At 54.8% G+C, this 57,671-nt stretch carries 52 protein-coding genes, 16 tRNA genes and 1 pseudogene; 59 read left to right on the top strand and 10 right to left on the bottom strand.

From position 1 onward, the window contains the following. The first annotated feature begins 4 nt into the window (after positions 1-4). From FE783_RS25715 to FE783_RS25805, 19 genes are all read left to right on the top strand, one after another. A tRNA-Asn gene (locus FE783_RS25715) sits at positions 5-80 on the top strand. Between the two features lie 3 nt (positions 81-83). After that, positions 84-171, top strand: a tRNA-Ser gene (locus FE783_RS25720). A gap of 146 nt (positions 172-317) precedes the next feature. Then, a tRNA-Glu gene (locus FE783_RS25725) sits at positions 318-392 on the top strand. Positions 393-465: 73 nt separating this feature from the next. After that, positions 466-541 (top strand) — tRNA-Val (locus FE783_RS25730). 17 nt (positions 542-558) lie between these two features. Next, positions 559-632, top strand: a tRNA-Met gene (locus tag FE783_RS25735). A 53-nt stretch (positions 633-685) separates the two neighbouring features. Further along, positions 686-762: transfer RNA gene (locus tag FE783_RS25740), tRNA-Asp, on the top strand. 35 nt (positions 763-797) lie between these two features. Continuing rightward, positions 798-873: transfer RNA gene (locus FE783_RS25745), tRNA-Phe, on the top strand. Positions 874-908: 35 nt separating this feature from the next. Continuing rightward, positions 909-984, top strand: a tRNA-Thr gene (locus FE783_RS25750). A 7-nt stretch (positions 985-991) separates the two neighbouring features. Further along, positions 992-1,077, top strand: a tRNA-Tyr gene (locus FE783_RS25755). A gap of 16 nt (positions 1,078-1,093) precedes the next feature. Beyond that, positions 1,094-1,167: transfer RNA gene (locus FE783_RS25760), tRNA-Trp, on the top strand. 15 nt (positions 1,168-1,182) lie between these two features. Then, positions 1,183-1,258: transfer RNA gene (locus FE783_RS25765), tRNA-His, on the top strand. A gap of 12 nt (positions 1,259-1,270) precedes the next feature. Next, positions 1,271-1,342: transfer RNA gene (locus FE783_RS25770), tRNA-Gln, on the top strand. 40 nt (positions 1,343-1,382) lie between these two features. After that, positions 1,383-1,457, top strand: a tRNA-Gly gene (locus tag FE783_RS25775). Positions 1,458-1,466: 9 nt separating this feature from the next. Next, positions 1,467-1,540, top strand: a tRNA-Cys gene (locus FE783_RS25780). Between the two features lie 22 nt (positions 1,541-1,562). Next, positions 1,563-1,639, top strand: a tRNA-Arg gene (locus FE783_RS25785). Between the two features lie 3 nt (positions 1,640-1,642). Beyond that, a tRNA-Leu gene (locus FE783_RS25790) sits at positions 1,643-1,722 on the top strand. 227 nt (positions 1,723-1,949) lie between these two features. Next, positions 1,950-2,663, top strand: coding sequence for a GntR family transcriptional regulator (locus FE783_RS25795; protein WP_138882255.1), 714 nt, complete (start codon positions 1,950-1,952; stop codon positions 2,661-2,663). Positions 2,664-2,697: 34 nt separating this feature from the next. After that, positions 2,698-3,702, top strand: coding sequence for a Gfo/Idh/MocA family protein (locus FE783_RS25800; RefSeq protein WP_158302028.1), 1,005 nt, complete (start codon positions 2,698-2,700; stop codon positions 3,700-3,702). A gap of 28 nt (positions 3,703-3,730) precedes the next feature. Continuing rightward, positions 3,731-4,648, top strand: coding sequence for a fumarylacetoacetate hydrolase family protein (locus FE783_RS25805; RefSeq protein WP_138882257.1), 918 nt, complete (start codon positions 3,731-3,733; stop codon positions 4,646-4,648). On the opposite strand, the gene FE783_RS25810 is transcribed toward FE783_RS25805, so the two are convergent. Further along, positions 4,639-5,517, bottom strand: coding sequence for an AraC family transcriptional regulator (locus FE783_RS25810; RefSeq protein WP_138882258.1), 879 nt, complete (start codon positions 5,515-5,517; stop codon positions 4,639-4,641). The genes FE783_RS25805 and FE783_RS25810 overlap by 10 nt on opposite strands. 173 nt (positions 5,518-5,690) lie before the next feature. Here FE783_RS25810 and FE783_RS25815 point away from each other — a divergent pair, with 173 nt between their 5' ends. From FE783_RS25815 to moaA, 4 genes are all read left to right on the top strand, one after another. Next, entirely contained in the window at positions 5,691-6,809 is a 1,119-nt protein-coding gene (locus FE783_RS25815) for a Gfo/Idh/MocA family protein (protein ID WP_138882259.1), read from the top strand. A 283-nt stretch (positions 6,810-7,092) separates the two neighbouring features. Then, positions 7,093-8,055 (top strand): HD-GYP domain-containing protein, encoded by a 963-nt coding sequence (locus tag FE783_RS25820; protein ID WP_138882260.1) that lies wholly within the window; start codon positions 7,093-7,095, stop codon positions 8,053-8,055. A 13-nt stretch (positions 8,056-8,068) separates the two neighbouring features. Beyond that, on the top strand, positions 8,069-8,998 hold the full coding sequence (locus tag FE783_RS25825; RefSeq protein WP_138882261.1) for a sensor domain-containing diguanylate cyclase: 930 nt from the start codon (positions 8,069-8,071) through the stop codon (positions 8,996-8,998). 189 nt (positions 8,999-9,187) lie between these two features. Beyond that, the gene (moaA, locus tag FE783_RS25830) at positions 9,188-10,192 is read left to right on the top strand and encodes a GTP 3',8-cyclase MoaA (RefSeq protein WP_138882262.1); all 1,005 of its coding nucleotides are present in this window, start codon (positions 9,188-9,190) and stop codon (positions 10,190-10,192) included. A gap of 26 nt (positions 10,193-10,218) precedes the next feature. Here moaA and FE783_RS25835 read toward each other — a convergent pair whose 3' ends face one another. Together FE783_RS25835 and FE783_RS38440 are read right to left on the bottom strand one after the other, a co-directional pair. Next, entirely contained in the window at positions 10,219-13,506 is a 3,288-nt protein-coding gene (locus FE783_RS25835) for an ATP-binding protein (protein WP_138882263.1), read from the bottom strand. A gap of 105 nt (positions 13,507-13,611) precedes the next feature. Beyond that, positions 13,612-13,698 carry a sporulation protein YjcZ gene (locus FE783_RS38440; protein WP_138882362.1) on the bottom strand — a complete coding sequence of 29 codons (87 nt, stop codon included), beginning with the start codon at positions 13,696-13,698 and terminating at the stop codon, positions 13,612-13,614. A gap of 162 nt (positions 13,699-13,860) precedes the next feature. Here FE783_RS38440 and FE783_RS25845 point away from each other — a divergent pair, with 162 nt between their 5' ends. The 3 genes from FE783_RS25845 to FE783_RS25855 all read left to right on the top strand — a co-directional run bounded on the left by FE783_RS25845 (position 13,861) and on the right by FE783_RS25855 (position 17,152). Beyond that, positions 13,861-15,039: a GNAT family N-acetyltransferase gene (locus tag FE783_RS25845; RefSeq protein ID WP_138882264.1), complete on the top strand. Its 1,179-nt coding sequence runs from the start codon at positions 13,861-13,863 to the stop codon at positions 15,037-15,039. A gap of 222 nt (positions 15,040-15,261) precedes the next feature. Then, entirely contained in the window at positions 15,262-16,146 is an 885-nt protein-coding gene (locus FE783_RS25850; protein ID WP_138882265.1) for an RNA polymerase sigma factor, read from the top strand. A gap of 4 nt (positions 16,147-16,150) precedes the next feature. Further along, positions 16,151-17,152 carry a hypothetical protein gene (locus FE783_RS25855; protein ID WP_138882266.1) on the top strand — a complete coding sequence of 334 codons (1,002 nt, stop codon included), beginning with the start codon at positions 16,151-16,153 and terminating at the stop codon, positions 17,150-17,152. A 167-nt stretch (positions 17,153-17,319) separates the two neighbouring features. Here FE783_RS25855 and FE783_RS25860 read toward each other — a convergent pair whose 3' ends face one another. Next, entirely contained in the window at positions 17,320-17,814 is a 495-nt protein-coding gene (locus tag FE783_RS25860) for a hypothetical protein (protein WP_138882267.1), read from the bottom strand. A 295-nt stretch (positions 17,815-18,109) separates the two neighbouring features. On the opposite strand from FE783_RS25860, the gene FE783_RS25865 reads away from it, so the two are divergent. The 8 genes from FE783_RS25865 to FE783_RS25900 all read left to right on the top strand — a co-directional run bounded on the left by FE783_RS25865 (position 18,110) and on the right by FE783_RS25900 (position 23,695). Further along, a complete protein-coding gene (locus tag FE783_RS25865) occupies positions 18,110-18,409 on the top strand; it encodes a LiaF transmembrane domain-containing protein (protein ID WP_138882268.1) in 300 nt (99 codons plus the stop codon). A gap of 54 nt (positions 18,410-18,463) precedes the next feature. Beyond that, complete coding sequence (locus FE783_RS25870) at positions 18,464-19,135, top strand: PspA/IM30 family protein (RefSeq protein WP_138882269.1); 672 nt, start codon at positions 18,464-18,466, stop codon at positions 19,133-19,135. Continuing rightward, positions 19,123-19,563: a PspC domain-containing protein gene (locus tag FE783_RS25875; protein WP_338015904.1), complete on the top strand. Its 441-nt coding sequence runs from the start codon at positions 19,123-19,125 to the stop codon at positions 19,561-19,563. Before FE783_RS25870 ends, FE783_RS25875 begins: the two co-directional genes overlap by 13 nt. 3 nt (positions 19,564-19,566) lie before the next feature. After that, entirely contained in the window at positions 19,567-20,259 is a 693-nt protein-coding gene (locus FE783_RS25880; protein WP_138882270.1) for a PspA/IM30 family protein, read from the top strand. A 136-nt stretch (positions 20,260-20,395) separates the two neighbouring features. Further along, on the top strand, positions 20,396-21,043 hold the full coding sequence (gene liaF, locus FE783_RS25885; RefSeq protein WP_138882271.1) for a cell wall-active antibiotics response protein LiaF: 648 nt from the start codon (positions 20,396-20,398) through the stop codon (positions 21,041-21,043). Between the two features lie 45 nt (positions 21,044-21,088). Continuing rightward, positions 21,089-22,153: a sensor histidine kinase gene (locus FE783_RS25890; protein ID WP_138882364.1), complete on the top strand. Its 1,065-nt coding sequence runs from the start codon at positions 21,089-21,091 to the stop codon at positions 22,151-22,153. After that, positions 22,119-22,763, top strand: coding sequence for a response regulator (locus tag FE783_RS25895; RefSeq protein WP_138882272.1), 645 nt, complete (start codon positions 22,119-22,121; stop codon positions 22,761-22,763). Before FE783_RS25890 ends, FE783_RS25895 begins: the two co-directional genes overlap by 35 nt. A 221-nt stretch (positions 22,764-22,984) precedes the next feature. Continuing rightward, entirely contained in the window at positions 22,985-23,695 is a 711-nt protein-coding gene (locus FE783_RS25900) for a GntR family transcriptional regulator (protein ID WP_138882273.1), read from the top strand. 89 nt (positions 23,696-23,784) lie between these two features. Here FE783_RS25900 and FE783_RS25905 read toward each other — a convergent pair whose 3' ends face one another. Then, a complete protein-coding gene (locus FE783_RS25905; RefSeq protein WP_138882274.1) occupies positions 23,785-25,779 on the bottom strand; it encodes a glycosyl hydrolase family 28-related protein in 1,995 nt (664 codons plus the stop codon). A 299-nt stretch (positions 25,780-26,078) separates the two neighbouring features. Here FE783_RS25905 and FE783_RS25910 point away from each other — a divergent pair, with 299 nt between their 5' ends. The 9 genes from FE783_RS25910 to FE783_RS25950 all read left to right on the top strand — a co-directional run bounded on the left by FE783_RS25910 (position 26,079) and on the right by FE783_RS25950 (position 37,558). Next, positions 26,079-27,068, top strand: coding sequence for a LacI family DNA-binding transcriptional regulator (locus FE783_RS25910; protein WP_158302030.1), 990 nt, complete (start codon positions 26,079-26,081; stop codon positions 27,066-27,068). Positions 27,069-27,317: 249 nt separating this feature from the next. After that, a complete protein-coding gene (locus FE783_RS25915) occupies positions 27,318-28,649 on the top strand; it encodes an ABC transporter substrate-binding protein (protein WP_138882276.1) in 1,332 nt (443 codons plus the stop codon). 365 nt (positions 28,650-29,014) lie between these two features. Beyond that, a complete protein-coding gene (locus tag FE783_RS25920; protein WP_138882277.1) occupies positions 29,015-30,184 on the top strand; it encodes a M20 family metallopeptidase in 1,170 nt (389 codons plus the stop codon). A gap of 51 nt (positions 30,185-30,235) precedes the next feature. Beyond that, on the top strand, positions 30,236-31,369 hold the full coding sequence (locus FE783_RS25925; protein WP_138882278.1) for an aminotransferase class V-fold PLP-dependent enzyme: 1,134 nt from the start codon (positions 30,236-30,238) through the stop codon (positions 31,367-31,369). A 30-nt stretch (positions 31,370-31,399) separates the two neighbouring features. Then, positions 31,400-32,230 (top strand): sugar phosphate isomerase/epimerase family protein, encoded by an 831-nt coding sequence (locus FE783_RS25930; protein ID WP_138882279.1) that lies wholly within the window; start codon positions 31,400-31,402, stop codon positions 32,228-32,230. A 38-nt stretch (positions 32,231-32,268) separates the two neighbouring features. Beyond that, entirely contained in the window at positions 32,269-33,285 is a 1,017-nt protein-coding gene (locus FE783_RS25935) for a galactitol-1-phosphate 5-dehydrogenase (RefSeq protein WP_138882280.1), read from the top strand. A 350-nt stretch (positions 33,286-33,635) separates the two neighbouring features. Further along, entirely contained in the window at positions 33,636-34,076 is a 441-nt protein-coding gene (locus FE783_RS25940; protein WP_138882281.1) for a GNAT family N-acetyltransferase, read from the top strand. 175 nt (positions 34,077-34,251) lie between these two features. Beyond that, complete coding sequence (locus FE783_RS25945) at positions 34,252-35,193, top strand: AraC family transcriptional regulator (RefSeq protein ID WP_138882282.1); 942 nt, start codon at positions 34,252-34,254, stop codon at positions 35,191-35,193. 406 nt (positions 35,194-35,599) lie between these two features. Next, positions 35,600-37,558 (top strand): glycosyl hydrolase family 28-related protein, encoded by a 1,959-nt coding sequence (locus tag FE783_RS25950; protein ID WP_138882283.1) that lies wholly within the window; start codon positions 35,600-35,602, stop codon positions 37,556-37,558. A gap of 101 nt (positions 37,559-37,659) precedes the next feature. Here FE783_RS25950 and FE783_RS25955 read toward each other — a convergent pair whose 3' ends face one another. After that, complete coding sequence (locus FE783_RS25955) at positions 37,660-38,034, bottom strand: hypothetical protein (RefSeq protein WP_138882284.1); 375 nt, start codon at positions 38,032-38,034, stop codon at positions 37,660-37,662. A gap of 193 nt (positions 38,035-38,227) precedes the next feature. Here FE783_RS25955 and FE783_RS25960 point away from each other — a divergent pair, with 193 nt between their 5' ends. The 4 genes from FE783_RS25960 (at position 38,228) to FE783_RS25975 (ending at position 43,625) form a co-directional block, all read left to right on the top strand. Beyond that, a complete protein-coding gene (locus FE783_RS25960; protein ID WP_158302031.1) occupies positions 38,228-38,992 on the top strand; it encodes a YwmB family TATA-box binding protein in 765 nt (254 codons plus the stop codon). A 178-nt stretch (positions 38,993-39,170) separates the two neighbouring features. Then, positions 39,171-40,730, top strand: coding sequence for a glucose-6-phosphate dehydrogenase (gene zwf / locus FE783_RS25965; RefSeq protein ID WP_138882286.1), 1,560 nt, complete (start codon positions 39,171-39,173; stop codon positions 40,728-40,730). Between the two features lie 215 nt (positions 40,731-40,945). Then, on the top strand, positions 40,946-41,989 hold the full coding sequence (locus tag FE783_RS25970; RefSeq protein WP_138882287.1) for a metallophosphoesterase family protein: 1,044 nt from the start codon (positions 40,946-40,948) through the stop codon (positions 41,987-41,989). 46 nt (positions 41,990-42,035) lie between these two features. Further along, positions 42,036-43,625, top strand: a complete 1,590-nt coding sequence (locus FE783_RS25975; protein ID WP_138882288.1) for a peptide chain release factor 3 — start codon at positions 42,036-42,038, stop codon at positions 43,623-43,625. Positions 43,626-43,913: 288 nt separating this feature from the next. Here FE783_RS25975 and FE783_RS25980 read toward each other — a convergent pair whose 3' ends face one another. From FE783_RS25980 to sspI, 3 genes are all read right to left on the bottom strand, one after another. After that, positions 43,914-45,404, bottom strand: coding sequence for a sensor histidine kinase (locus FE783_RS25980; protein WP_138882289.1), 1,491 nt, complete (start codon positions 45,402-45,404; stop codon positions 43,914-43,916). A 6-nt stretch (positions 45,405-45,410) separates the two neighbouring features. Then, positions 45,411-46,103: a response regulator transcription factor gene (locus tag FE783_RS25985; RefSeq protein ID WP_138882365.1), complete on the bottom strand. Its 693-nt coding sequence runs from the start codon at positions 46,101-46,103 to the stop codon at positions 45,411-45,413. Between the two features lie 392 nt (positions 46,104-46,495). Further along, positions 46,496-46,711 carry a small acid-soluble spore protein SspI gene (gene sspI / locus FE783_RS25990; RefSeq protein ID WP_138882290.1) on the bottom strand — a complete coding sequence of 72 codons (216 nt, stop codon included), beginning with the start codon at positions 46,709-46,711 and terminating at the stop codon, positions 46,496-46,498. A 211-nt stretch (positions 46,712-46,922) separates the two neighbouring features. On the opposite strand from sspI, the gene FE783_RS25995 reads away from it, so the two are divergent. Together FE783_RS25995 and FE783_RS26000 are read left to right on the top strand one after the other, a co-directional pair. Further along, complete coding sequence (locus FE783_RS25995) at positions 46,923-47,594, top strand: potassium channel family protein (RefSeq protein WP_138882291.1); 672 nt, start codon at positions 46,923-46,925, stop codon at positions 47,592-47,594. Beyond that, the gene (locus FE783_RS26000) at positions 47,594-48,397 is read left to right on the top strand and encodes a TrmH family RNA methyltransferase (RefSeq protein WP_138882292.1); all 804 of its coding nucleotides are present in this window, start codon (positions 47,594-47,596) and stop codon (positions 48,395-48,397) included. The genes FE783_RS25995 and FE783_RS26000 overlap by 1 nt, the downstream gene beginning before the upstream one ends. 97 nt (positions 48,398-48,494) lie before the next feature. Here FE783_RS26000 and FE783_RS26005 read toward each other — a convergent pair. Further along, positions 48,495-48,972 (bottom strand): annotated as a pseudogene (locus tag FE783_RS26005) (CcdC family protein). 305 nt (positions 48,973-49,277) lie between these two features. On the opposite strand from FE783_RS26005, the gene FE783_RS26010 reads away from it, so the two are divergent. The 10 genes from FE783_RS26010 to trxB all read left to right on the top strand — a co-directional run bounded on the left by FE783_RS26010 (position 49,278) and on the right by trxB (position 57,422). After that, entirely contained in the window at positions 49,278-49,850 is a 573-nt protein-coding gene (locus FE783_RS26010) for a sulfurtransferase TusA family protein (protein ID WP_138882293.1), read from the top strand. 23 nt (positions 49,851-49,873) lie between these two features. Continuing rightward, on the top strand, positions 49,874-51,010 hold the full coding sequence (locus tag FE783_RS26015) for an MBL fold metallo-hydrolase (protein ID WP_138882294.1): 1,137 nt from the start codon (positions 49,874-49,876) through the stop codon (positions 51,008-51,010). Between the two features lie 20 nt (positions 51,011-51,030). Continuing rightward, entirely contained in the window at positions 51,031-51,255 is a 225-nt protein-coding gene (locus tag FE783_RS26020; protein ID WP_138882295.1) for a sulfurtransferase TusA family protein, read from the top strand. Positions 51,256-51,316: 61 nt separating this feature from the next. Next, the gene (locus FE783_RS26025; protein WP_138882296.1) at positions 51,317-51,799 is read left to right on the top strand and encodes a DsrE/DsrF/DrsH-like family protein; all 483 of its coding nucleotides are present in this window, start codon (positions 51,317-51,319) and stop codon (positions 51,797-51,799) included. A 98-nt stretch (positions 51,800-51,897) separates the two neighbouring features. Continuing rightward, positions 51,898-52,158 (top strand): metal-sensitive transcriptional regulator, encoded by a 261-nt coding sequence (locus tag FE783_RS26030; protein WP_138882297.1) that lies wholly within the window; start codon positions 51,898-51,900, stop codon positions 52,156-52,158. 527 nt (positions 52,159-52,685) lie between these two features. Further along, positions 52,686-53,111 (top strand): RrF2 family transcriptional regulator, encoded by a 426-nt coding sequence (locus tag FE783_RS26035; RefSeq protein WP_138882298.1) that lies wholly within the window; start codon positions 52,686-52,688, stop codon positions 53,109-53,111. Between the two features lie 167 nt (positions 53,112-53,278). After that, positions 53,279-54,256 carry an LLM class flavin-dependent oxidoreductase gene (locus FE783_RS26040; protein ID WP_138882299.1) on the top strand — a complete coding sequence of 326 codons (978 nt, stop codon included), beginning with the start codon at positions 53,279-53,281 and terminating at the stop codon, positions 54,254-54,256. Positions 54,257-54,293: 37 nt separating this feature from the next. Beyond that, positions 54,294-55,499: an MFS transporter gene (locus FE783_RS26045; RefSeq protein WP_138882300.1), complete on the top strand. Its 1,206-nt coding sequence runs from the start codon at positions 54,294-54,296 to the stop codon at positions 55,497-55,499. Positions 55,500-55,587: 88 nt separating this feature from the next. Next, a complete protein-coding gene (locus FE783_RS26050) occupies positions 55,588-56,349 on the top strand; it encodes a winged helix-turn-helix domain-containing protein (RefSeq protein WP_420799769.1) in 762 nt (253 codons plus the stop codon). 119 nt (positions 56,350-56,468) lie between these two features. Continuing rightward, positions 56,469-57,422, top strand: a complete 954-nt coding sequence (gene trxB, locus FE783_RS26055; protein ID WP_138882301.1) for a thioredoxin-disulfide reductase — start codon at positions 56,469-56,471, stop codon at positions 57,420-57,422. Positions 57,423-57,671: the final 249 nt, after the last annotated feature.

Genomic DNA, 57,671 nt, shown 5'->3' on the forward strand with positions numbered 1-57,671 from the left:
CCATTCCCTGATAGCTCAGTTGGTAGAGCACTCGGCTGTTAACCGAGTTGTCACAGGTTCGAGTCCTGTTCGGGGAGCCATATGGAGAGATGTCCGAGTGGTCGAAGGAGCACGATTGGAAATCGTGTAGGCGTCAAAAGCGTCTCGAGGGTTCGAATCCCTCTCTCTCCGTAGCATTACTTCTCTGTTCGAGGGATTAGAACCCGACCAGAGGGGACGTCGGAGCAAGACTTCGGAAGCATAAGCTTCGCAGTCTCGAAGGCCATTAGGCCGAGAGTATCCCTCTCTCTCCGTACTTCACTTCAACATTACAATAAGGCCCGTTGGTCAAGGGGTTAAGACACCTCCCTTTCACGGAGGTAACAGGGGTTCGAATCCCCTACGGGTCACCATTTTCACTTTAAAAAAGTTTAGTTGCTTTTTGTTTGAATATTTGATATATTAAAGCTTGTCACTTTACAATATGGACGCTTAGCTCAGCCGGGAGAGCATCTGCCTTACAAGCAGAGGGTCGGCGGTTCGATCCCGTCAGCGTCCACCATATGTTCCTTATAACGACGCGGGGTGGAGCAGCCCGGTAGCTCGTCGGGCTCATAACCCGAAGGCCGCAGGTTCAAATCCTGCCCCCGCAATTAAATTCCAAAGCAGCACTAATAGGTCGTTGCCTTAGGAAATGTTTTATCGCGGAGCTGTGGTGTAGAGGCCTAACATGCCTGCCTGTCACGCAGGAGACCGCGGGTTCGAATCCCGTCAGCTCCGCCATTATTTGTTTCATACGGACAACCTCAGTCATTTGAGGCTCGGTAGCTCAGTCGGTAGAGCAGAGGACTGAAAATCCTCGTGTCGGCGGTTCGATTCCGTCCCGAGCCACCATTAAGTCACATCACACTTTTTGGCCTTGTATGTATGCCGCTGTAGCTCAACTGGTAGAGCAACTGACTTGTAATCAGTAGGTTGGGGGTTCAAGTCCTCTCGGCGGCACCAGATATACGGAGGATTAGCGAAGTGGCCAAACGCAGCAGACTGTAAATCTGTTCTCTGACGAGTTCGGTGGTTCGAATCCATCATCCTCCACCATTCATATTTCCAATATAGGGGCATAGTTTAAAGGTAGAACAGCGGTCTCCAAAACCGTTAGTGTGGGTTCAATTCCTGCTGCCCCTGCCAGAACAATATCATATGGCGGTCGTGGCGAAGGGGTTAACGCACCGGATTGTGGCTCCGGCATTCGTGGGTTCAAGTCCCATCGATCGCCCCATATTTTTCTTATTGGGGATTAGCCAAGCGGTAAGGCAACGGACTTTGACTCCGTCATGCCTAGGTTCGAATCCTAGATCCCCAGTTTTACTCTTAATGCACTAATGGGGATTTATCAGTTATATGCGGACGTGGCTCAGTGGTAGAGCATCGCCTTGCCAAGGCGAGGGTCGCGAGTTCGAATCTCGTCGTCCGCTCCATCTTAATTCGGCGCCATAGCCAAGTGGTAAGGCAGAGCTCTGCAAAAGCTTTACCCCCAGTTCGAGTCTGGGTGGCGCCTCCACCATTTTTTAAGAACAGCATATGTGCCCTTAGCTCAGCTGGATAGAGCGTTTGACTACGAATCAAAAGGTCAGGAGTTCGAATCTCTTAGGGCACGCCACTCGCCGGTGTGGCGGAATTGGCAGACGCGCGCGACTCAAAATCGTGAGGGAAACCGTGGGGGTTCGAGTCCCTTCACCGGCACTACTAACAAAAAGCTTATGAAGATCATCAGATCTTCATAAGCTTTTTGTGTTTTCAGCTGGATTGGTTTCATTCTGATGCGATATTATGGTAATCGATTTCTCCATCAAACAAATCAATGTATGTTTCGAAAAAATAGATTGACCCCGCTAAACAAACTATAATATATTATATATAATATTTACCCATTACTTTTTGCACCTAACTCAGAAAGTAGTTGATTCAAGATGGAGCGCAAGTTTTTATTGGAAAAGAAAAATATAAGTGAAGATCTTGTCGCTCTTATAAAGCGAAAGATTTTAGACGGCGAGCTAAATCCGGGAGATCGGATTGTCGAGATGAAGCTGGCGAGGGAGTTCGGCATCAGTCAGTCCCCGGTACGGGAATCCATTCGGCATTTGTCGGGCGAGGGGATTATTACGATCGTTCCGAACAAAGGGCCTGTCGTCAATAAGCTTGAGGCGAGAGATATATCCGAGGTTTATTCGCTTCGATCGTCGCTCGAAGGACTTGCTATTCATCTGACGACACAGCATGCGACAGATGTTGAGATACGGGAGCTGGCCGATTTTTACGATAATATGGGAGCGAAATTGAACGACGAATCGGTTCCAAGCTTGCTCAAGGATTCGTTATTTTTGCACCAAAGTATTATTAGGTTATCCAACCATTCGAGATTAATCAAAGTGTACGAGTCCATATCGTTCCAGATCGAGTTGGTTAACCGTATTCTTGGCATGGCTACTACGAAGCAAAAAGAATATGACGATCATCGCGAGTTGATTGAAGCGTTGTTGAAAAGAGATCCCGTTCATGCCGAACAAGTTATGCGCAAGCACATTTACCGCTCGTATACGGAATGCATGGAAGTTCTGCACAGAAACGAAACGAGCGTCAAGGACAGACTGCAGTCGATGTGGCAGAACGAAGACTTTATGTAATGCGGTTGTTTCAACATTGAGGAGGATGCAAGCCATGTCGGGAAAAGTCAGAGTCGGCATTATCGGGTTGGGGAGCTGGGGAGAATGCCATCTGGAGGCGTTCCATGCTTTGCCGCACGCGGAAGTCGTGGCGGTATGCGATACGAGGGCGGATCGATTGAAGCATGCGGAAGCCGAGTACGGCGTACGCCATTGCTACACGGATTACGAGCAACTTCTGGAGCGAGAAGATATTGATCTGGTCAGCGTAGTGACGTTCGAGAAGATGCATCTCGAACCTACCGTCAAAGCTTTGCGTTCGGGCAAGCATGTGCTCGTCGAGAAGCCGGTGTCTACAAGAAAGAGTGAAGCGCTGGAGATGAGGAAAGTCGCCGGGGAATACGGACGTTACGTGCTGCCCGGCCATCTTTTGCGGTTCGACCCGCGGTATGCGGATATGAAGCGGGCTATAAATGCCGGAGAAATCGGACAGCCTGTCAGCATGTATATGAAGCGGTCCAGGGAGAACAAGCTGTTTGCGACTTATCGGCGGACGCATACCGTCTATGAACTGACGATTCATGATATAGATCTGGCCATCTGGTATGCGGGAAGCCGGGTAAAATCGGTTCGTGCGCACGGCAGATCGGTTACGAATTCGGATGTTCCGGAAGTGCTGTGGGCATGCCTGGAATTCGAGAACGGGACACTGGCCCATTTGCACAGCAACTGGATGACTCCGGACAAGGCGGGCATCGCCATCGCCGATCAAATCGAGGTGATCGGGAGCAAAGGTACCGCTCATTTTGAAACGTCCAATTCCGGGCTGCAAATTTGGAACGGGAGCGGAAGAACGACTCCGGATACGAATATTCATATCAAGACGATGCATAAGCAAACGGCGGGCTCCTTGCGGGAGCAGCTTATTTATATTTGCGATTGCTTGAACCGCGGGATCGCCCCGGACTATATTTCGTTCGAGGACGCCATTCACGGTGTCGAAGTAGCCGATGCGATCGTTCAATCTGCCGACGCCGGTAAAGAAATCGTTATAGGGTAAGAGACCATATTCCGGGGAAGTGTAGATTATGAAATGGATGAACTTTTACAAAGACGGATCATTGAAAGCAGGCATTGTCGATCCATATGGGATTATCGATCTGGAGCAAGCCGTCCGTACTTATCCTTATAACCGGTCCAAGACGCTCCCGAAGACGGTTTCCGAAGTTATTCGTCTGGACACGGCTGAATACGAAGCTTTACACCGCTACATCGCCTCCTTGCCGTTGGATGAGCATGCGCCTTATCGTTTGAACGAATCTCGGATCAATTGGGGTCCGTGCGTGGATGCACCGCAAAAAATAATATGCGTCGGCCTTAATTACAGAAAGCATGCGCATGAAACGAACATGCCGATTCCCGAATACCCCGTGCTATTCAACAAGTTCAACAATACTTTAACCGGACACGGAGCCGTTATACTGATTCCCGCCGGCACGGCCAAGGTGGATTACGAAGCGGAGCTTGCCATCGTCATCGGCAAACCGGCGCGAAACGTATCCATAGACGACAGCTTGGATTACGTATTCGGTTATTGCGCCGCTAACGACGTGTCCGCACGCGACTGGCAGCTTCGAACCGGTCAATGGATGCTCGGGAAAACATGCGACTCTTTCTGTCCGTTAGGACCCTACGTATTGACCGCAGACGAGGCCGGCAATCCGAACGACCTGGAAATTAAAACGGTAGTGAACGGCGAAGTACGTCAGCGATCGCATACGTCGGATATGATTTTTACGTGCAGGGAAATCGTCAGCTACATTAGCAGGCACTTCACTCTGCAGCCGGGCGACGTCATCATGACGGGAACGCCGGAAGGGGTTATAATGGGCTATCCCCCGGAGAAGCAGCAGTACTTGAAGCAGGGTGATGAGGTCGCCATAGAAATCGAGAAGCTAGGCAAGCTTGTGAACCGATTCAGTAGGGAGGACGGCGCTCACGCTTGAAGCCGCCCCCTGACGGATTTCGCATATTCCGAAGGTGTCATGTCCACGATCCGTTTGAACGCCTTCGAGAAGACGTGCACGGAGCTGAAGCCGAGCAGAGCGGAAATTTCGGTAAAATTATGCGCTGCTTCCCGGATGAGGAGTTTCGCCTTCTCCATTTTCAAATACGAGAAAAATTCCATGACGGTTTGACCCGTATTGTGTTTGAACACGTCTTTCAGCACCGTCTTGGACACGTTCAGCTTCTCGCTTAGCTGCTCCAGTGTAATATGCGTTCCGATCGATTCGCCCAGCAAGCGGATCGTCTCGGTCGTCAAAGCGTCGTATTCCTTCTCCTTGGCAGGCCTCGTCAACTTGGGAGTTTCCTTGTGCCAGTCGTTTCGGCGGAGCAGATGGATGAGCAGCGTCTCCAAATGCAGCTTGACCAGCTGTTCCGCTCCGACCGGAGCGTCGGCCCTTCGGAGGAGCGGATAGTGAAACGGGAATTCGAACGCGGCGACTCCTTCTTTAATAACTTTGGCAAGCAGGTTTCTTTCTTCGTCGCGGAGCATGATGACCGTGTTCTCGAACCGCTTCATCGCCTTAGAGCGGCAATCGAAAGTGAGGACGATGACGTTCGGGGCGATACCGTTCTCGGCGTGAAATTTATGAAATTCGTTCGGCTTGTGGAAAATTAGGCTGCCTTGCCCCACACGGTAACAGCGGTCATCGGCCCACACCTCCAGTTCCCCTTTGTCCACGTACAGCAGTTCCCAGAAGTCGTGCGATTCCCCGCTAAAGACGAAATGCTTGCCGAATTCGTAATAATACATCGTAATCATTTTGTGGATGACGATTACGGGCCTGAGCGGCGTTCTTCGATGGGTCATACGGACATTCCCCTAGTCCTGCGATTTGGATATACGTTTATCATAGCTTATCGGTCGGTATCCTTAAAGATCGAATCGGCGGAAAAGACCAAAAGTCCGGCTTCCGGGACAAAGATTTTGGTGCCGGTTTATTTCTACAATGGGGGGGAATACGAAGGTGGGGGGAACGATCCATGAAGCTTGGCGTAATCGGCTACGGCAATCGAATCAAGCATGTCATTAAAAGCATACAGAAGGAAGATCCCACGTGCGTCGTGAAAGCGATCGCGGACATCCGCAAAGCAAGCATGCAGGCCGAGAAGGACGAAGGGATCGATTTGTACGATACGCCGGAAGCTATGCTCGCTTCGGAGCAGTTGGACGGCATTCTGATCGGAACGCGATGCTCGCTGCATACCGAGATGGCGCTTAAGGTGCTTCCTACCGGAATCCCGCTGTTCCTGGAGAAGCCGGTGGCGACTACGATGGAGGATGCCCGCAGGCTGAAAGCGGGATTTGAGGCCGGGAAAAGCAAAGTTGTCGTCTCGTTCCCGCTGCGGGTGACGTCGATGGTACAGCTTGTGAAGGAAATTATCGATTCCGGGAAAATCGGCACGGTCGAGCATGTGCAGGCGTTCAACAACGTACCATACGGCGGCGTGTACTTCCATAACTGGTACCGCGACGAGAACGAAACCGGAGGACTGTTTCTCCAGAAGGCGACTCATGATTTTGACTACATCAACTACGTACTCGGATATACGCCGACTGAAGTATGCGCCATGACATCCAAGCAAGTGTTCAAAGGGACGAAGCCGGCCGGAACGAAATGCGCCGATTGCGAGGAGAACCGGACTTGCCCGGACAGTTTGGTGTATGGACCGCAAAAGAACCCGGCTTGGGAATATTGCTCCTTCGCGGAGGATACCGGCAACGAGGATTCGGGAAGCGCGCTGATCCGTTACGATACGGGCATGCATGCATCGTATACGCAAAACTTTTTCGTTCGCCGTTCGGCCGGGGGCCGGGGAGCCCGATTTATCGGCTATAAAGGAACGGTCGAATTCGACTTTATGACGAGCGAAGTGAAAGTGATTCTGCACCATGCTCCGAGGGTGGAGACGCATCGCTTAGAGTCTTCACATGACCATTTCGGCGGCGATAGCGTATTGGCGAGAAACTTCATCGGCATCATGAAAGACGGGGCGGAGTCGATCAGCCCGCTCGATGGCGGACTGGCAAGCGCTCTCTTATGCTTGAAAGCGAGAGAGTCCGCACAGACGGGGACGTTTCAGAAGGTGGATTGGGAATAAGCCGCATGAGCGGTTATACGAAGAGCTGGTCGGACCAACGAGTCCGGCCTGTTTTTTTGTCCGCGGAATTTGAAGATTTCATAAAGTTTCATTAATAAAATTTTATACTTCCTTTAGCGAAAAGGGCGATTATTCAAGTATATAATGGTATTAAATAGTTGTTTTGCCCTATTCATCAGACTTTTGAACTAATGCGCGCAGCGGACAAAGCTAACGCGCTCATGGCAGGTGAACCCGGATAAATGCTTCCAACCTGGTCGGCAGAAAACTCATAAAGGACTTGGTGACGGGGAACGGTGTAGTTCTCATTCCGTGCGATACGATCTTGAATCGGGAACATGCCGAATTTATCGAGCGCCATCATATCCCCCTCGATTTACTGGAACTGGAGAAGCTGCCGCACCATACGACGAATGAATCGCTTATTTCCAAGGCCACGGAAGAAATCAAGGAAATATTCCACTATATGCGCCGCAAAGGAACCGTTCCGCTTGAAGAAGTGCAGCGCAGTATAATCCCGACCATACATCAGGCGGCGGAATATCCTACTTTGTACAGCGTATTGTCCGGCCTCCAGGCGAAAGACGACTACACGTACAGGCACAATATCGGGGTCGGCGTCATCTCGACGATGATTGGAAAATGGTTGAAGCTGAGCGAGGCGGATTTGGGACTGCTGACGATTGCCGCGACTTTGCACGATGTCGGTAAAATCCGGATCGACGATCACATTTTGAACAAGCCGGGAAAATATACGAATGAAGAATACGCTATCATGAAGCAGCATACCGTATTCGGCTATGAGATCATATGCAATACGCCCGGTATAGACCGGCAGGTGGCGCTTGCGGCATTGCAGCATCACGAGCGCGAGGACGGGAAGGGATACCCTGAGGGCATACAGGGAAGCGACATCTCTTATTTCGGCAAAATCGTGGCCGTGGCCGATGTGTTTCATGCGATGACCTCCAAACGGGTATACAAGGACGCCTCGCCGTTCTACCAAGTGATGCAGCAAATGATCAGCGACAGCTTCGGGAAGCTGAATCCCGTCATATGCAGCGTATTCGTACAGCGAATGATGGAAATGTCCGTAGGCAGCGAAGTGACGCTGACCGATGGCCGTATAGGACGTATTCTAATGGTCCATCCCGGCGATCCGGTCAATCCGTCTGTCTTGGTAGGGGACGAGTATATTGATCTCCGGAAAAACCACCATCTCCATATCGATCGATTAAACCAATAGGAAGGTGATCAGCATGGAATCGATGTCGCAATGGGGATTCGATCGTCTTACATCCGGGCTAATGGAACGAAGCGACGTGCTTCGCCATATTCTCCAGTCCATGTCCGACTCCATCATGATCGTCGATTCGGGCGGAGAAATCGTATATGCTTCCTCTCAGCACCTATGCATATCGGTGCCGTCCCATATAGCTAAATATATGGACAACGTTCATGAAAGGTGCCGTAAAGCTGTCGTTCGGACATTTTACCGGATCAAGAAGCAGGGCAAGCCCATATCCGTCCAATATGAATACAAAGCGGCCGGAGGGGGATGGCTGTGGGTCGAATCGACGGGCATCCCGCTGGCCGGCGGAAACGGCGAGGTCGGTTATATCGCCGTTCTGATGAAGGATATTACGCAGCGGAAGCAGGCGGAGGAGTCGCTCCGCGAGCTCGCGTTTCACGATCCGCTCACCGGATTGCCGAACCGGCGTCTGTTCAGGGAGCATCTGCTGCAAAGCTTGGCACAGGCGAAGCGGAGCCGCGGCTTGCTCGGGCTGATGTATTTGGATATCGACGATTTCAAGCTGATTAACGATACGATGGGGCATGAGGCGGGCGATGATTTTTTGAAGGCGTTCGCGACAAGGATCAAAGGATGCATCCGTGAAGTCGATATGGTCGCCCGGATGGGAGGGGACGAGTTTACGGTACTCCTGCCGACTGTCGACTCGGCATCCAACGTCGAGAAAGTAGCAAAGCGGATTTTTGCCGCCATCTCGGCTCCATGGGAGACACGCGGACATCAATTCAGCGCCACCGTCAGCTGCGGGATCGTCGTTTATCCGGCTAATGGGGAAGACGCGGCAACGCTGCTGCGCAATGTCGATACCGCTTTGTATAAGGTCAAAGAATCCGGACGCAACAACTACATGTTCTACGATCCGGCGATATTGAAATGACCGCTATAGAAAGAGCAGAAGCAGCCGTCGGGCTGCTTTTCTTTTCGATCGTGAAGCAGGGCTCCACTTTGTGGGGTCATCTTATAAGATAGTGTGATACAATGGTAAAAAAGCTTATGTCCGCGAAGACTTGCGGAATAACTGTAAAATCACGACTTTACAGGGTGAGCAAAGGAAGGGTGACGAGCCGTGGACGCCAAACTGACCGATCGTTTCGGGAGGGTGCACGATTATTTGCGTATTTCCGTTACGGACCGTTGCAATTTACGGTGTGTATACTGCATGCCGGAGGAAGGGATGGAGTTCGAGCCGGACGAGAAGCTGATGACGTTCGACGAAATCGCCGCAGTCGTGCGCGTGCTGGCGAAACGAGGGGTCAGCAAATTGCGGCTGACCGGCGGCGAACCGCTTGTACGCAAAAATTTGGAGCAGCTCGTCGCCATGCTATCGGCCATTCCCGGCATCGAGGACATCGCCCTGACGACGAACGGGATCTACTTGGCTCCGCGGGCGGAACGGCTGCGGGCGGCGGGGGTGACCCGGGTCAATATCAGTCTCGATTCGCTGCGTCCGGACAGGTTCGCGCTCGTCACCCGCGGCGGCGACATCCGCAAAGTTTTGGCTAGCTTGGAGGAAAGCATCCGGGTCGGATTCGACCCGATCAAGCTGAATGTCGTTTTGATGAAAGGGATCAATGACGACGAAATCGAGGACTTTCTGCAAATGACGACGGAACGGAACGTGACCGTCCGTTTTATCGAATATATGCCGATTGGGCACGATGACGATGGTTGGCGGAATCGGTATTTGCCGCTATCGGAGGTGCTTGCTCGATGCGCCGGCAAAGGCTGGACGGTCGAGCCTGCCGAGACGGTGTACGGAAACGGCCCCAGCCGCAATTATCGGATCGCGGGCGCGGCCGGCTCGTTCGGGCTCATTCACCCGGTCAGCGACCACTTCTGCGAGACGTGCAACCGTCTTCGACTGACCGCGGACGGCAATATCAAGCCATGTCTGTACTGGACGGACGAGTTCAATGTGCGCAAAGCGATCGGCGACGACGAGGCGATCGAGCGTCTCTTCTATCGCGCGCTGGATATCAAGCCGGAAAACCACGAGATGGCGCAGGCGCTGGTGAAGGCGGAGCAGTCGCATACACCGACCGCAAGGCGCATGTCGCAGATCGGAGGATAAGCGAGCGGTCAGCCCTTTCCGTTAAGTCAGTAAAAGATCGGCAGCGTGAAATACACCGTGCAGCCTTGGCCGGTTTCGCTCTCCGCCCATATTCGGCCGCCGTGGTATTCCACGATTTCTTTGGCGATCGCGAGTCCCAGACCGCTCCCCTTCTTGGAGTTGTTCCGGGGCGTTCCTTTATAGAAACGGTCGAAAATGTGCGGCAGTTCCTCATCGGTGATCCCGGTGCCGCTGTCGGCCACTTTGACGATCAATTCGTCCTTGAACGCCCGTCCCGGCCGTTTCTCGAAGCCGATGACGATCGTTCCTTGACGGGGTGTAAATTTGATGGCGTTGAATATCAAGTTGGCGAATACTTGATCCAGCCGGTCCGTATCGACATTCAAAACGACTGGCTGAGAGAGCGTGTCGCATACCTCGAAGCGGACGCCGCGAGCGGATACGTCCAGCTCGAACTTCTCCTTCACCAGCCTGACGAGGTCAGTCGTCAGGACTTCCCGCATCCGGAAGGCGGCCTGGCGCGACTCCAGCTGCGCCAGCTCGAACAAATCCTGTATGAGCCGGTTTAGAGTGAGCGACTTGGAATGGATGAGCCGTAAATATTTTTGCGTCTCCTCCGGGTCGGTGACGACGCCGTCGAGAATCGCTTCGATATAGCCTTGGATCGACGTAATCGGCGTGCGCAAATCGTGTGAAATGTTCGTCAAAAGCCGGATGCGGGACCGTTCGATTCTTTCGAGATCCTCGTTCATCGCTTCCAGCTGCTGCTTCGACTGCTGCAGCGAAAGCGTCCGCTCGGCGATTTTTTCCTCCAGGCCGTTGTTCAGCTCGGTCAGCTGACGGTTCAGCTCCTCCAGTTCGCCGGTGTGCCGGGTCGCCTCGCGGATCGCCCGCTTCAACGTCAGCAATGTTTTGACCCGGGTCAGCAGTTCCTTCTTATCAATCGGCTTCATCATGTAGTCGTTAATGCCGGCCTCGAATCCTTCGTAGACGATTTCCGGCTGCTTCTTGGCATACAGCATCAGGATGGGCAGCTCCATCAAGGAATAGTCGCGGCGGATCGTCCGGCACACCTCGAAACCGGACATCTTCGGCATGATGGCGTCCAAAATGATCAGATCGAACGAATTCGTCTCCCGGATCATCCGGACCGCCTGCTGGCCAGTCGTAGCCGTACTGATCGAATAAGATTCCGTGGATAATTGACCGTACAGCACCTGCAGGTTGACCGGCTCGTCGTCCACGATCAAAATATGCGGGCTTCGCTCCCTGGAATCGTCTTTGCGCACCATCTGCGCGAGCAAATTCTCGATTGCGTGCAAATTCTCGTCCACTTCCTCGATCGGCATCGTATATACGGTGCTTGAGGGCAGCGTGAAAACGAACGTCATGCCCTCGTGAGGCGATGTTTCGATAAGGAGCTCCCCCCCGTTTAGCTCGATCAGCTTCTTGGCCGTAGCGACAACAACTTCCGAATTCCCTCCCTGCATCCGGTCCGATGCAATCTTCTCGCGCAGAGCGGACAGTTCTTCCGCCGATAGCGATTGTCCCGCGACGGCAACTTCCACTACGACCGCCGTACCCCGCTCCCGGGCGGAAACGGCAATGACGCTCGAATGCGAATGATCTACCGAGAACGAAACCAAGTGAACGAGCAATTGCTGCAGATGGGCTTCGTCGGCCAGCACGAACGGAATATCGGGACCGATCTCGTTGCGAAGCGCGATGTCCTTGCCGAAAGCAAGCGGCTTGCTGGCGGAAAGGACAACCTGCGCCATTTGCTGCAAATCCACCGGCCTTTTGCGGATCCGCATCGTGTGCCTGTCGCGAAGCTGATAAAAATCGAGCAGGTCGTCGACGGAGGCGGCGAGCCGTTTGCCGCTGTTCGCGATGACCGACAAATTCGTCCGGTGAACGGCGCTTAGACCGGCGCCGGCCGCGCTTTCGAGCATTGTCTCGGCGATCCCTACGATCGTACCGAGAGGAACGCGGAGCTCCTGGGACGTATGGGTCAGAAACTCGTCCTTCAACCGGTCGGCGGACAGCAGCTTGCGCGACAATTCTTCGATTTTGCCGAACGACCCCGAGAACGTGCGGGCCAGCATGTACGTTTGCAGCACGACGAACACCAGAATGCCGTATGGGGAAATGCTGCCGGTGCGGATCAGTCCGTTGAAATACAACAAATCGTTGATCGTGCTCAGGGCGAATACGACGCTGGCCGCGAAGAAAGGAGCCGCTCCTGCGCGAGACCGCCGGATTGCCAGAGGCAGCACGCAAAACGTATACACGATGCCGCACAGGACGAATGCTTGAAACAAACAGAGCAGGTGCGTATACATATTGGCCGGAAACACGACAACGATGCCCACGAACAAGAAGGCGCAGTACTGAAAATATTTCATCCACCTTGCGGATACTTCCGCCGGAAACGTATGGTGCAAGAAGCGGATGAACACCGGGACGGCGGCCAGCATGCCTATGTATTCGATTTTACGGGAAAGCTCCCATGGAAAGCCGGGCCATACATGGATAAGCAGATCTTCTCCGACAAATAGCGAGCGGAAGCCTGTAACCAGGCAAAAAAGCCCGAAAAACAGCGCGAGCTTGTTTTTGTTCCGAAACAAGTACAAGCCGGTATGATGCAATCCGGCCAGCAGCAGGCAGCCGAACAAAAAAGAATCGAAAGCGATCCGGTTCATCGTTTTCTTCGTAAGCTGCCTTTCTTCGCCCAGCTCGATCGCATCCCAAATGCCGCCCTTGCGCTGGACGAAATTCGAAATTTGAATCACGATGTCGAGCGAGGAGCCTGCCGGTTGAAAGACGACGGTTCGCACCGCTTCGCCGGGCTTCATGCTGCCCGGCGAAGCGGCTACCGCACCGTTCTCCGCCAAGGGCCGTCCGTTGATCCACAGCTTATACGAGGAAGCGATCGCCGGAATACGCAGAGCCATCATCCCGTCTGAGGACGGAAGCCGAACGAGCAGACGAAACGTGGCGAACCCGGTCCCGGCGGGCGAGCCGGGTTCGCCGCCCTGCTTGTCCCACATTTTCGGAACGGAAGCGTATTCGTAGGGAAGCGGAACGCCGGAGATCATGTCGCCGGGCGCGACCAGTCGTTTCCAATAGGCGGTCCAGTTTCCGTTTAACCGGAGCGTTCCGTATTCGGAGAAATCCCATAAAGAAGCATCGAGCTCCCCATTGACCGCAAGCGGCTGCTCGGGAAGCGATTCCGTTCTGAAGGGCGAGTAGATCGCCAAGGTAAGAAGGAGCAGCACGAGAGCTGCCCCAAGCGGGTTGATCTTGCTTTTCATCGTTCTCCTCGTAACTGTGCTTGGTATAACTATATTAACACAAAATGGGAAAGACCGGAGAAAGGTACGATTCTCCGGTCTTTCTAAAGTGTGGCGATCGATCGTTTAGATCCACGCACGGCTAACGATAACAAGCAGAATGAAGAGAACCAGGATTACACCCGTCGATGTGAAACCGCCAAGAGCACTCATATGGCACCCTCCTTTCCAACCGGATAATATATCATATTCCTTTGCTATCTTGATGTTTGGACGTATGATAGGGTACAAGCGTTCATTTAAGAGTCGATCCCAGCCTTGACGCTAAGCCGGCAATCGTCGATGATGGAGATGGTAACGGAAAGGATGAGGCGCATGGACGTCATTCGTACGCTGAACAAGGACGAGCTGGATGAAAGCATTACGCTTTCTTGTTTCGCTTTTCAATACGAAGTAACGGCGGAGGAACGGGAAGAACGGAAGCGAAGGATGAACCCGGACCGGATATGGGGATATTTCGTTGACGGGAAGATGGCCGCCAAAATGCATATTCACGACATGAGCATGTACGTGCAGGGCAAGCCGTTCCGCATGGGCGGAGTCGCGAGCGTGGCGACGTGGCCGGAGTATCGGCGCAAAGGAATGGTGGCGGCGCTGCTGGAGCGGGGGCTTCAAGCGATGAAGGACGAAGGCCAGGCGTTGTCCTGCTTGCATCCGTTCGCCGTGTCGTTCTACCGCAAATACGGCTGGGAGCTGTATACCGATTACAAAACGTATGAGCTGACCTCGTCTCAACTGCCGCATACGGCCCACCCGGAAGGCAAGGTGGAGCGTGCCGATCGGGATTGGCGGCTTCTCGACCGGGTGTACTCCCGCTATGCGCAAATGTACAATGGGACGCTTGTCCGGGATGAAGCTTGGTGGCACCATACCGTATTCAAGCAAAAGGGGGGACAAGCCGCCGTCTATTTCGACGATGCCGGCGATCCGCGCGGATATATGCTGTATAAAGTGAAAAACCGCGTGATGGATATCGGAGAAATGGCATTTCTGGACGAAACGGCGAGAAGAGGGCTATGGCGGTTTATCGCCAATCACGATTCGATGTGCGATAAAGTCAAGCTGAAGGCGCCGGCCGACGACGATTTGCCGTTTCTGCTGCCGGACCCGCGTATCGTGCAGGAGACGATCGCTTATTTCTCCGCCCGTATTGTCGATTTCAAAGCGTTTGCGGAGCTGTATCCGTTCGAGGCGGGACGGGAGGAGCGTCTCTATGTGCGGCTGACCGATCGTACCGCCTCGTGGAACGACGGCCTGTTCCGCGTGACCGTCGACGGCTCGGGCCGAGCTTCGGTCGAGATAGCCGACGAAGGCGAGGCCGAAGGGGCGAACCTGGCGGCTTGCGACATTCAGACGATGGCGGCCATGCTGATGGGGTACAAGCGGCCTCGGACTATGCACAAGCTCGGCCGTTTGACCGGGTCAGCCGCGGAAGCGGAGCGGTGGGAACGGCTCGTGCCGCAGCGCTCGTCTTATTTGCCGGATTATTACTAAGTTAGAGGCGGCGAGGTCCGACAAAGAAATGGATTTGGGATAATTAGCCGTCGGCGGGTGACCGGCGGCCTTTTTGGTCGCAAAGCAGATCTTCACTTCTGGGGGATTTGTTCTCGGTCCGGACGAAAGGCCGGCGTCCGTTCAAATTTTTTTTGGCGGCGCACGATAGATTCTCATGATGGCCGGCATTGATCCAAGTATGGGGGCGAGGGGAGCGAACGCGTGTACGATAGGACGAACGAAGTGACGATCGGCATGACAAACGAAACGAGGAGCGGGAATCGGCACGAGGTCGTTATCGGCAGCCGAGGCCCCGGGGGCGTACACTCCGTGGAGGAGAGCGGGCTCGAATCGCTGCCGGAGGAGCGCCTCACGGAGATGGCGCGGGAAGGCGACCGTCAGGCGTTCGGAGAGCTTGTAAGGCGAAACCGTTCCGACATGTACGGCTGGGCGCGGTCGTTGACGCAGGACCACCATATGGCCGAGGACATCGTTCAGGAAGCGTTGGTCAACGCGTTTCTGCATGTGGGCAGACTGGCGGAGCAGAGCCGGTTCACTCCATGGCTTGTGCGGATCGTGCGCAATCAGGCGTATATGAAGCTGCGGCGGGGCGGACCGTACGCCAAGGAACGGCCGTTCTCCGGCCTGGAGCCGGGAGCGGGAAGTTCATTCGGCCGTGCCGGAAGTCCGGCGTCTATCGGAGCGAGTGGAGGCGCCTCGGAAGATTGGCGCGATATCGACCGCGTGCTGTTTCATTTGACCCGCCATTCCGAGCAAATGATCCAACAGTCGCGGGATCCGGCGGCGGCTCTTATGCGCAAGGAGACGCTGGACGGCATCCGGCAGCTGCTCGCCTGCTTGAGCGCGCGGGAGAAACATATTTTCGAGGCGCATTTTTTCCGTCACGTGACGCCTCAAGAAATCGCCGTCGTCTTGGATACGTCTGTCGCGAACGTATACAACAGCATATCCCGCGCGCGCGGCAAGCTTCAGCGCGAAAGGCTGCGCTTGCATATAAGCATGTACGTCAAGCAGCGGCGCGATGCAGGCAAGCCGAAATCGAAGCTTCTCGCCCCTCCGATCCTGTACAATCCGAAGGAGTGTTGACGAAATGGCGAACCGCCCCGATTACACCAAAAACTTCACGCATACGAACATAACCGACACCGGCTCGATGTATTCGATCTTGCAGTATACGGAACGGAAAGACCTCTCTCTTGTCGAAGTAGCCGGTTATACCGCCAATGCGTTCCGGATCATTATCGACCGCGAGCGGGTGAATGTCGCCGGTTATTCGGCTTTCGAATGGCCGATGCATCATCAGGAGCAGTTTGCGAACCTTGGGGTAGCCACCCGCTACGAGGGAGGGCCTACCGAAATACCGCCGACTCCGGAAGAGCTCGAACGGGCGCTTACGATGATCCAATGGAGTCTGGACCGGGGTGTTCCGCTTCTGGCCTGGGATTTGTTCGTGGCGGAATTCGGGATGATCTACGGCTACGACGACGAAGCCCGGACGCTTCGCTGCCGCGATATTACGAAAGACGGCGACCTGCCTTACGAGAAGCTCGGCCGCGGCCAAGTCCATGAGCTGTATGTAATGGCGGTGACGGAGGTGCGGCATGTCGACAAGCGGACGATGCTGCGCGGCGCGCTCAGGCTAGCGGTTCGTCATGCACGCGAACAAGGGTATAAGCGGGAGGACTCCAATTACCGCAACGGCCTGGCCGGGTATGACGCATGGATCGAGGCGTTCGGGAATGGAAACGTGGAGGTGTTCGGCAATTCGCTTCACGGCGTATACGTGTACGATCAGCGACAGTTCGCGGCGGAGTTTCTGAAGCGCGTCGCTGCGGAGCTTCAAGGCGAGACGGCCGAAGAGCGGACGTTGAAGTCGCTCGCCGAACAAGCCGCCGTCCGGTATGATAACGTGACGGATCGGCTGGGCGAATTCGTGGTTCGGTTCCCGTTCCCGAAGGGCGGCGATCCGAACGATCCGGAGCAGGCGGCCGCCGCTATCCGGCATTTGACGGAAGCGAGAGCGGAAGAGGAGAAGGGAGTCGAGCTGCTGGAGGAAATGCTGCGGTTATTGGATGAATCGGCCGTCAAGTAAAGCTGTATGAATGAGTGAGTGCCGGCGCAAGCGCCCGTATGTTAACATCATTTGATGAAAGTATGGAATCGAGAAGAGAGTCCGTTCGGTTGCCTTGCGGCAGCTGCGGGCTCCTTTTTTTTCTTTGAGCAGCGCCAATATCGGCTCGGTTGGAAGAAGGGAGGCGTCTAGCCTCCCCGGAACTGTTCCACGAACGAACCCGCTTCGGCTCCGATCACGAACATTCGCGGATTGCCGACGCGCCCCATCAGCATAAGCCGCGTGTCGTGCGGAGCGGCAGGATCCCACATCACATACAGCTCCGCGACTTCCCCGCGGTACCAGCCGTTATTGACATTCAGAGGAGGGTCTAGCGGCACTTTCAGAACGAAGCCGCTTGTCGGATCCAGCCGAAAGCCTCCCCAGGCTCCCCGGATCGAAGCGATCCACGTCTCGCCCATCCGGCGGAATACGGGTGAATTCGCCGCCGTACGGATCACTTCGCCGCGAGATACGTCGAAAAGCTGAACGGGGGGAGTCGTCGTCAGCCTGGGAGCCGACGGCCCCGACTGGAGCGGGTAATTCGCCGCTTCGGCGCGAGCATTGCCCTGCTGCACCGGCATAGGCCACAAGCAAAGCGATAGCGTCAAACATCCGATGACGGCGCGTTTCCATCCGAACATGAAGCTTCTTCCTTTCCAACTTCCGACTATTTGCACTACTGTTACCTTGTCACAAACGAGACCGCTTTATTCATGGTCCGGCAGACGGGAAACGAAGCCGTACCAACGGTTTCGGGCGGCGGGCGCTGTTCCCGCTTCCGTTCGCGGGACGTATGGCCGGTACCTCGAGACGGTCTTCGACACTCGACTTAGGGCCAGTGTCAAAAACCGTCGCGGGTCCGTTTTGGCCGGACCCCGATTCGCCTAAAATGAAGACATAAGCGAGAGAGAAACAAACGAAAGGCGGTGAACATGAATGAAACTGAACAGCAAAAGCGGCTTGGCGATTCTCCTTATCGGCTGCGGCGCACTGATCCTGCTTGGCAAGATCGGACTCGGCCTCGGCTTCCTGATGAGTTACTTGTTCCCGATCGCGCTTCTCGGACTTGGCTATTACGGGATTCGCAACGGCAGCAAATTTTTCGGATGGGTACTCTTCGTAATCGGCCTGTTCGCCCTGATCGGCAAGTTTTCCGGGTTGTTCGCCATCATCTTCGCGGCGGGGCTGATCTACTTCGGCTTCACGATATTGAAGAAGAAGCAAAGCATGTTTTAATCAAGCCGACATCGACTACACATATATTCGCAAACGACGAAGGAGGATGGAGCAATGAGCCTGATGAGGCGGATGAGGGACATAACCGTCGCCACGCTGAACGAGCGGCTGGAGCAGGCGGAAGATCCGGTCAAGCTGATCGATCAATATTTGGCCGCCCAGAAAGAGCAGATTATGCAGTCCGAGAAAGTGCACCGCCAGCTGATGGTTCACGCCCAATCGCTGCGCCAGCAAGTAACGTCGGCGGAGCAGATGAGAGACAAACGGGAACAGCAGGCGCTAATCGCCTTGAAAGCGGGCGAGGACCATGTAGCCAAGATGGCGCTTCAAGAGAAGCTGCTTCAGGAAGAGAAATACGAGCAGTTCAAAGAGCTTTACGATCAAAGCAAGCATTCGATCGTCGAGTTGGAGGAGCAGTTGGACTCTCTGAAGCGCGACTTCGACGAAGTATTGAGCAAACGTCAGTACTACATGGCGAGACTCGAATCGGTTCGGCTGCAAAGACGGATGAACGAATCGATGCAGGGCGGCATGGGCATCAACGGCCGCACGTTCCATCGGCTCGAGGAGCGCATCTCCGATATGGAGATCGAGACCCGTACCCTGAGGGACGTCCGTCAAATGGGAAGAGAGCTGGCCCATGCGGGAAGTGCGATGCAGCAGGCGCTCGATCGTGAGCTGTCCCAGCTGCGCACGAAGCTGGAGAAGGAAGGATGGTTGAAATGAAGAAGCTGTACCGTTCCCAGAGGGACAAGAAGCTGTTCGGCATATGCGGAGGCTTGGCCGAGCTGTTGAATGTGGACGCGACGCTGCTTCGCCTGGTCATCGTAGTGACGACCTTCTTTACCGGAGGGATTCTGATTCCGATCTACATCCTCGCGGCGCTCGTCATTCCGAAGGAGCCGACGTTCGAACAACCGCTGATGAGCCCGTGGAATCAATATGGCCCAGGCCAACAAGCTTATACCGCACCTCAAGGCGGCTACGGTTACCAACAAGCGCCTAACTTCGGAATGGCGCATAAAGCGAACGCGGTTCCTCAGCCTAACGAAAATCTCGATCATATGATGAAAGATATCGAAAGCAAAGCCATGTGGAACGAAATTCAAGAACTGAAAGCCAAACTGTCCAAATACGAGAAGGGAGACGTGTAAACAATGGGAGTATTCAAACGGATTAAAGATATGACGAAGGCATCGGTGCATGAGCTGTTAGATAAGGTGGAGGACCCGGTTGTCATGCTGAACCAGTACATTCGCGACATGGAGGAGGAAATCGCACAAGCCGAAGTGACGGTTGCCCGTCAAATTGCCAACGAGCGCAAGCTCCAGGAGCGGCTGAACGAGTCGTACCGCTTGAGCGCGGACCGTGAAGCGAAGGCGGCCGAGGCGTTGAAGAACGGTCATGAAGCGCTTGCCCGCCAAGCGTTGGAAGAGAAATTGTACTACGATCAAAAAATCGCCGAATACAGCGAAACGCATGCCCAATCGAAAGGTCAAGCGAGCGACCTGACGCAGCAGCTGCACGCCATGAAGGACGAGTACTACAAGCTGCGCAACAAGCGCAACGAGCTGGCGAGCCGTGCCGAGCTTGCCAAAGCGAAGAAGCAAATGGCCCAAGTGACGACGACCAATTCGATCGAATCGGGCAACGCCGCCCGCGGGTTCCACCGGATGGAAGAAAAGATCATCCAATTGGAAGTCGAGGCCGAAATCGCCCGTACGCCATACGTCCCGGCCAACGCCCTGCATTCGGTTCAATCGATTGACGCCGCTAAGCAGCAAAAGGTCGACGAGCAACTGCAGCGCCTGAAAGAAAAACTGTCCGTCAAGCCCGCAGCCGCCGAATAATTATTTTTGAAGCGGTCACCGAATTATGATATTCTAAGTTGGGAGCAAGGGCCATAGGGCGAAAATCCTTTCGCGCTATGGCTTTTCCCGTATGCCGTTCCGGGCACGCAAGCGAAACAGGAGAGGAGGTGCGGCAATGGGAAATCGCAACCGCAACACGGCAATCGTGCTCATCGCGGCCGGGCTGTTCATCTTGATCGAGCATTACATCAACTTTTTTACCATTGCCGCCCTGTTGTTCATCGCGCTCGGCGTATACAAAATAAGATCGTCACCGGACAAAACCGGGTATGTTCTGCTCGGCGTCGGGGTTATTCTGCTGTTCAGCGGACACTTCACTTTCATTTTGTCCGTCGTGCTCATATCTCTGGGCCTGTTCTACATGAAGTCGAAGCAGGCGCACCGTGACGATTCCTATACGCAGAAGCAGACCATTCTGGAAAGCTTCAAACGGGACAAGGAGCCGTGGGAGCTGAAAAACACGAGCATGTGGAACGTCGTCGGCGAAATCTACATGGACTTGTCTCTCGTCATGCTGGACCAGAAGGAAACGACGATCGTACTGCAGGGCGTATTCGGGGATGTCGACATTATCGTGCCGGAGTTTCTCGGCGTCAGCGTGAACGCTTCGGCGCTGGTCGGCCAAATCAATGCCGGCAACGAGAAGGAGACCGGGCTCGTCAACAAAGTGATCTGGCAGTCGCCGAATTACGAGACGAGCGATCAGAAAGTGAAGCTTCTCGTTTCCTACGTCGTAGGGGACATCGATATAAAAATGGTGTAAATTTTACTCTGAGGAGGATCGCACTTGGACAAAAAATTGACGAACATGATCTGGCGCAGCATGGGCGAGTCCATCCTCCTCAGCCTTTTTTTGTTCGGCACGGTCATTTACATATTGAATTATTACGGGTATATCCGGCCGTTTACGAATTGGCGGGAAGGCATTACGATCAGCCTCATTCTGATCGGGGTCGTAGCCATTCTCGGCGGCGCCTACGGGTATTGGTCGGGAAGCCGGACGACCCGGAGGCTGGAGCTGCTACAGGATGCGATGCTGCATCTGGAGAAGGGCAATCTTAACCGCCCGATACCGGACCTCGGGCAGGACGAAATCGGACGCATCGGCGAACAGCTCGGCCGGATCAGCACGAGATGGGAGGAGCAGGTGTCTTCATTGCAAAGGTTGTCTACGAACAACGCGGAGTTGGCGGAGAAGGCCAAGCTGTCCGCCGTCGTCGAGGAGCGGCAGCGGCTGGCCCGGGAGCTGCACGACGCGGTCAGCCAGCAGCTGTTCGCCATCTCGATGACGGCGACGGCGGTAGGCCGGACGCTCGACAAAGATTTCGACAAGGCGAAGCGTCAAATCGCCCTGATCGAGGAGATGTCTTCCGTAGCCCAATCGGAGATGAGGGCGCTGCTGCTCCACTTGCGGCCGGTTCATCTGGAAGGCAAACGATTGTCGCAAGGACTGATGGAGCTGCTGCAGGAGCTGCAGGCGAAGGTGCCGATCGAGATCGCGTGGGATATGGATGAAAGCATCAGGCTGCCGAAAGGAATCGAGGATCATTTGTTCCGGATCGTGCAGGAGGCGCTGTCCAATACGCTGCGGCATTCGAAGGCGAGCCAGATGGAGCTGAAGCTGCAGCGGCCGTCCGATAATGTCCGCCTGTCTATCCGGGATAACGGGGTAGGGTTCGAGCTGGACGAGAACAAGCACGCTTCTTACGGCATTCAGTCGATGAAGGAAAGGGTCAATGAAATCGGCGGCGCGATTCAGTTCGTGACGGCGCCGGGCAAAGGGACCCGGATCGAGATACGAGTGCCGATCTTGACCGAAGAGGGAGGAGAAACGACTGATGGAAGCGGAAATCAAAGTGTTGCTGGTGGATGACCACGAGATGGTGCGCATCGGCTTGGCGGCGGTGCTCGGAACCGAGGACGGGATCGAGGTGGTCGGCGAAGCGAGCAACGGGCTCGAAGGCATCCGACTGGCGCAGGAATACAAGCCGGATGTGGTCTTGATGGATCTGGTTATGGAAGGAATGGACGGGATCGAGACGACCCGCAAGCTGCTTGCGCAAATGCCGGAAATCAAAGTGATCGTGCTGACGAGCTTTCTGGACGACGAGAAAATGTACCCGGTTATCGAAGCGGGCGCATTCAGTTATTTGCTGAAAACGTCCCGGGCATCGGAAATCGCCCAAGCGATCCGGGCCGCCGTCAAAGGCCAGTCGGTGCTTGAGCAGCAGGTGGCCGCCAAGATGATGAACCGGTTCCGCCAGCCGAAGCCGGTCGCCGAACCGCACCACGATTTGACGGACCGCGAGATGGAAGTACTGCAGCTGATCGCGGCGGGCAAGTCGAATCAGGAAGTCGCGGATGCGCTGTTTATCGGAATCAAGACCGTCAAGTTCCACGTTACGAACATTTTGGCCAAACTCGGAGTCGAGGACCGGACACAAGCGGCCATCTATGCATTCAAGCATGGTATCGTCCAATAGCTCGACATCGACTCGTGAGGCAGCCATTATGGTCGGTTCTATACCCAATTACGCCACTTGGACTATTTCCATGTGGTTTTTCGGTTTGTCCGGCTTCCGTCCCGCGGAATAAAGAGGCGTGCAGCGAACGAAAGTTGACATAAAACTTTATATTATATACTATTGTATATATAATGTTGACTGAAACATGAAATCGTGAACAACGAAGGACGGAGCCGAAGATGGATCGACAAGTGCAGACGCAGCCGCTAATTATTCAGAAGCAAAATATTAGCGAAGAATTGGTCAAATATATCAAACAGCAAATTATTTCGGGAGAGCTGAACCCGGGCGACCGGATCGTGGAGACGAAGCTGGCCCGGGAGCTCGGCGTCAGCCAGACGCCGGTGAGGGAAGCGATTCGCCATTTGCACGGGGAAGGGATCATTACGATCGTACCGAACAAAGGACCTATGGTCCGCACGCTCGACATGAAGGACGTGTTCGAAATTTATTCGGTACGCTCGATGCTCGAAGGACTGGCGATCCGGCTCGCGACGCAAAGTGCTACGGAAGAGCAAATTGCCGGGCTGGAGTCGTTCTACGAGCAAATGAAGCAGAAGCTGCACGACGAATCGGTCCCCAGCCTGCTTCATGACTCGTCGCATATTCACCGGACGATTATCGAGATGGCGGGCCATTCGCGGCTCATGAACATGTACCAGTCGATTTCGTTCCAAATCTCACTCGTCAACCGGCTGCTCGGAGCCAAGTCGACGAAGCAGAAGGAAGTCGAGCAGCATCTGGAGCTGATCGAAGCGCTTAAGAAGCGGGATCCGGACTATGCGGAGCAGACGATGCGCAAGCATATTTTCCGCTCGTACCGCGATTTCGTGCAATTAAACGAAAAAAAGGACCAGCAGCTCGAGTTCGACGAGAGGCTGTGGCTGTGACGAAAGGGGCGCCGCGAGGCGCCTCTTCCGCAGTTCTATCGATTCAGAACGCATAGGTTCGCTAAAGTACCGAAGCTGCGAAGCTTTCCTTACAAGTCAATGGCCCCGAAAGATTTCCATGTGCCCGGAGTTCCCCCGGTCGTACAGATCCAACCCACGTTAGCACCGGGGGCCGGGTTCGTGTTGTATGCGATATCTCCTTGTTTCCATACGCCATCGACAGGTGCGGCCGTGCCATATACAAGTGCCGGCGCCATAGCTGCCGAAGCTCCGGTGAAGGTGTTGCCGATAAGCGCGGGCTGCGGCGAACTGCTGAGCTTGGTTATATCTCCGATGCCGGGATTCAGCGAAACATTGCCGATCAACGTCATTTTCTCGCGAACCTGATAAGAATATTGCGAAGCGTTCCTGGCTACATTGCCGATCGCGACGGCGTGCTGCCCGGATAAGACGAACGCGATGGTTCCCCCTTCCGCCGTGTTGAAAGCGTAAACCGGACTTTCCAATATCCCAGCAGCGACATGAAGGCACGTCTGCGCCGATGTCGTCTTCAATTTGTTTCCCGTAAAGGTAAAACCTTTGCCTCCGCCGGACAGCAAGGATACGATGATAGCTTGCTCGACGGCTTCGATTTCGTTGTTGTGAATGCGAACCCCGTTCGTATTGTTGGAGTTGGCGTCGGTAAAAATGCCTTTGCGCACATTGCGAATCCGGTTGTTTTCAATCGTTATGCCGTCCACATTTTTCGAGATAAAAATGCCTCCGCCTACCCGCTGTTTGTTCACGCCGTTAATCGTATTGCCGACAATCAATGATTGTCTTGTAAACGAAGCGCTAATCGCGCTTTCGTAATTATCGATCGCCTTGTCGTTGTTAAGATGATTAATGGAATTGTAGGCGATCGTATTGCCGTAATTCATATAACCTGCTACCGTGCCGTGATCATCGATGGCATGCGCTCTTTTCGTCACATCGCCGATATACCGGTCGGCCTTGCCTCCGCTGTAAATGGTGTTGAATGCGGCTACATTGTTATTGGCCCCTTTATCGAAGTCGATGTGGGTAAGCGTCTGACCGTCAAAAAGGCAGTGCGTCACCTTATTGTAGCGGGTCGCCCCGCCGGCGAATTCCAGCGTGTTCCAGGCAAACTCTCCTTTAAAATAGCAATCGATAAAGGTATGGCCTTCGTTGTAATGGACAAACTCGTCCGTCGGAATCAATTTTTCCCAGTTGCTGAGCACCCGTATGGCAAAATCCACACTGGCCGTTCCACTCCGGATAAACCGGCATTTGCGGACCGAGACGCGATAACAGCCGCCGATACCGCCACCCCAGCCGCTCTTCTCCTCGTCTTTGGCGATGAGCGCCAATTGCGGGCCGGATGGTTGGCCGTACTCATCGTTCAATCCCGGATCCAGGAAGGTTACGTTATCGATTACACAATCGCTGGAGGCATTGACAAGGACACCGTAGCTCAGATGATAAGCGGGAAGACGAGCGGAACCGTTCTGGTGCAGACATAAGTCTTTAAGAACGGCATACTGTACGCCTACCAGATCGATCATTCCGCGGTACAGGTACGCATTTCCCCAGCCGCTAGTACCGAATGCTTTAATAACCGATGCGTCGCCCTCTCCGTGCAGCATCACACGGGGAGCGATCACAAGCGGAGCGCTGATCATATAGGTTCCGCTTGGCACACATACGATACCGCCTCCTTTGGCGGAAACGGCATCAATTGCGGCCTGAATGCCCGCCGTATCGTCAGCCGTTCCGTCACCTTGAGCGCCATGCTCTCTCACATTTTCCGCGCACCTATGATCCAGGCGGTTGATGATGCTTGCGATTTGCTCCTGAACCTCCTCGCAGCACGATTTCGAGCCGCCTCTCCCGTAGACCGATCCGGTAACGCTTTCATGAAGAGGGGTCGCTTGGACCAAGCCCGGGGCTCCCAAAGCTCGCGAGCCTAAAGCAATGCCGGCGATGCCAAGGGATGCCAGAAGCGTCCTCCTGTTCATTTTCATGCTATCGGTCTGCTTTTGTTCCGATTGCTGCGATTGCCGATAGTCTGCTCCACCGTTCAAATTTACCGCCTCCTGGAAATGAGAACCGACTGGCGATTCTCTCCGATTCGCACTGCCGATACGTCCGTATGAGAGGTCATAGCATGTTGATTGAGATTATATACTTAAACGTTAACTCTGTAAATAATAAAAATGAACACAAACGCATGCAGCTTGATGAATGGATTGAAACGATTGTTTAAAGGGGATAGAGGATTCATCGGAGAATTTTCGCTAAGCAATTGACTCGAGATAACGTTTACGTGTATACTTCAGCTAACGGAATACATGTATGGTCATCACGACTAGGGGGGATGCCTATGCCCACTATCAAGGATATAGCGAAATTGGCCGGCGTCACCTTTGTTTCGGTATCCAGGGCGCTAAATAACGAACCCGGAGTGAGCGAGGAGACTCGCCGGAAAATTCTCGACATTGCCAGGCAAATCAACTATGTGCCCAACCTGGCGGCCAAGCGTCTGGTCGACCGTTCCTCGAACGGAATCGGCCTCATTTGGCCGAAGAGGGAGGAACCGTTTTTTTACCGTACGTGCAATCAAATCGAAGAAGAGGCCTCGGCCCGAGGCTACACGGTTATGGTATCGTTCGCGGAGCGGGAGGAGGCGCTTCGCTCGTTTCGCGAATTTTTTATCGGCAGGGCGATTTGCTGGCTGGACAAACGGTCGACTCCGGAGTTCATAGCGGCCAAAGAGCAGTTCCGCGGCAAAGTTCTGGAGGTTGGAGGCCGGGAGCGCTGGAAGCAGGAGAACGCGCATTGGCTCGATATTGACCGCAAAGGGGCGGTTAAGCAAGCCATGAGCCATCTGTTCGAGCTCGGACATACGCGCATCGCCTTCCTGGGAGGCCACTCCGATAAATGGTTGGGCTATACGGAATCATTGGTGGAGCTTGGGCTGGAGTTCCGTCCGGAGCTGAACGTTATGACTTTGGTCGGGAATCCGGACATGCCGCACAAGGTACGCGACTTCGTACACAATTACAGCGAATACGGTGCAACGGCGATCGTGATAGACAGTGAAGCACTGCTGCGCGAATTCGTCAAGATGGCATATGCCGAAGGCTTGCGCATTCCCGAACAATTGTCGGTGGTCGTATACGACGATGTGCCGGAGACGCAGTCGATGCTCCCTATTCCGATTACGACGGTAGGTCCCGATATCGTCGGAATGGCCCGAACGATTATCGATTTAATCACGGTTGAGGCGGATGCCGCCGAGGAAGGCCATTTTTTTCGCAAAATGATGGAAACTGAGCTGAAGGTCCGGGAATCGACCCGCTTATGGGGTTGAACCGGACTGCTGCTTTGCCGAAAAAAGGCAAAAAATTTTACTCTTTAAAGTAAACGTTAAACCTAAAAATAAATAAATAATGTCTTTATGAAGGTAAACGTATAATCAATCCGTGAAGGAGGGGATCAGGATGTGAATATTGGCAGGAGAAAGCTGGACTGAAGGTGGACGGGAACTCATGTTACTACAAAGTCAGACCGTAAATTGTATCCTTCAAAGTTGGAGCATTCTCGAAAGGGGACAGAAAATATGAAAAGGCTTACGATCGGGTTGCTGGCAGGGACGACGGTATTGGGGTTAGCCGCATGCGGCGGTTCGCCGGACGATACGAAGGGAGCCGAGCAGGGTAAAGGCGCGAAACCGTTACCCTCGGTGCAGACGGAACCGGTGGAAATAAACATATACTCCAACAACAATGCGTCGGAGCAAGTGTTCAACGACTCATATGGAAACGCTCTCAGAAAAGCTTTTCCCCAGTATACGATTACATACATACAGAGCAAGCAGGGGACGACGCTACCGGAGATGATCGCCTCGAAAACGAGAATCGATCTGTTCTGGACGTCGATCGGCAATTATGAAACGGCGTTGTTCGAGCACGCCTTGGAATTCGACATGACCGCCCTGATCCAAAAGCACGGCATCGATCTGAACCGGCTGGAGCCGTCGGTAATCGAGGCGATGAAGCAAATATCGGGCGGGAAGATGTACGGACTCCCGGTCGCCACGAACAGCCTCGCACTGTTCTATAACAAAGATATTTTCAATAAATTCGGCGTTCCGTTCCCGACGTCGAACATGACCTGGGACGAGGCGAACGAACTGGCCCGCAGAGTAACCCGGACGGCCGACGGCAAGCAATATTATGGCATCGCTTCTTCGCGGGATCATATTATCCGGATGAACCAGCTTTCCGTGCCCAACGTCGACGTCGTTACCAAAAAGCCGACGCTGCTGACCGACAGCCGTTGGAAACGTTTATTTGAAACCGTGTTCATTACTCCTGCGTCAGACAGCGGCTACCGCAGCGCAATGGCCAAGCTGAAAAACTTGCCTGCATTGGACCAGTTCGCGAAGGAGCAAAGCTTGGCCATGCTGGTATATCCGAATACGCTCCCGACCTCCGTACCGAAAGAGCTGAAAACGATGGACTGGGATATAGCCGCATTACCTACTTTCAAGGAGCTGCCTAATGTCGGGTCGCAATCGTATCCGGTATATTTCGGCCTTACTTCCCAGACGAAAAACAAAGACGCGGCGATGGAACTGCTGAAATTTATGGTAAGCGAACCGTACCAGAACGAACTGGCCGGAAAAGGTATACTGCCGATCGTTCAGTCCGAGGCGACCAAAAAGCAATTGGGAGCCAATACGGAGTTCAAGGACAAAAACTACCAGGCGATGATGGCTCGCAAGTTTGCGCCGATTACGCCTAAAATTCCAGAGTACGACACGGACGTATTCCGTACTTATCGGGATCAGGCTTATCCGCTGGCGCTCGGGGAAACGGATATCAACACGGCATTCCGCATCGCCGCCGAGCAGGCCGAGAAGGTTATTCAGGAGAAGGGCCGCAAGTAAGTAGACACGGAACGATCCCGGGAAACAGGCGTTGATATGTATTTTTTTTGGCCGATAGAGGAACGAATCGTTCCTCTATCGGCTTTTTACGAGATTTTGGGAGCGAATAGCAGAAATATGTTGTTCCGCGGACGAGTCGACTTCAGGTTCTGGGGAGAATGCTGCTGCAGCAATAATGAGATAAATGGATTGACGATATAATATATATTATATATAATGTTTAATACCGGGCATATAAAGCCGACAAGGCGACACCTGTCTTTTTACAACGAGCAACGTGCTATTTTTCATAGAGGCGGCGCGAGCGGACGCATTTTGACGCCCGGTCGCGCGGCTTAGGCGCAATCGACGCAAAGGAGACAACTATGGCATCTGAGGAGACGAAGGCAAAACACCCGGCTTTGACCATGCTGGAGGATATGATCCGCATCCAGAGCGTCAATCCCCATTTTGACGCTTCGGGGCAAGGCGAGCGGGCAATGTCCGATTATGTGGAACGACGCTGCAGGGAAGCCGGACTCAAGGTGACGAGACAGACGGTATTTCCCGGACGCGACAATCTGATTATCGAGCTGCGCGTCGGCAAACCGGATAAAGCGCTGTTGTTCGAAGCGCATATGGACACGGTTACGCTAGGAGCAATGCCGAACGCGCTAGAGCCCGTCTATCGAGACGGTAAGCTTTACGGACGGGGCGCGTGCGACACGAAAGGTTCGCTCGCCGGTATGCTTTACGCTATGGAGCGCTGCGCGGCAAATCCGGAGCTTGCCGGCGGCGATTTGATCTTATGCGCCTCGGTGGACGAGGAGCACGCCTACAAGGGGCTGCTTGCTTTCATGGAGCTCGATATTCCGGTGGCGGGCGCCGTAGTGGGAGAGCCGACGGAGCTGGGCATTACGGTGGCGAACAAAGGCTGCGTCCGGGTCGCGATGACGACGCACGGTAAAGCGGCGCACAGCTCGATGCCGGCCGAGGGCGACAGCGCTGTCATTCAGATGATGCGCGTCATTCGGTATATTCACGAGAAGCTCGAGCCGGAGCTCGCTACCCGCAGCCATCCGCTGTGCGGCAGCCCGACGATCGTGGTCGGCACGATTCACGGCGGTACGCAGATCAACATCGTTCCCGATCGATGCGTCATCGAAGTCGACCGGCGGCTCATTCCGGGCGAGCGTCCCGAAATCGTGGAGCGGGAGCTTGCGGAGAGGCTGATCCGGGAGCTGGCGCCCGAAGGTGTCAAGCTGACGATCGATCGGCTGCTGCTCGATTGGGCTCTGGATACGGCCCATGACGAGACGATCGTGACGGCCGCCCGCAAAGCGGCTGCCGAAACCGGACTGAGTGATCGGCTGCGCGGCGTCACGTACGGCTGCGATGCGAGCAAGCTGCAGGAATTCAAAGGCATTCCGTCGATCGTATACGGACCGGGCTCGATCGCCCAGGCTCATACGAACGACGAGTGGGTGCCGGTATCCGACGTGGAGCGTGCCGCTGAGTTTTATTTGCGTCTCGCGCAGACGTTTGGTCGTTCCTGAATTTGTAACTAAAGTTCCCTATTAACGATATCCGGAAGGTGGAGGGTATACATGGATGCTTTGATTGATCGGTCCGCTTTTATCGGCTTGGATCAGCGTACGTGGTTTTACGGCGGCGCCGAATCGCCCCCGCTCCACGGTATGCAGGAAGCGTTGCACAGCTATGTGACCAACCGGGCCAACGGTCCGGAAGGGCGGAAGCAGAACAGCGAAGTGGAGCAAGCCTGCAAGAGGAACATCGCTACGATGCTCGGAGGACGCCCGGAGAACATCGCGTTTCTGTCGAACGCCTCCGAAGCGATTTCGATGATCGCGGCCTCGTTCCGGTTTCAGGCCGGCGACAACGTCGTCATTAACGATCTGGAGTTTCCTTCCGGCGTGCTTCCGTGGCTGCAATTGAAGCCAGCTGGCGTGGAGGTGCGGGTCGTGCCGAGCCGGAATTGGCAAGTTACCGCGGAGGATTTGCTCGCATCCGTCGATGAGAACACCCGGATGGTCGTCACAAGCCACGTGAGCTATATGTCGGGAGCGAGAATCGATTACCGGAAACTGTATAGCGAATTAAAAAACACGAAGGCTCTGCTGCTCGTAGATGCGACACAATCGCTCGGGGTCGTCCCCGTCAGCATGAACGATGCGGATTTCGTCGTTTCCAGCTCTTACAAATGGCTGATGGCCGGTCACGGAGCCGGGATATTGGCGGTCAATCCCGAGCGGGCCGACCGGTTCGAGCCCCGCAATATCGGCTGGCGGAGCGTGGAGGACATGTTTAGCGACACCCGGTTCGAACGGTTTCGTTTTTTCTCGGACGCGCGCCGCTTCGAAGGGGGATATCCCAGCTACCCGACGCTGTATGCGATGAACTATTCGACGAATCTGCTGCTTTCCGTCGGCATCGAACGCATCGAACGGCACATTCTCGACCTGGGCGGCGAGCTGATCGAGAGCATGAAGCGGATCGGCTACGAGCCGATGACGCCCGAGAAGCCTGAACAAAGAGCCGGCAACATTTCGTTCGTATGCCCGGACGGCGAAGCGTACGCCGACGAGCTGGTCAAACATGGAACGTATTTATGGGGCGGAGACGGCCGGCTGAGGGCGTCGATCCATCTCTACAACAACTCGGAGGATGTGGCCAGACTGGTAGGACTATTGGCCGCCATGGCCAAGGACCGCGCTTCCTGAAAGCCGGATCTTGCCGAACGGAGGGATGTTATGGATATCGGGATCATTACCGGCTTGCAGCCGGACGGAAGAAGCTTCGAGGCGGTAAAACAGTTCGGTTTGCGCACGTGCCAGCTTGTCAGCTGGAATCCGGCTCTCGCGACCCGCGAGACGGCGGAAGCAGTCGTCCGCGAATCGGAGCAGTCCGGAGTTCGCGTATGCGCCATGTGGGCCGGGTTTCCGGGACGGATGGCATGGAATTTCAAAGAAGGGCCGGTCACGCTAGGGCTCGTTCCCGAGGAGTCGCGTTCGGAGCGGGTCGAGGCGTTGAAGCGCTGGGCCGATTTTGCGGTATGGATCGGCGCTCCGGCGATCATTACGCATTGCGGCTTCATCCCGGAGAACGTGACCGATCCCGCGTACGGCCCGATCGTCGAAGCGATCGGCGAGGTGGCCCGGTATTGCGACGACCGGGGCATCGGATTCTGGTTCGAGACGGGGCAGGAGACGCCGGTCGTGCTGCTGCGCACGATCCAGCGGATCGGGACCGGCAATCTGGGCATTAATCTGGACCCGGCCAACCTGATTTTGTACGGCAAAGGCAATCCGGTGGATGCGCTCGATGTGATCGGCCCTTACGTCCGCAACGTTCATGTGAAGGACGGCTTCTATCCGACGAACGGCGACGAGCTGGGAGAGCAGGTCGCGGTCGGGAAGGGCAAGGTCGATTTTCTGAAGCTGTTCGAAGGGCTTGAGGCGCACGGCTTCCGGGGCGAATGGATCATCGAGCGGGAAGGGCGCGTTGGCGAGGACGAGAAAAACCGCGATATTATCGACACGATCGACTATTTGAAGCGGCATGTAGCCGGTATTGGGGCATAGAGGACATAAATAAGGGACTAAAGGGGAGACCGCTGAACATGAAGGCATTGGTATGGACCGGCGTGGAGACGATGGAGGTCCGGGATACGGAACGTCCGGTATGCGGCTCGGACGATGTATTGATCCGCGTCGAGGCGGTCGGGATATGCGGGTCGGAAATCGAGGGCTACTTGGGGCACAACAGCTTGCGCGTGCCGCCTCTCGTTATGGGGCATGAGTTTTGCGGCACGGTCGTGGAGTCCGGCGGGGATCGTCCGATCGCATCCGGGCAAAAGGTTGTCGTCAATCCGCTCCTCGCATGCGGGGCGTGCCCGTCCTGCCGGCGGGGGCTGCCGCAGTTGTGCGCGAAGCGGGCTCTTGTCGGCGTCCATCGGCCGGGCGCGTTCGGGGAGCTTGTCGGCGTGCCCCGCTCCGCCGTCGTGCCGGTACCGGCCGACATCAGCCCGTTCCGCGCGGCGCTATCGGAGCCGCTCGCCTGTTCGCTCCGCGCGACGCGGCGGGCGCTCGAGCGGCACCCGTTCGCGGGCGTGCTCGTATTCGGCGCGGGCGGAATCGGGCTTCTGTGCGCGATGACGGCGAAGCTGCTCGGAGCGTCCCGCGTGATGATCGCCGATACGAACGCGAAGCGGCTCGCGATGGTCGCGTCGCTTGGCGTCGGCGAGACGGCCAATCCGCGCGAAGAGGACCTGGGCGAGCGCGTCCGCGCCGTATTCGGGGAAGGCGGGCTGGATGCCGTCATCGACGCGGCCGGATTTCAGCCGACGCGGGAGGCTGCCATCCGGCTCGTGCGGCCGGGAGGTACCTTCATGAATATCGGTCTCGGCATCGACGATACGGTGCTGCCGATCAACCATTTGATCCGCAGCGAGATCGACATCCTCGGTTCGTTCTGCTATTCGCAGCAGGACTTTCACGACGCGGTGCGCCTGCTGTCGGAAGGCCGGATAACCGAGGAAGGCTGGACGGAAGTACGGCCGCTGGAAGCCGGCGGGGAAGCGTTCGCCGAACTGGTTGCCGGACGGGTGCATGTAGGCAAAATTTTCTTGCAGCCCTAATCGAATCATTGCTTCGTGAAAGCCGCCGTCGGGCGGCTTTTGACGTTCTATCCCGATCCCGGTACAATAACGGTAACAAGGCGGAACGATTCGCCGCAAACAGTTGGGGGAACGGATATGAGCGGTACGCAATGGGTCGTGCTGGTCGTTTTTTTGGCGGCCACGATCTGGTTTATATGGATGATGAGCAACAAGTGGAAGAAGTAGCCGAACAGGAAATCATCACCATCCGTCCGATCTTTACATAAACTGATCCTATAAGCTTGCCAGACGCGACCGCCGGGCGGCCTGCAGCAGGCGGCAAAGGCTGCGAGAAAGCGGGATTGCAGCGGACGGAAGGATGAGGAATCATGATTCGAGCACGCAACCCTCGCCGGGACGACCGGATCATCCTTGATTTGGTGAAACGGGAGTTGTTTTCGTATACGCTTCGGACGATGCCCGACTTGCGTTGGGACGCTTCGGAGGTCAAACGGAGATTGAACGGCAACGTTACGTTCGTCGCCGTACCGGGACGGTTGAAGGCGGTCGGCTTCGTTTCGGTTAAGAAGAACGGCAAAGAGATGTTTCTCGATATGCTGGCCGTCGACCCGCACAGCCAAGGGCGGGGATGGGGCTCGGCGCTTCTGAGGGAGACGGAACGATACGCCCTCAGCCGGGGATGCAGCTCCATCCGGCTGTTCGTCGACGAGACGAACGGCAAAGCCCGGATGTTTTATGGCCGCAACGGATATTCGGAGCACCGGTATTATCCCAATCTGCATTGTATTGCAATGGGCAAAGCGTTGTAGCCATTAAGATATTCGTGCCCATATAGAAATCCTTTGACCGGCCGTCCGGGAAACCGGAGCATCAGGTCGATATTATGGCAGCCGTGGCTGAAAAGCCGGCCGCCACCCAATTGAAATACAATTGCTTTACAGCGATGGTCCAAGCTTTTGCCATTTTGGCCGGGGGGAGCATGGGATGGATAGTTCGAATCGTCCAAGATATGTTCTCGAAGAAGAGCTCGCGATACGCAAATTGGTTACTTTCTATTACAGGGAAATGTCCCGGCAATTTTATACGAGCGGGGAAAAGCACGACTTCTGGGAATTCGTCTACGTCGACAACGGAGAGCTGGAAGTGTTTACGGATTCGGGGCTCCACTATTTGGCACAGGGAGACATGATTTTTTACAAACCGAACCTGTTCCACGGCGGAAAGGCGTTAAATCGTACCGCGCCCAACCTGATCATCCTATCGTTCGAGTGCACCGCTCCGTGTATGGCATACTTCGAAGACAAATCGTTCCGTCTGAACGAACACGAACGGATGCTGCTTTCCCGGATCGTCCAGGAAGGACTGAAGGCGTTCGATCCTCCCATCAATTCTCCGCATTTGGCCGGATGTCCGAGCAAACGGGCCGGAGCCGCTTTCGGCGGAGACCAGTTGATCCGCAACTATTTGGAAATATTGCTCATCGAGCTCATTCGCAAAGGGGATACGGCCAAAACCGATGCCAAGCTTTCAACCGTAACCGAAGAACAGCAGGGTGACGAGCTCGTCTCGTCCGTCGTCGGCTATTTGCAGCATAACGTTGCATGCAACTTCAGCTTCGATCAGCTGTGCGAACGGTTTGCAATCAGCCGTACGCGACTGAAAGCGCTCTTTAGGGCGAAATACGGCATCGGTGCAATGGAATATTTCAACCGTTTGAAAATCGAGCAGGCGAAGCGGCTCATCCGCGAAGAAGCGGCGACCGTCTCGGAAATCGCCGAGCGTCTCGGTTACAGCAGCATCCATTATTTTTCCAAGCAGTTTAAACGACTAGTGGACATGACCCCTTCGGAATATGCCCGATCGATCACCGCCCGCGCGGAACGAATACGCGGCAAGCCGCAGGAATCGGCCGACAAGTCGCATTGACGAAGTCGAAACCAAAAGCGAAGACGAGAGCCTTGGGACGAATGCGGATGAAGCGCCTTCGATTTATCGGACGGTACGTTGCTTAATAACGAATATCGCAATTGTCGCCAGTCGCCGGGAGGCGACTTTTTTTTGTATAGGAAATTATGCGAAGCTAATTTCGATGGATAACGGGGGCTCCCTCAGAAGTAATAGGAATAAGCTACGAAGGAAATCTTCACTTCTGGGGGATTGTTCTTGCGATTAACCTTGCTGGCATTGCTTCGTAGATGTTCCTATTCAGGCAGTCGGTCAACCTCCGATCGAAGAGGACGAAATTGGCAAAAGAATAGACCGAAATGACAACGCTTTCTAAACGCTCAAATCTTATGATGAAGGTGTAACGAACCATTGATGGGAGGAATCTATGATGAATGAACAAAGGCCGGGACACGAGGTCGGTCGACAAAATTGTTCCATTGCGGAGCTAGACGGCGAAGCGAAGCCAGCTCCTTACCCGGCGATCAGCAGGAGGAAGCTGCTCGCCTCCATGGATTTGTCCGGTGCCGCCTTATTTTCCGGAGGAATGCTGTTTGCCCATGGCAATAAAGGATCCGTTGCCCAGAGTGTCTATGGCGGTTCGGGAATGTTTCCCCATGATGCCGACGAGATCGCCTATCAGCTAGCGGCAACGACCCCGGAGCGCTCGGTCGGCGATAAGCTGCGCGAGACGGTCAGCGTCAAAGATTTCGGTGCGACGGGAGATGGCTCGACCGACGATACCGCAGCGATTCGTTCCGCCGTCGATTTTGTCAACGCGACAGGGGGGACCGTATATTTCCCCTCGGGTACTTATATCGTAAACAACAAACCGAACATTCAGGTCCTCTCGCACGTGCATCTGCTAGGCAGCGGCGCAGGCGCCTCCGTCATCCGCAGCAACGGCAATTTGACCGGGCCGATTTTCAACTCGGCGGGGAGCCGGATTTGCTTCGATCGATTGGCGCTGGAGGCTCCGAATACGGTTAACGCCGTCGCCCTGATCAATATGAATGGCGGCGAGAACATTACGGTGCATCGCTGCACGCTGGACGGAGGGCATACCGCGATCTGGCTCAATCCGAGAGACGGGGAGATGTTGTCCGAGATCCGTATTACGGACAATACGATGGAGCATTTCAACTTCGGCGTCTATATCGGCTCGCATCATACGCAGCTTGTCGGAGGAACGATCAAGCATGTAATCATAGACCGGAATGTGATCGCCAAGGGGCAGCAGATCGGCTCCGGCGGCGACGGGATCAAGACGGTCCGGACTTGCCACAATCTTGTTATCACGAACAACTATATTTCCGATCAATCGAGGGACGCCATCGATCTGTTCGCCTCCGGCGATACGGTCGTCGTCTCCGGCAACATCCTGGTCAACAGCTTGGTCAAAGGGCTTGACATCAAGAGCGATCTGCAGAATTATCCGGAGAGCAAATACGGCTTCAACGGCAGAAGACTGACGATCACCGGCAACATTATCGACAACAGCGGATTGGCCGGGGTATCGATCAGCCAAAACGCCGCGAATGGGGATTACAACTATTTGATCGATGTCTCTCACAACCAGATCAGTCGAAGCCAGCACGAGGCGATAACGTGCAGCGGACGGTTCATTACGCTGTCCCACAATTGTATTTTCGAAAATTGTTTGGCCAGCGCCAGCTACAACGCCGTTCTGATCGGCAAAAACCTACCCCTCGTGCTGACGAGAGATATTACGATTCAGTCGAACATGATCGTCAACAACGGCTCCGATCAAGGACAAGGACATGCCCTGTACATAAGTGCCTACGTGGAGGACTGCCTGATCCAGGGCAACACAATAAAGAACGACCAGACCTTGCCGAACCCCAAGCAAAAAAGAGGCTTGTACGTCAACCAGCTTACCAAAAACATTCATGTGAAAGATAACCGGATCGCCGATCAGCTGACGATAAATGTAACCGTCGTCACGAACGCGGACCTGCTCGGGGAAAGCTCCGGCGCGAGCATCGGCAGCTTGGCCGCAGGGACCGGCGGGGAATATGTGTTGCTGTCGATGCCGAGACCGGGAGCGGTCATCCGGGCGGCTTTCATCGTCGCGGACCATATAGCGGCCAACGGCACCGACTATGCCGTATTCGACCTGCGAAAACGGAGCGGTGGCACGGTCACTTCGCTGAGCCAGCATTCGACCGCTACGACGGCCGTGACCGCCTTCTCAAAGACGTTGTTTCCGAACACGAAATACATCCCCGTCGCCAAAGGGGATATCATTTCGGTGAATATTACGCAGGCGGGGGCCGGTCAGGACATCAAGAACGGCTATTTCTTGATCGAGTATATCGAGATGTAAGGCGGCATGTTAATAGTCCCGGAGTCATATTCTTCCCGCCAATTCCCCCTCGTCAAGAGAACGAGGGGGAATTGGCGTTTCTTTCTTTGAAACTTTGGCACCTACAGCAGTGGGTACAGCCCGGCGATCGATTTGAGCTCCAGCGTCACTCTTTGACTGAATGGCGACAGAGGTTCGGACCATTCGCCGGACTGGGCGTCCGGATACGCGGAAAGCCGAGCCGGTCCGTTTGTCGTGCCGCGGTTTTTGCGCGATTTTCCGGCGCTTCTTCCGAGCGATGTGCTCGTTTTGCCTTTCGTCCGTTTCGATGTGCCGGCAGACGATACCGGCCCGGCGTTGTCGTTCAAAATCATCCTGCCGTCGCCGACTTTGCTGACGACGCCGAAATGGCGCGCTCCGTCGTTGAGCACGGCACAGATCGGGTAGCCGATGAAACGGCTGCATATGTCTTCATTAAAGGCGAATTGTTCATTCATCCGTTAACTGTACCTCCCTAAACATTTCTTTGTATAGGCTATTCAACGGATATTTTCCGCGCATGGTCGGATGCCTAACGGGTGAGCGCCTATTTTTTTGCCGCCGGATCGCTTTCATGTTCCGCTAGTTTCGGCTATGCTAGTAGGAGATGGAACCTTTTGGATAATGGGCAGCAATTGCGGGAGGGATCGGATGATGAACCGTCAAAGCCGACTATGGGGAGCTCTGCTGCTGGGAGCGCTGCTTTTGAGCGGTTGGGTCGCCTATACCGGGTCTACGAGAACTTCGTCTACGACCGTTTCCGGTATGGAGACGATGCTTCAAGCCGCCGACAGTTTGTATGCGCCGGCTTCCTACGCGGTTGTGCTGCAGCACTCCGGTCCGTACCGTACGGCTCGCGATGACGCCTCCTTCGCGCGTCTCGGCGATGACGCCGCACGGGAATTCGGTTTGACTGCCGCGAAGCCGGGTGCCGATGTGAACGGCCATCGCCTATACAGCGCTTCGGGCGAGCTGCCATCGGCTGCCGGAGGCCGGCTCGAGGTCGCTCTATCCGGCTGGGCGGACGGTTCGACAAATATAACCGTGCGCTGGGACGCCCCGGAAGGAGCGGAGAGAGACAAACTGCTGTCGTGGGCGCGCGACGCGGCTGCCCGTATGGAGCGGGTCGGTGTGGAAGCGCACTGGATGGTCACCGTCCGCGGCAATATCGGGGTGCTGTCCCCGGAAGCCGTGAAAGCGCTGAAGGAGAAAGTACGTACTGTATACAAAGCCGCGCCTGTCGAATCCTACACCGATTCCGGAAGCGAAATCGTGTCGTACACCAGTGCGCTTCTGGAACCGGGCGTCCGCAGCGCAGCCGGGAAGGTGAACCTGCAAGCCGCTTTGCACCGCGATTCCATCTATGGAACGTACAAGCTGACGGTAGCTTCTCCGATGATCGCGTCCGAGCTGTAGCGAGCCGTCCGTATTCGGTTAAACCTGCATTCTTGCAGGAAGGATAAGGGATTCCCATCTCCGTCCGGCACAGCTTAAACCGCCTCAAGCCATGGATTGTCTTGGTGCGATATGCTAAACTACATACAGAACGGCCGGGACCCTCGGGCCGTAAATACATAGGAAAGAATGATGGACCATGACCGATATCGCGGAACTTAACGATTACGGAGCGGATCGCACGCTCTTTTTCATCTTTGGCGCTACTGGGGATTTGGCACGGAGAAAGCTGTTCCCAGCTTTCTACAGCTTGTATCGCGAAGGCAAATTATCCGACCGGTTCGCGGTAATCGGGCTGGCCCGCCGCCCGAGAACGAACGAGCAGTTCCGGGAGGACGTCCGGCAATCGATTCAGGAGTTCGGCCGCTACAAGGGCGAAGAGGACAAGCAGTGGGAGAAGTTCGCCGACCATTTCCACTATATGTCCCTCGACATCAACAAGCTCGAAGCGTTCCAGCAGTTGAAAGGATTGGCCGATAAGCTGGACGATACGTACGACATCGGCGGCAACCGGCTGTTTTATTTGGCGCTCGCTCCGGAGTTGTTCGGCAGCGTCAGCTTCAATCTGCGCGACGGCGGTCTGCTTGAGACGAAAGGCTGGCGCCGGCTCGTCATCGAGAAGCCGTTCGGCTACGATTTGCCTTCGGCGGAGAAGCTGAACGAGCAAATCCGTCAAGTGTTCAACGAAGACGAGGTATATCGGATCGACCACTATTTGGGCAAAGAAATGGTGCAGAACATCGAGGTCGTCCGTTTCGCCAACGCCTTCTTCGAGCCTCTCTGGAACAACAAGCATATCGCCAACATCCAGATTACGCTCAGCGAGACGGTCGGCGTCGAGGAGCGCGGAGGCTATTACGATCATGCCGGAGCGCTGCGGGATATGGGGCAGAACCATATGCTGCAAATGATTACGATGATGGCGATGGAGCCTCCGAGCCGGATGGAGCCGGAAGATATACGCGACGAGAAGGTGAAGGTGCTCCGCTCGCTGCGCATATTCAAAGATCCCGAAGACGTGCAGAAATACGTGGTCCGCGGTCAATATTCCGCAGGGGAAATGAAAGGCAAGCCGGTTCCGGCTTACCGCAGCGAAGAAGGCGTCCCTTCCGACTCCGTGACGGAGACGTATTTCGCCGCGAAGGTGTTCGTCGACAACTTCCGCTGGGCGGGCGTTCCGTTCTATATCCGCACGGGCAAGAGACTCCCGGTTAAGACGACCGAGGTCGTCGTGGAGTTTAAAAATATGCCGGAGAACGTCTACTTCTCCAGGAAAACGAAGCTCGAGCCGAATTTGCTCGTGTTCCGGGTCAATCCGACGGAAGGCATCTATTTGAAAATGAACGCGAAGCAGCCGGGCTCCCAGTGGGGCATCGTGCCGATCGCGATGGATTTCTGCCAAAGCTGCGAAGTCGGCATCAACACGCCGGAAGCGTACGAGCGTCTGCTGTACGATGCGGCGCGCGGCGACTCGACCTATTTCACGAGATGGGACGAGGTGGCGCTCGCATGGAAATTCGTCGACCGGATCGAGTCGGCATGGCGCGAGCAAAGCACGGACCTGCACTCGTATTCGGCCGGAACGTGGGGACCGGAAGCCGCCGTACAGCTGCTCGCGAAGGACGGCTTCAAATGGTGGCCGGTCAACGGACAGCACGAGGGCGAAGTCGTATGGGCGACGCCGGTGACGACGAAGTAAGCGAAGCATTCGGGTAACGGAACGGAAGTTCGTTATTTCTGGGCAAATAGCGGACCGTTCCGTTATTTGTGTATTTCGGACATTTGCCGCAAAAGCGATCTTCCGTCCCATCATGTTCCAGGCATTCGACCGTTCATCCTTGCGTAGACGCCGGGAAACGTTTTTCATATAATGAATATCAGCGCCGCCTATTTTGGAACAATGGAAGTGAGCTCATGTCGAGACGCGGGTTTCTGAAGTGGTTGATTGCCGCGATCGCGGTAGTGGCGGGTTCTTTCTTCGCCATGTTCCAAATGCTGTCCCGGCTCGGCCGGTCCGATCCGCCCATGACGGCGGGGGATGCTACGGCCCCTGTGACGAAGCCGGAGTCGTCTTCGGTTGTTTCCGCGGAGCCGCTGCTGTCGCTGTTCGTTTTGAGCGATTTGCACGTCTCGATTTACGATGAGAGCACGCCGAGAAAATTGAACCATGCGCTGGACCAAATCGTCCATCTCGGGTCTCCCGTAGACGCCGTGCTGCTGGGCGGCGATTTGACCGATTACGGCATGGAGGCGGAATGCAAGACGCTGGAAACGATTTTGGCCGGCTACAAGCTGCCCCCGGTGTATGCGAACATGGGCAATCACGACTATTATGACGTATGGATCCATAACGGCGGGTTCAGCCGCGATACGCTGCCGAATGGCAAGACGGATGCGCAGTCCCGCGCCCGGTTCATGAAAATGTTCAACTATACGAAGCCTTATAAGGATGTCGCCATTAACGGCTGCCGGGTCATCCTGATGTCCCAGGAAGCGTACATGCAAGAAAAGCCCGAGGTAGGCGAGGGGGCCTGGTATTCCGACGAGCAGCTGGCTTGGCTCAAGGCGAAGCTTGCGGAGACGACCGGCGCCAAGCCGACCATCATTATTATCCATCAGCCGCTTCCTCCCGAAGGGCAGGACGGAGGCTCCCACCGCGTAGTCCGCGCCAAGGAATTCCGCGACATTTTGAAGCCGTACCGAAATGTGTTCGTCATCTCGGGACATACCCATCAAGATTTCGACAACGGGACGCCGCACTATACCAAAGAAACGTTCCACTGGTTTACAAACGCTTCCGTGGGCCGCACCCGCAATCAAGGCCCGACGGAAAGATCGCAGGGGATGTATGTGCAGGTTTACGAAGACCGGGTCGTCGTGCGCGGCAGGGAATTTTCGACGAAGCAATGGCTGGATTCGGCCCATTGGACCGTTCCGCTTGAACGCGCGAAAGTTTGACGATACCAATAATGCAAGATAGAGTGACTTGGAAGGGATAAGCACAATGAATCAAATCGCAACCAACATGCAAAACGAAGTACAGAAGCGAAGAACGTTCGCGATCATCTCCCACCCCGATGCGGGGAAAACGACTTTGACCGAGAAGCTGCTCCTGTTCGGGGGGGCGATCCGTTTGGCCGGTACGGTCAAAGGACGCAAGGCGAGCCGCCATGCGACCTCGGACTGGATGGAGATCGAGAAGCAGCGCGGAATCTCGGTAACGTCGAGCGTCATGCAGTTCGACTACGAGGGGAATAGAGTGAACATACTCGACACCCCGGGTCACCAAGACTTCAGCGAAGATACGTACCGGACGCTGACGGCGGCCGACAGCGCGGTCATGTTGATCGACTCCGCCAAAGGGGTCGAGGCGCAGACGAAGAAGCTGTTCCAGGTGTGCAGCAAGCGAGGCATTCCGATCTTTACGTTCATGAACAAGATGGACCGGGAAGGACGCGACCCGTTCGATCTGATGGAGGAGCTCGAGCAAGTGCTCGGCATCCGCTCTTATCCGATGAACTGGCCGATCGGCTCGGGCAAGCAGTTTTGCGGCGTGTACGACCGGGTCCGAAACCAGCTGGAGCTGTTCCAGAACGGAGACCACGACCATATCGAAGTTCGCAAAGTAAGCGGCTACGACGATCCGCTCGTGAGGGAGATCGCCGGGGATTACTTGTATGAGCAGCTGCAGGAGCAGCTTCAGCTTCTCGATGTGGCCGGCGACGAATTCGATCTGGAGAAAGTGCGCAAGGGCGAGTTGACTCCCGTCTTTTTCGGCAGCGCCATTAACAATTTCGGGGTGCAGACGTTTCTGGAGAACTTCCTGGAGCTGGCGCCGCAGCCACAGCCGCGCAACAGCAGCCAAGGCGAAATTGATCCGACGACGTGCGAGAAGTTTTCCGGATACATTTTCAAAATCCAGGCGAACATGAACCCGGCGCACCGGGACCGGATCGCGTTCCTGCGCATTTGCTCGGGCAAGTTCGAGCGCGGGATGGCGGTCAAGCATGTACGCGCCGGGAAAGAGATCAAGCTGTCGCAGCCGCAGCAATTCCTCGCCCAAGAACGGGATATCGTGGAAGAGGCGTTCCCGGGAGATATTATCGGGCTGTTCGATCCCGGCATATTCCGGATCGGCGACTCGCTCTCGCAGGGCGGCCAAGATATCGTGTATGACGAGCTGCCGACGTTCTCGCCGGAAATGTTCAGCAAAGTGTCGATCAAAAACGCGCTCAAGCAAAAGCAGTTCCTTAAAGGAATCGACCAGCTGACCGAAGAAGGCACGATTCAAGTGTTCCACACGACGAGCGGGTTCGATGAGTTGATTCTCGGCGTAGTCGGACAACTGCAGTTCGAGGTTATGGAGTATCGGATGAAAGCCGAATACGGCGTGGACATCTTGCTTCATAGACTCCCGTTTCAATTCGCGCGCTGGGTGGTTGACGACAAGCTTGACCCGGCGAAGTTCCGGATCAACTCGCAGCTCGTGAAAGACAAGAAGGACAATTACGTGGCGCTGTTCGAGAACGAATACGCGATGCGCAGCGCGATGGAGAAAATGCCTCAGGCGAAGTTTCTGGAAACGGCGCCTTAAAAAGAAGCCTTCGGGAACCGCTCTTGGCAGCGGACCCGGAGGCTTTTTGCTTGTTCGAGCGATAGCGGAACTGTAATCCGCTAAATCGAATATTTCCCGGCTATTTTTGTTATTAGCGGAACTACAGTGCACTAAACCATGAATTTCGTGCTGCCATGGTGGCTAAAAGGCCGAATAATGGAAAATAGTTCCGTTATTTTGCCGGCGAGCATGTTTTATCGGTCGTTAGCGGAATATAGTTCCGTTATACAGCCGCCGCCAACGGGTTTGCTTCGATGAGCGGGGCCGTCATGCGTCCGCTTGGCGTCCCGATTCGCCGGCGGTTACGTCGCCATCAAACGCCCGTTTCGGGAACGACAGCCGGAACGTCGTGCCGATGCCGGGTTCGCTGTCCGCTTCAACCGTGCCGCCGTGCGCTTCCGTCAGCTGCTTGACGATGAACAGGCCGAGCCCGGTTTCACCTTTTTCCTTGGAGCGGGAAGGGTCGGCTTTATAAAATCGGTCGAATATCCGCTCGCGTTCTTCCGGCGTTATGCCCATCCCCTCGTCGCTGATCTCGATGACGGTCCGGTCGTCCGTTTCTGCCGCGGAGAGCCGTATCGTGCCGAAGTCGGAAAATTGAATGGCGTTTTTGACGACGTTCATCGCGATCTGGATCAGCCTGTCGTAATCGCCGTGCCAAACAAGCTGCTCGGTACATTCCACCAGCAGTTTTAAGTTTTTTTGCGCTGCGAGCACGTCGAGTGTTTCCGCGACGATTTCGAGAATGTCTTTGGCCCTATAATCGGCTTTGTTCAGCGTGATCTGGCCGGTCTGCATTTTCTCGATATCGAGCAGCTCGTTGATCAGGCGGATGAGCCGGATCGTTTCTTTCTCGATAATGCCGTACGCCTTGTGCCGTTCTTCGGGGGTAACGATGCCGGTTTTCAAAGCTTCCACGATGCCGCGTACCGATGTGAGCGGCGTTCGCAGCTCGTGGGAGACGTCCGACAAAAACTGGCGTCGTCTCGTCTCTGCAATACCCAGCTTATCCGACGATTGCTGAAGCTGGACCGCCATCGCATTGAAATCGCGCGCCAAATCTCCCAGCTCGTCCGTCCGGGTCATGGCGATCCGCGTATCATACTGCCCTTCCGCGATCGATCCGGCCGCTTGCCGGATTGTCCGGACCGCCCTGCCCATGCCGCGCGACAGCAGGAAGACGACGATCAACGTAAGGACGAGCGCGGCACCCATGGAATAAAAAATAACCCGGTCCATATCCGTTATCGTTTCGTTCAGTCCCCGGATCGGCGATACGGCGAACAGCACGATTTCTTCTTTCTTGCCCTTCTGCTTCACCGTTCTTGCCGCCACCATGAGCGGATCGGCCGTTTGCTTCTCGATGGCGAACGTCTGGTCGTTCTGCACCGTCCATAATTGCTTGCGCAAGCTGTCGATCACTTGCTTATTGCGCAGAGGCTGAGCAAGCATGGAGTAATCTTTCTCCATCACTTCGCCGTTGCGGTTCATGAGGACAATCGAGATTTTGCGTTCGTTCAAAAAAATACGGAAGTTGGCCAAAGCCGGTCCGGCGTTTTCCTCCCGCTGCAGGATGCGGGCGATTGCGCGCGTCGAACCGACCAGCTCTTCACTTTTGTTCTTGTAGATGATCCGGTGCTTGGCGAAATAAGTAAAGGCGGAGCCGAGGAGCGCGAGGAGCAGCAGCGCCACGAGCAGATGGCTGAGGAATTGGCGTTGAAAAAAAGTGAATCGGAATCGTTGCTTGGGCATCCGCATCGGTGGTCAGTCCTCCAACTTGTAGCCGACACCCCATATGGTCACGATCCATTGGCGTTCGGGCGTTGCAATTTTGTTGCGCAGCCGCTTGATATGTACATCGACCGTGCGGTCTTCTCCGTAGTAGTCGAATCCCCACACCGTTTCGATCAACTGTTCCCGCGTGAACACTTTCTTCGGATGGCTGGCGAATAGGACGAGCAGCTCGAACTCCTTCGGCGTCAAATTGGCGATAGGCCGGCCGCCGATCGTCACTTCCCGCGATCCGGTGTCGATATGCAGCTCCATGTGCCGAATCCGGGTATGTTCGGACGGATCGTGTCCGGATGATTCGGGCCGCCCGGTAGCTTTATAGCGGCGCATGACCGCTTTGACTCTCGCCATCAGCTCAAGCGGGCTGAACGGCTTCGTCACGTAATCGTCGGCGCCGGACTCCAGGCCCGCGATCCGGTCTTTCTCATCGGTTTTGGCCGTCAGCAGAATGATCGGGGTATCGGAGATTTTGCGGAATTCCGCGCATAGCTCCAGTCCGTCCCGCCCCGGCAGCATCCAGTCCAGCAGGACAAAGTCCCAATGCTGCCCGCGGAATAGCCGTTCGGCTTCGCTGCCGTCATGGACGAACACGGCCTGCACGTTTTCTTCGTGGAGAAACAACCGGAGCATTTCGCAAACGGAGCGGTCGTCCTCCGCAACAAGCATTCTCACTTTGGCACCTCCGCTAGTAGGCAAGCTGATACGGTCTGTTTCTTGTATAGAAAATGATGCGAAGCCAATTTCTATAGATAACGGGGGCTCCCCCAGAAGTAACAGGAATAAGCTACGAAGCAGATCTTCACTTCTGGGCGATTTGATAACGATAAAGAATGTTTAAGTTCGCTAAAGTGTTAAAGCGAAATGCGGCATTCTTTACCAAGGAAACCTTCCGCTTAATCGCGGTCGCTCATCTTCGAAGTACTTCGATAAACGTTTTACTTATAAGCATATTCGGTTATGGGAGCGGTTGCAATACTTTGCCGCAAATCAAACAACCGCCGAAACGTCGGGGGATACGACGAACGGCGGCTGTTATATGCGGCGGATCGATAAGCGGCTTATTTGGCTCCGGCATCCAGCTGACTTTTTAAAGTAGCGGCCATGCTGCTTTGTTCCGCTTGTCCGCTATGCTCCCAAATCAATTCGAACAGGACTCCGAGTCCGGGCAGCGCCTTGTCGTCGCCGCCGATCGAGTCGTTGATCACTTCGATCAGCTCCTCAGCCGATTTGTCGTGAACGCGTTGAATGATCGCTTGCCGTAAGCTTAAAATCATGATGTGACCTCCGGTTTCGTCGTTCTCGTAAGTTAATATGCACACAACTGTCGGGGTTCATGTATGGTCCCGAAGGCTGGAATATGGTGCCGCGGTGTCGGTGTGGTATAATAAGAATCATAAAGGCTGCAGGAGCGGGTCCCCGAAAAGCATTAGGAATCGGCCTCGCAGCATAAGCTTCACTTTTTGGGGTACAGAAGGGAGCATGGGAATGAAAACGAAGCAATACGCCGTTATCGGAATGGGACGTTTCGGTTCAAGCGTCGCCATGTCGCTGTACAAGCTGGGCTACGAGGTGCTCGCGATCGACTCCAGCGAGCAGCGGATGCAGGAAGTTTCCGGCATGGTCACCCATGCGGTTCAAGCCGATTCGACCGATGAGGAAGCTTTGCGGGCGCTGGGCATCCGCAACTTCGATGTAGTCGTCGTAGCGATCGGTCAAGACATTCAGTCGAGCATATTGACGACTTTGATTCTCAAGGACTTGGGTGTTCCGCTCCTGGTGGTCAAAGCTCAAACCGAACTGCACGGCAAAGTGTTGAAAAAAATCGGAGCCGACAAAGTCATTTTCCCCGAACGGGATATGGGACTTCGCGTCGCGCACCATTTAATATCTCCCAATATACTCGATTTTATCGAGCTGTCCGACGATTACAGCATCGTCGAGCTGAAGGCGTCCGCGAATATGATCGGTCAAACGCTGCGTCAGCTGGATATCCGGGCCAAGTACGGGTGCAACGTCATGGCGCTTAAAACCGGGGATAAAATGAACATTTCCCCGAATGCGGACGATACGATCAAGCATGAAGATATTCTTGTCGTCGTAGGCGAGAACGATCAACTGCGCCATCTGGAACGGGCGTTTGCGGAAGTGGCCAAATAATGCGCCGACCGGAACCGATTCTTTCGATCCACAACCCGAGAGTCAAGCTATGGGCGCAGCTTCTGGACAAAAAAGGACGGGACAAGCAAGGCTTGTATCTGGTCGAAGGCATTCACCTCGTTCAGGAGGCGTTGATATATAATGCAGGAGTCGAGGCGCTGCTATATTCGGAGGAGCGCGGAATCCCGGCCGAGATCGAATCGTATGTCCAGGCCGATACGAAGCTGGAATGCGTGCCGGTCAGCGAGCAGGTGCTGGCCAAATGTTCGGATGCTCAGACGCCTCAGCCCGTTATCGCCATTGTCCGTAAATCGTCCCGGTCGGCGGAAACGCTGCTCGATATTCCGAACGGGTTGGTCGTGGTGGCGGACGGTTTGCAAGATCCCGGCAACCTGGGTACGATCATTCGCTCGGCCGATGCGGTCGGAGCGTCCGGCGTCGTATTGGGTCAAGGGACCGTGGACTTGTATAACCCGAAGACGGTCCGCTCCACGATGGGCTCGCTGTTCCACGTTGCCGTAGCGGAAGCCGATCTGCTGCCGCTGATCGCCAAGGCGAAATCGCACGGCATCCGGCTCGTCAACACGAGCCTGCAGGCGAAACGGACGTGCTATGAAGCCGATTTTACCGGAGCTACATGGCTTGTGCTCGGCAATGAAGGGAAAGGCGTCTCGCCTGAAGTGGCCGCACAGATCGACGAGCACGTCATTATCCCGATGAAGGGGCAAGCCGAGTCGCTTAATGTGGCTATGGCCGCGACCGTGCTGTTGTTCGAGGCTATGCGGCAGCGGGGATCTAACTAGATGGGGATATACATTTACAAAGTATAAGAAGCGGCCGATGGACATCATCGGCCGCTTCATAGTAAAAAGCATCCTTGCGGGATAGCGATTCCTGTGATTAGCTATGCGGTGCTGTAGAGCATCGGCTGACCAAACGCCGGAATTTGATAAACGATACAATCCTCCATGGAAGAATATAGCCGAATGCTACCATTAGGAACAATGCCATTAATGTTTGTGGATCCATGTCGGACAATTCGAAGAACAAACCGTATGATCACAATACCTACGAAAGCCGCGACGAACCCCCAGTTTTTCTTGGCATAGATCAGGTTGTCTTCTCTTATCTCGTATTCGGTCGTCCAAATCAGCGGGATTGAGAACACGATGCCAAGACCGAAAGCTGCTCCATAAGCCCAAGCCGGTAAATTTACGTTCGGGTCCAGCAACAGCGTCACTCCAGGAAGCATGAATAGAAGAGGGACTAATAACCGAATCCCGTTACCTCGTATCGGACGGTACATGCTTCTCGTTCTTCTCCACAATACCAATGCCGCTACAGCGGCTACCACTGCATAAAAAGCGCTTCCGTTCATTTTGCGGGCCACCTCATAGATGAAATATACAAAAAATAGACAGCCACTAATATATCATATTCCCTTTGGGAGATAAACCTAATTTATGTACTCGGTGTTGACGAAGGAGAGCGATTTGGTTACAGTGTTCATATACCCATACGGGTATATGTAAATCGTCGGATTGCTGCGGGTGTCACCGTCAACTGGTAGGGGGCCGTATGAATGCTGTTTAACCTGCCTGCTGCAATACCAGATTTTTTTTGCGGTGAAACATACCCCTATGGGTATGTAATTAAACAATCATTTTCGGGAGGTTGTAATCGATGACAGCTTTGCAAGCGGATCGGATTTTGGAGTGCGAGGGGCTGGCGTGTCCGATGCCGGTCGTCCGGACCAAGAAAACAATCGATGACATGAAAGCAGGGGAAGTGTTGGAGGTGCGGGCAACGGATAAAGGCTCGGTCGCCGATCTGTCGGGCTGGGCCGGTCGTACAGGTCACCACTATGTCGGCATGAAGGAGGAAGACGGGGTTTACCGTCATTTTATCCGGAAAGCCGAAGCTTCCGATACGAAAGCGGACATGAGCTATCCGCATACGGTAACGAATGAGCAGCTTCGGTCCGAGCTTGAATCGGGCGGAAGCGCAACGATCATCGATGTGCGGGAACCCGCCGAATATGCTTTTGGCCGTATACCGGGCGCGGTTTCGATTCCGCTCGGAGAAATCGAGACGCATATTGCGCAGCTTGATCCCGATAAACAATACTTTATCGTATGCCGTTCCGGCAATCGCAGCGATACGGCCTGCCGGATGTTGAGCGCCAAAGGGTTCAGACATATCCGCAATGTAGTTCCCGGAATGTCGCAGTGGACTTACGAGGTTGAGAAAGATTAAGCCCGAGAAGGAGGCGAATTTGCATGGCAAACGTGTCGTCGATTACGGCACAACAGCTGCATGCCGTTATGAATTCCAGCCAAGAGGCGTTCATTCTAGACGTTCGCAATAAGGAAGAATATTCCTCCTGGAAAATTGAAGGCCATACGACGAAGTCGATAAATGTGCCTTATTTCAACTTTCTGGATGAGGACGAGAGAAATTACAAAGATTTGCCGAAAGACCGGAACATCGTCGTCGTATGCGCCAAAGGGGGATCGGCGCAATTCGTCGCCGGGCTTCTGGCGGATAAAGGGTACATGGCCTCGGTCCTAGAAGGCGGGATGTTGGCGTGGAGCCAATTTTATTACCCGACGGTAGTAGCATCCCATTCTTCTTTGAAATTCATCCAGATCAACCGGTTGTCCAAAGGATGCTTGTCCTACGTTATCGTTTCCGAAGGTAAGGCGATGGTCGTGGACCCCGGTCACAATATCGAGATTTACACGGAGCTTGCGAAAGAGCATCTTTTCACGATCGAGCACGTTGTCGACTCCCATTTGCATGCCGATCATATCTCGGGAGGGAGGGCACTGGCCGAATTGACAGGGGCGACCTACTACATTTCTTCCGGAGAAGTGAAAGGGACCGACCTGCATTACGAACCGCTGGAAAACCACGCTTCGATCCGCTTCGGTCAAGCGGAAGTGGATGTGCTCGCCATCCCGACGCCGGGTCATACGCCGGGCTCCACTTCGTTTCTGCTGAACAATGCCTATTTGATGTCGGGAGATACGATTTTCGTAGGCGGATTGGGGCGGCCCGATCTGGGCGGCAAGCCGAAGGAATGGGCGGAAGATTTGTACGATACCGTGTTCCATAAAGTGAGCAGGTTGTTGGACGATGTCCTCGTTCTGCCCGCACATTATGCGGATATTAGCGAAATGAACGCAGACGGCATAGTCGGAGCGACGCTCGGCCATATCCGGACTAACAATGACATCATGATGAATGCCGATCGGGAATCATTTACCGAGCAAGTGGCCGGAGCCGCCGACACGGAGAAGCCGCCGAACTTTGAAGAGATCGTGGCCATTAACAGAGGAGAGCAGCATGTAGTGCCGGAACGCGCTGCAGAATTGGAAATAGGGCCGAACCGGTGCGCGGTACACCATCATTAAGCGGAGGAGGAATACGCAATATGGCACATTTGATCGTAGACGCCAAAGGGCTTGCTTGTCCGATGCCGATCGTCAAGGCGAAGAAAGGAATGGACAGTCTGGAAACGGGTCAAATTATGGAGCTGCAGGCAACCGACAAAGGGGCGATGTACGATTTTAGGGCATGGGTGAGCCAGACGGGGCACGAACTGTTGGAGACGAAACAGGAAAACGGGGTATTTATTTTTATCGTACAGAAGAGATGATTTTTTTTGGGCAAATCATATACCCATACATGTATAAGTAAATAGTCGAAAGGTGATGAGGATGACGGATAAGAAGGAAAAGACGACCATCGTTCTATTCAGCGGGGAATTGGATAAAGCGATCGCGGCTTTCATCATAGCGAACGGGGCGGCGGCGTACGACCATGAAGTGACGATCTTTTTTACGTTCTGGGGATTGAACGCGCTGCGCAAAGATTCGCCGGTACCGGTGAAGAAGGGTTGGCTCGAGAAGATGTTCGGGGCGATGATGCCGCGCGGGGCGGATCGGCTCGGTTTGTCCAAAATGAATTTCGGCGGGATCGGTCCCCGAATGATCAAGCACGTAATGAAGAAGCATCGTGCGCTGACGCTTCCCCAATTGATCGAGCTGGCTCAAGAGCAAGGCGTTAAGCTAGTCGCTTGCACGATGACGATGGAACTTCTTGGCTTGCAGGAGGAAGAGCTGCTGGACGGAATCGAATACGCGGGGGTTGCCGCTTATTTGGGCGATGCCGCCGATGCGAAGGTGAATTTGTTTATATAAGTTATAGAAACCCGCCCCTTCCGACTGTTGTTGTCTTCGCCATGGTTGTCTGCAATAATATACCTATACCGGTATGGATGGAAGGAAGGGCGTTCGCGATGATATACGATGATGACGTAAAGAAAAGATTGAAGCGGATGGAAGGGCAAATTCGCGGCGTATTGAAAATGATGGAGGAAGAGCAGCACTGCAAAGATGTGGTCAGCCAAATATCCGCGGTACGGAGCGCGGCGGACAAGGCGATTGCCTACATCGTCGCGGTCAATCTGGAGCAATGCATTCTGGAAGAAAAGGAAGCCGGCCGGGATACGAGTAAAATGGTCAAGCAAGCCGTAGACCTGCTTGTCAAGAGCCGCTGACGGAGAAGCGCCACTCCGAAATGGATAACATACAGTTATTTTCCGGTTACCGGCCTGATTGCCGTCAGGCTAATGGAAAACATACAGCTATTTTCGACATTTGGGCGTCTTTCGCCGATATTGAACCAAAATAACGGCATGTTTTCCAGTAAAAATCGCTTTTCGGCCTTGCTAGCCGGAATGAAATGGAGGTTTTCCATCTAGTTGCCGGAATAGCGGGAACTTCAGCTTGCGTAGACTTAGCACCGGCTGGCAAGCTTAAGAACCGGCTTTAGCGCCGACCAGCCTAGCAGGAGACGACGCGCTGCCGTTAAGTGGGATGCCGGGCTATAACTAGATTCATGCACCGGTTGCGCCCCGCGTTGTGGGGCTCAGGCTGTTGAGAAAGTCAAAAAGAGACTGTTTCAACAACTTCCGCCCCACATTGTGGGGCTATTTTTGTGCCCGGCATGAAATTGTATTGACTTGTTAAACTGTATGCATTACCATAACAGTATTCTCCTCGGAGAGAGAGGAGCTTCAGCCCGATGAACAGTGAATTTACCGTTGCGGTCCACAGCTTGGTCTTTCTTGCTTATTTGCCCGATCATATGGCCAGCAGCGAGCTGATCGCCCGAAACGTATCGACCAATCCGACGAGGATCCGCAAAATTATGAGCTTGTTGCGCGAACAAGGGTTTGTCAGGACGAAGGAAGGCGTCGGAGGTGGTTACATATTGAATTGTAACCCCGAGGAAGTCACGTTGGCCCAAATATACCGTGCGATCTCGTGCGGAGCGTTGAAGCCGAATTGGAATTCGGGGAACCCGGAGCATTCTTGTCTCATTTCCTCCAAAATGCATGTCGTGATGGATCATATATTCGACGAAGCCGAAGTCCATTACAGAAAATGCCTCGAGCAAACTACGATCCAAGACGTTTTGGAGCAGGTTAAACATTGTAAAGAACTTTAACGGAATTCCGCCCTGACTTACGACCGGGTCTTTGCGGACCGGCTAGTCCCGGTCGTTAGAAAGCAGTCACGTTATTCCGTTAAAGTTCTGAGTCTTCATTTTTTTTGCACTGTAATGTATCTAAAATGGATACAGTTAAGTGAATTCGGTAAAGGCGGTGCTTATGAATGGTTAAATTATCGGTTCTCGACGTTGCCCCGATTGTCGTGGGCGGTACTCCCGCCGAATCGCTGCGAAATTCGCTCGATCTTGCCCGGAATGCCGAGAAGTGGGGATATACCCGGTTCTGGCTCGCCGAGCACCATAACTCGCCGAGTATCGCGAGCTCCGCCACTTCGGTCGTCATCGGTCATGTGGCGGCAGGCACTTCCACCATACGGGTAGGCGCGGGAGGTATTATGCTGCCGAACCATGCCCCGCTCGTCATCGCCGAACAGTTCGGAACGCTCGAGGCGCTCTACCCCGGACGTATCGATCTGGGCCTCGGCCGCGCTCCCGGCACGGATCAGCGGACCGCATACGCGATAAGGGGGAGCCGGGGAAGCGACGGTCACGATTTCCCGGACCAGCTGGAAGAGCTGCGCGCCTACTTCTCGGGGACGATGCCCGTCAGAGCGATTCCGGGCGAAGGAACGTCGATTCCGATTTGGCTGCTCGGCTCCAGCGATTTCAGTGCGAGACTGGCTGCCCGGCTCGGGCTGCCGTTCGGCTTCGCCGGTCATTTCTCGCCGAATCAGCTGCTTCCGGCTCTGGAAATTTATCATCGCAACTTCCAGCCGTCCAAAGTGCTGGCCGAACCGTATACGATCGTAGCGGTCAATGTGATCGCCGCGGATACGGACGAAGAAGCCAAACGGCTTGCGACTTCCGGTCAACAGCTGTTCCTGAGCTTCATCCGGAACAATCCGGGACCGCTTCCCGCTCCGGTGGACACGATGGACGGTCTATGGACCGAGCAGGAGAAGGCCGCCTTGCAGCAAACGCTCGGCTCCTCCATTATCGGGGGACCGGAGACGGTCAAGGCAAAGCTGCAGCGATTCATTACAGATACGAGAGCAAACGAAATCATGGCGGTAGCGCACATTTACGATCACCAGGCCCGGCTGCGATCCTATGAGCTATTGGCCGAACTGATCAAACCATAATAGAGATAAAAAAATTCCGGATAGGATGAGTGGAACAATGGAGAGAGCTGCACAAGGACAAAAGCAAATGCTTTTGCTCATGATCAACATGTTTATCGCGATGCTTGGAATCGGGCTGATCATTCCCGTTTTGCCCGATTTTCTGAGGGAGTTCGGTGCGGGAGGCCAAACGGCCGGCTACCTTGTAGCGGCGTTCGGGATTACGCAATTTATTTTTTCCCCGATAGCGGGGGAGCTGTCCGATAAATACGGACGCAAACGGATGATCGTCTCGGGATTGCTGCTGTTTACGATCTCCAACCTGATCTTCGCCGCAGCCGGGCAAATATGGCTGTTGTATGTGTCCAGACTCGTCATGGGGATCGGTGCGGCGGCGATGATTCCGGCGATGCTGGCCTATGTCGCCGACATTACGACGGATGAGAAGCGCGGGAAAGGATTAGGTCTTCTCGGCGCTTCGATGTCGCTCGGCTTCGCGATCGGTCCGGGTATCGGAGGGTTTCTCGCCGAGTTCGGGCTTCGGGCGCCGTTCTACGTATCGGCTGCAGTCGGGGTGCTGGCGACGATCGGATCGCTATTGTTCGTGCCGGAGTCTTTATCGAAGGAAGCGCAGCTGGCCTCGAGACGCGCCAATATGAAGCGGGAAAATATTTTCAAACAATTCGGCAAATCGTTCAAGTCCTCCTATATCGTATTGTTGCTTCTGATCTTCTCGCTGACGTTCGGGCTTGCCAATTTTGAAGCGATTTTCCCGTTGTTTGTCGATGAGAAGCACCACTATACGCCGATGGATATTTCGATCATTTTTACGGTAGGCGCTTTGGCGGGAACGGTTATTCAAGCGGTATTCATCGGAAGGCTGATCAACCGGTTCGGGGAAAGGGCTCTGATCAACTGGACGTTCCTGCTGTCGGCAGTCACGCTGATCCTGATGCTGCTGTCAGGCAATTTCACGTACGTGCTCGTTCTGACGGTGTTGTTCTTTGCACTCACTTCCATTATGCGCCCGGCCATCAATACGCTTCTGTCCAAATCGGCAGGGGAGGAGCAAGGCTTCGTCGCCGGCATGAATAATGCTTACATGAGTCTCGGCAACATTTTCGGACCCGCCGTGGCCGGAACGTTGTTCGAAATCCATATTAATGCCCCATACGTGCTCGGGGCGATCGTGCTGCTCTTCAGTTTATATTTATCGATGTCGCGGGGCCGCGGAGCGAGACGGGAAATCGCCATGGCGAAATGATCCAGTACGCAAACTGCGCGTTTCTTGACTCGGCAATCGCCGGTGCCCTAAACTGATAGCAATGGCCATATCCGAAGGGTAAAGGAGCGTGCGCCTCTTGCAACGCTATACGAATAACGAAACATCGGCCGCCGGCGGTTCGACCGATCTTGCGGCGGATACGATGGAAGGGTTGGAAGAAGGCGCCTTCTGCGAAACGACGAGACGCGTTGTCATCATCAGCCCGTATCCGGCCTCCGTCCGGTCTCTGGTTATGGCGCTCACGATCCGCTGCTACGATGTGCTGGTTTTCCATCATGAGACCGATCCGATCCTTCCGACGATTCAGAGCGACCTGGTCATTGTAGACCGTACGAAAGCCGCCGCAGCCGATTCGGCGAAACCGGCATCGTTCGCCCATAACGCGTTGATGCTTATCGGCGATTCGGCCGAAGAAGCGGCGGCCGGCGCCGACAGCCTCGTATGGCCGTGTCCGATTCAGACCGCCTTGGCGAAGGTCGAGGAGCTGGCGAGCCGGAACGACCCGCTTCCGGTCCCGGAAAGTGCCGGCCAATGGTTAAGGCATAAAGACGTCGTGATGGATTTGAAACGGATAACGGTCCATAAAGCCGGCGTAAGAATAGAGCTTACCCGCACCGAGTTCGATCTGTTCAAATTGCTGCTGGCGAATGGCGGCGGCGTGCTGACCCGGCAGGACATGATGCGGCAGCTGTGGGGCGACAGCTACTTCGGCGGCAGCAATTCGCTCGACGTCCATGTCAAGAGCCTGCGGCACAAGCTCGGCGACGATCCGAAGACTCCTCGGTACATTGCGACCGTGCGGGGGATCGGCTACCGCATCGCCGATTGAAACCAGATCTTCACGAAACCTTCATGAGACCTTCATGAAGGTTTCATTTTGTGTTCATCCGTTCTTCATGATGCTTGGCCGAAGCGGTGGTATGATTGTTTCTATAAGGAGGGATTGTTATGTATAAAACGGTTATAATCGGCACAGGCCCTGGAGGGCTGACGGCCGCGATATATTTGGCAAGAGCGAACTTGAATCCGCTCGTTATCGAAGGGCAGGAGCCGGGAGGACAGCTCACGACGACGACGGAAGTGGAGAACTTCCCCGGATTTCCGGACGGCATCATGGGACCGGAGCTGATGGACAATATGCGGAAGCAAGCCGAACGGTTTGGAGCCAGCTTCCAGACCGGATGGGTCAACCAAGTCGACTTGTCCAAGCGTCCGTTTACGCTTACGGTGGAAGGGATGGGCGAAATTCAAGCCGAGTCCGTTATCGTCTCGACCGGGGCGTCGGCGAAATATATCGGCATTCCGGGCGAGAAAGAAAATATCGGCCGCGGTGTGAGTACGTGCGCGACGTGCGACGGATTTTTTTCCCGCAATAAAAAAATCATAGTCGTGGGCGGCGGCGATTCGGCGATGGAGGAAGCGAACTTCTTGACCCGCTTCGCGTCCGAAGTTGTGCTCGTCCACCGGCGTGGCGAGCTGAGAGCCTCGAAAATCATGCAGGACCGGGCGCGGGCGAATCCGAAAATCAGCTGGAAGCTGAACCGGACTCCGCTCGAAGTACTGACCGACGAACGCGGCGTAACCGGATTGAAAGTCAAAAACAACGAGACCGGCCTGGAGGAAACGATCGAAACGAACGGCTTGTTCGTCGCAATCGGCCATACGCCTAACACGAAGTTTCTGGGCGGCCAGTTGACGACCGACGACCACGGCTATTTGCTCGTCAAGCCGGGCACGACGGAGACGAACATTCCGGGCGTATTTGCTTGCGGCGACGTTCAGGACAGCCGCTACCGTCAGGCGATCAGCGCTGCGGGTACGGGCTGCATGGCGGCGCTCGACTGCGAGAAGTTTCTGGAAGCGTCCGAGCCGGCGGAAGAGCCGAATACCGTGAACGTTTGATGGTTTAAGGAGATGCTCGCTCGATAGTCTGATCCAGCCGTATTGGCTGGATTTTTTGTTTTTATTGGAGCAATGAGAGGAAGGCGTCATTTGAGCGGGGATTGGAATTCGATTTCCGTTGGCGTTTACCGCTAAATTGCGGGCCGCGTACCTTCGAAGTAGGTCGATAGACGTTTTTTAGGATGCGCAAATGCATAAGCGCATGTTGTCCGCGAAATTCGGGCAAGTTTCATCGATCTGGGTACAAAT

Origin of the sequence: Paenibacillus mesophilus (genome assembly GCF_005938385.1) — a bacterium.
GTDB classification, from domain to species: domain Bacteria; phylum Bacillota; class Bacilli; order Paenibacillales; family NBRC-103111; genus Paenibacillus_AB; species Paenibacillus_AB mesophilus.

Bases quoted from the DNA above. Each gene is read 5' to 3' on its own strand.
- FE783_RS25795 (WP_138882255.1), top strand. From the start codon at position 1,950: ATGGAGCGCAAGTTTTTATTGGAAAAGAAAAATATAAGTGAAGATCTT.
- FE783_RS25800 (WP_158302028.1), top strand. From the start codon at position 2,698: ATGTCGGGAAAAGTCAGAGTCGGCATTATCGGGTTGGGGAGCTGGGGA.
- FE783_RS25805 (WP_138882257.1), top strand. From the start codon at position 3,731: ATGAAATGGATGAACTTTTACAAAGACGGATCATTGAAAGCAGGCATT.
- FE783_RS25810 (WP_138882258.1), bottom strand. From the start codon at position 5,517: ATGACCCATCGAAGAACGCCGCTCAGGCCCGTAATCGTCATCCACAAA.
- FE783_RS25815 (WP_138882259.1), top strand. From the start codon at position 5,691: ATGAAGCTTGGCGTAATCGGCTACGGCAATCGAATCAAGCATGTCATT.
- FE783_RS25825 (WP_138882261.1), top strand. From the start codon at position 8,069: ATGGAATCGATGTCGCAATGGGGATTCGATCGTCTTACATCCGGGCTA.
- FE783_RS25835 (WP_138882263.1), bottom strand. From the start codon at position 13,506: ATGAAAAGCAAGATCAACCCGCTTGGGGCAGCTCTCGTGCTGCTCCTT.
- FE783_RS38440 (WP_138882362.1), bottom strand. From the start codon at position 13,698: ATGAGTGCTCTTGGCGGTTTCACATCGACGGGTGTAATCCTGGTTCTC.
- FE783_RS25845 (WP_138882264.1), top strand. From the start codon at position 13,861: ATGGACGTCATTCGTACGCTGAACAAGGACGAGCTGGATGAAAGCATT.
- FE783_RS25855 (WP_138882266.1), top strand. From the start codon at position 16,151: ATGGCGAACCGCCCCGATTACACCAAAAACTTCACGCATACGAACATA.
- FE783_RS25860 (WP_138882267.1), bottom strand. From the start codon at position 17,814: ATGTTCGGATGGAAACGCGCCGTCATCGGATGTTTGACGCTATCGCTT.
- FE783_RS25865 (WP_138882268.1), top strand. From the start codon at position 18,110: ATGAAACTGAACAGCAAAAGCGGCTTGGCGATTCTCCTTATCGGCTGC.
- FE783_RS25870 (WP_138882269.1), top strand. From the start codon at position 18,464: ATGAGCCTGATGAGGCGGATGAGGGACATAACCGTCGCCACGCTGAAC.
- FE783_RS25875 (WP_338015904.1), top strand. From the start codon at position 19,123: ATGGTTGAAATGAAGAAGCTGTACCGTTCCCAGAGGGACAAGAAGCTG.
- FE783_RS25880 (WP_138882270.1), top strand. From the start codon at position 19,567: ATGGGAGTATTCAAACGGATTAAAGATATGACGAAGGCATCGGTGCAT.
- liaF (WP_138882271.1), top strand. From the start codon at position 20,396: ATGGGAAATCGCAACCGCAACACGGCAATCGTGCTCATCGCGGCCGGG.
- FE783_RS25890 (WP_138882364.1), top strand. From the start codon at position 21,089: ATGATCTGGCGCAGCATGGGCGAGTCCATCCTCCTCAGCCTTTTTTTG.
- FE783_RS25895 (WP_138882272.1), top strand. From the start codon at position 22,119: ATGGAAGCGGAAATCAAAGTGTTGCTGGTGGATGACCACGAGATGGTG.
- FE783_RS25900 (WP_138882273.1), top strand. From the start codon at position 22,985: ATGGATCGACAAGTGCAGACGCAGCCGCTAATTATTCAGAAGCAAAAT.
- FE783_RS25910 (WP_158302030.1), top strand. From the start codon at position 26,079: ATGCCCACTATCAAGGATATAGCGAAATTGGCCGGCGTCACCTTTGTT.
- FE783_RS25915 (WP_138882276.1), top strand. From the start codon at position 27,318: ATGAAAAGGCTTACGATCGGGTTGCTGGCAGGGACGACGGTATTGGGG.
- FE783_RS25920 (WP_138882277.1), top strand. From the start codon at position 29,015: ATGGCATCTGAGGAGACGAAGGCAAAACACCCGGCTTTGACCATGCTG.
- FE783_RS25925 (WP_138882278.1), top strand. From the start codon at position 30,236: ATGGATGCTTTGATTGATCGGTCCGCTTTTATCGGCTTGGATCAGCGT.
- FE783_RS25930 (WP_138882279.1), top strand. From the start codon at position 31,400: ATGGATATCGGGATCATTACCGGCTTGCAGCCGGACGGAAGAAGCTTC.
- FE783_RS25935 (WP_138882280.1), top strand. From the start codon at position 32,269: ATGAAGGCATTGGTATGGACCGGCGTGGAGACGATGGAGGTCCGGGAT.
- FE783_RS25940 (WP_138882281.1), top strand. From the start codon at position 33,636: ATGATTCGAGCACGCAACCCTCGCCGGGACGACCGGATCATCCTTGAT.
- FE783_RS25945 (WP_138882282.1), top strand. From the start codon at position 34,252: ATGGATAGTTCGAATCGTCCAAGATATGTTCTCGAAGAAGAGCTCGCG.
- FE783_RS25950 (WP_138882283.1), top strand. From the start codon at position 35,600: ATGATGAATGAACAAAGGCCGGGACACGAGGTCGGTCGACAAAATTGT.
- FE783_RS25955 (WP_138882284.1), bottom strand. From the start codon at position 38,034: ATGAATGAACAATTCGCCTTTAATGAAGACATATGCAGCCGTTTCATC.
- FE783_RS25960 (WP_158302031.1), top strand. From the start codon at position 38,228: ATGATGAACCGTCAAAGCCGACTATGGGGAGCTCTGCTGCTGGGAGCG.
- zwf (WP_138882286.1), top strand. From the start codon at position 39,171: ATGACCGATATCGCGGAACTTAACGATTACGGAGCGGATCGCACGCTC.
- FE783_RS25970 (WP_138882287.1), top strand. From the start codon at position 40,946: ATGTCGAGACGCGGGTTTCTGAAGTGGTTGATTGCCGCGATCGCGGTA.
- FE783_RS25975 (WP_138882288.1), top strand. From the start codon at position 42,036: ATGAATCAAATCGCAACCAACATGCAAAACGAAGTACAGAAGCGAAGA.
- FE783_RS25980 (WP_138882289.1), bottom strand. From the start codon at position 45,404: ATGCGGATGCCCAAGCAACGATTCCGATTCACTTTTTTTCAACGCCAA.
- FE783_RS25985 (WP_138882365.1), bottom strand. From the start codon at position 46,103: ATGCTTGTTGCGGAGGACGACCGCTCCGTTTGCGAAATGCTCCGGTTG.
- sspI (WP_138882290.1), bottom strand. From the start codon at position 46,711: ATGATTTTAAGCTTACGGCAAGCGATCATTCAACGCGTTCACGACAAA.
- FE783_RS25995 (WP_138882291.1), top strand. From the start codon at position 46,923: ATGAAAACGAAGCAATACGCCGTTATCGGAATGGGACGTTTCGGTTCA.
- FE783_RS26000 (WP_138882292.1), top strand. From the start codon at position 47,594: ATGCGCCGACCGGAACCGATTCTTTCGATCCACAACCCGAGAGTCAAG.
- FE783_RS26010 (WP_138882293.1), top strand. From the start codon at position 49,278: ATGACAGCTTTGCAAGCGGATCGGATTTTGGAGTGCGAGGGGCTGGCG.
- FE783_RS26015 (WP_138882294.1), top strand. From the start codon at position 49,874: ATGGCAAACGTGTCGTCGATTACGGCACAACAGCTGCATGCCGTTATG.
- FE783_RS26020 (WP_138882295.1), top strand. From the start codon at position 51,031: ATGGCACATTTGATCGTAGACGCCAAAGGGCTTGCTTGTCCGATGCCG.
- FE783_RS26025 (WP_138882296.1), top strand. From the start codon at position 51,317: ATGACGGATAAGAAGGAAAAGACGACCATCGTTCTATTCAGCGGGGAA.
- FE783_RS26030 (WP_138882297.1), top strand. From the start codon at position 51,898: ATGATATACGATGATGACGTAAAGAAAAGATTGAAGCGGATGGAAGGG.
- FE783_RS26035 (WP_138882298.1), top strand. From the start codon at position 52,686: ATGAACAGTGAATTTACCGTTGCGGTCCACAGCTTGGTCTTTCTTGCT.
- FE783_RS26040 (WP_138882299.1), top strand. From the start codon at position 53,279: ATGGTTAAATTATCGGTTCTCGACGTTGCCCCGATTGTCGTGGGCGGT.
- FE783_RS26045 (WP_138882300.1), top strand. From the start codon at position 54,294: ATGGAGAGAGCTGCACAAGGACAAAAGCAAATGCTTTTGCTCATGATC.
- trxB (WP_138882301.1), top strand. From the start codon at position 56,469: ATGTATAAAACGGTTATAATCGGCACAGGCCCTGGAGGGCTGACGGCC.